General features: G+C 69.5%; 54 protein-coding genes (1 of these 54 only partly in view). 31 read left to right on the forward strand and 23 right to left on the reverse strand.

Features of this window, described 5'->3' with window-relative positions; translation table 11 throughout:
- The first annotated feature begins 461 nt into the window (after nucleotides 1–461).
- The 4 genes from B0293_RS27230 (at nucleotide 462) to B0293_RS27245 (ending at nucleotide 3979) form a co-directional block, all read left to right on the forward strand.
- Complete coding sequence (locus tag B0293_RS27230) at nucleotides 462–1394, forward strand: ACP S-malonyltransferase (protein ID WP_077241397.1); 933 nt, start codon at nucleotides 462–464, stop codon at nucleotides 1392–1394.
- Nucleotides 1391–2374 (forward strand): beta-ketoacyl-ACP synthase III, encoded by a 984-nt coding sequence (locus B0293_RS27235; RefSeq protein WP_005154546.1) that lies wholly within the window; start codon nucleotides 1391–1393, stop codon nucleotides 2372–2374. The genes B0293_RS27230 and B0293_RS27235 overlap by 4 nt, the downstream gene beginning before the upstream one ends.
- 68 nt (nucleotides 2375–2442) lie before the next feature.
- Nucleotides 2443–2688 carry an acyl carrier protein gene (locus B0293_RS27240; RefSeq protein WP_004559006.1) on the forward strand — a complete coding sequence of 82 codons (246 nt, stop codon included), beginning with the start codon at nucleotides 2443–2445 and terminating at the stop codon, nucleotides 2686–2688.
- Nucleotides 2689–2728: 40 nt separating this feature from the next.
- On the forward strand, nucleotides 2729–3979 hold the full coding sequence (locus B0293_RS27245; RefSeq protein WP_005154548.1) for a beta-ketoacyl-[acyl-carrier-protein] synthase family protein: 1251 nt from the start codon (nucleotides 2729–2731) through the stop codon (nucleotides 3977–3979).
- Nucleotides 3980–4375: 396 nt separating this feature from the next.
- Here B0293_RS27245 and B0293_RS27250 read toward each other — a convergent pair whose 3' ends face one another.
- The 4 genes from B0293_RS27250 to B0293_RS27265 form a co-directional block, all read right to left on the reverse strand.
- A complete protein-coding gene (locus tag B0293_RS27250; protein WP_209437264.1) occupies nucleotides 4376–6736 on the reverse strand; it encodes a cation-translocating P-type ATPase in 2361 nt (786 codons plus the stop codon).
- Between the two features lie 66 nt (nucleotides 6737–6802).
- Nucleotides 6803–7396: a hypothetical protein gene (locus tag B0293_RS27255; RefSeq protein ID WP_039916699.1), complete on the reverse strand. Its 594-nt coding sequence runs from the start codon at nucleotides 7394–7396 to the stop codon at nucleotides 6803–6805.
- A gap of 42 nt (nucleotides 7397–7438) precedes the next feature.
- A complete protein-coding gene (locus tag B0293_RS27260) occupies nucleotides 7439–7942 on the reverse strand; it encodes a DUF3145 domain-containing protein (RefSeq protein WP_005154552.1) in 504 nt (167 codons plus the stop codon).
- 330 nt (nucleotides 7943–8272) lie between these two features.
- On the reverse strand, nucleotides 8273–9745 hold the full coding sequence (locus B0293_RS27265) for a S8 family serine peptidase (RefSeq protein ID WP_005154553.1): 1473 nt from the start codon (nucleotides 9743–9745) through the stop codon (nucleotides 8273–8275).
- A 179-nt stretch (nucleotides 9746–9924) separates the two neighbouring features.
- On the opposite strand from B0293_RS27265, the gene B0293_RS27270 reads away from it, so the two are divergent.
- On the forward strand, nucleotides 9925–11442 hold the full coding sequence (locus B0293_RS27270) for a hypothetical protein (RefSeq protein WP_085939625.1): 1518 nt from the start codon (nucleotides 9925–9927) through the stop codon (nucleotides 11440–11442).
- Nucleotides 11443–11488: 46 nt separating this feature from the next.
- Here B0293_RS27270 and B0293_RS27275 read toward each other — a convergent pair whose 3' ends face one another.
- Nucleotides 11489–12862, reverse strand: a complete 1374-nt coding sequence (locus B0293_RS27275) for a dihydrolipoyl dehydrogenase family protein (protein WP_005154555.1) — start codon at nucleotides 12860–12862, stop codon at nucleotides 11489–11491.
- 156 nt (nucleotides 12863–13018) lie between these two features.
- Here B0293_RS27275 and B0293_RS27280 point away from each other — a divergent pair, with 156 nt between their 5' ends.
- Nucleotides 13019–13723, forward strand: a complete 705-nt coding sequence (locus B0293_RS27280; RefSeq protein WP_005154556.1) for an Lsr2 dimerization domain-containing protein — start codon at nucleotides 13019–13021, stop codon at nucleotides 13721–13723.
- 55 nt (nucleotides 13724–13778) lie between these two features.
- On the opposite strand, the gene B0293_RS27285 is transcribed toward B0293_RS27280, so the two are convergent.
- From B0293_RS27285 to B0293_RS27305, 5 genes are all read right to left on the reverse strand, one after another.
- On the reverse strand, nucleotides 13779–14522 hold the full coding sequence (locus B0293_RS27285; RefSeq protein WP_005154557.1) for a lipoate--protein ligase family protein: 744 nt from the start codon (nucleotides 14520–14522) through the stop codon (nucleotides 13779–13781).
- Nucleotides 14519–15904, reverse strand: coding sequence for an NAD(P)(+) transhydrogenase (Re/Si-specific) subunit beta (locus B0293_RS27290; RefSeq protein WP_005154559.1), 1386 nt, complete (start codon nucleotides 15902–15904; stop codon nucleotides 14519–14521). The genes B0293_RS27285 and B0293_RS27290 overlap by 4 nt, the downstream gene beginning before the upstream one ends.
- Entirely contained in the window at nucleotides 15901–16200 is a 300-nt protein-coding gene (locus B0293_RS27295) for an NAD(P) transhydrogenase subunit alpha (RefSeq protein ID WP_007032801.1), read from the reverse strand. The genes B0293_RS27290 and B0293_RS27295 overlap by 4 nt, the downstream gene beginning before the upstream one ends.
- Nucleotides 16200–17318: a Re/Si-specific NAD(P)(+) transhydrogenase subunit alpha gene (locus tag B0293_RS27300; RefSeq protein WP_039916706.1), complete on the reverse strand. Its 1119-nt coding sequence runs from the start codon at nucleotides 17316–17318 to the stop codon at nucleotides 16200–16202. The genes B0293_RS27295 and B0293_RS27300 overlap by 1 nt, the downstream gene beginning before the upstream one ends.
- 226 nt (nucleotides 17319–17544) lie before the next feature.
- Entirely contained in the window at nucleotides 17545–18201 is a 657-nt protein-coding gene (locus tag B0293_RS27305) for a TetR family transcriptional regulator (protein ID WP_039916709.1), read from the reverse strand.
- Nucleotides 18202–18291: 90 nt separating this feature from the next.
- Between B0293_RS27305 and B0293_RS27310 the strand changes: the two genes are divergently transcribed.
- The 5 genes from B0293_RS27310 to B0293_RS27330 are packed head-to-tail and all read left to right on the forward strand — an operon-like array spanning nucleotide 18292 to nucleotide 22696.
- Nucleotides 18292–19383 carry a ferredoxin reductase gene (locus B0293_RS27310; RefSeq protein WP_005154562.1) on the forward strand — a complete coding sequence of 364 codons (1092 nt, stop codon included), beginning with the start codon at nucleotides 18292–18294 and terminating at the stop codon, nucleotides 19381–19383.
- Nucleotides 19384–19395: 12 nt separating this feature from the next.
- The gene (locus tag B0293_RS27315; RefSeq protein WP_005154563.1) at nucleotides 19396–20511 is read left to right on the forward strand and encodes a fatty acid desaturase family protein; all 1116 of its coding nucleotides are present in this window, start codon (nucleotides 19396–19398) and stop codon (nucleotides 20509–20511) included.
- 10 nt (nucleotides 20512–20521) lie between these two features.
- The gene (locus B0293_RS27320; RefSeq protein ID WP_005154564.1) at nucleotides 20522–20722 is read left to right on the forward strand and encodes a hypothetical protein; all 201 of its coding nucleotides are present in this window, start codon (nucleotides 20522–20524) and stop codon (nucleotides 20720–20722) included.
- A gap of 47 nt (nucleotides 20723–20769) precedes the next feature.
- Nucleotides 20770–22035, forward strand: a complete 1266-nt coding sequence (locus B0293_RS27325; RefSeq protein WP_005154565.1) for a sensor histidine kinase — start codon at nucleotides 20770–20772, stop codon at nucleotides 22033–22035.
- A 16-nt stretch (nucleotides 22036–22051) separates the two neighbouring features.
- Nucleotides 22052–22696, forward strand: a complete 645-nt coding sequence (locus tag B0293_RS27330) for a response regulator transcription factor (protein WP_005154566.1) — start codon at nucleotides 22052–22054, stop codon at nucleotides 22694–22696.
- Nucleotides 22697–22819: 123 nt separating this feature from the next.
- Here B0293_RS27330 and B0293_RS27335 read toward each other — a convergent pair whose 3' ends face one another.
- A complete protein-coding gene (locus tag B0293_RS27335; protein ID WP_005154567.1) occupies nucleotides 22820–23350 on the reverse strand; it encodes a GNAT family N-acetyltransferase in 531 nt (176 codons plus the stop codon).
- Nucleotides 23351–23381: 31 nt separating this feature from the next.
- Between B0293_RS27335 and B0293_RS27340 the strand changes: the two genes are divergently transcribed.
- From B0293_RS27340 to B0293_RS27360, 5 genes are all read left to right on the forward strand, one after another.
- Nucleotides 23382–23945: a helix-turn-helix domain-containing protein gene (locus B0293_RS27340; protein WP_005154568.1), complete on the forward strand. Its 564-nt coding sequence runs from the start codon at nucleotides 23382–23384 to the stop codon at nucleotides 23943–23945.
- A gap of 10 nt (nucleotides 23946–23955) precedes the next feature.
- Complete coding sequence (locus tag B0293_RS27345; RefSeq protein WP_209437265.1) at nucleotides 23956–24768, forward strand: DUF3626 domain-containing protein; 813 nt, start codon at nucleotides 23956–23958, stop codon at nucleotides 24766–24768.
- A 66-nt stretch (nucleotides 24769–24834) separates the two neighbouring features.
- Complete coding sequence (locus B0293_RS27350; RefSeq protein ID WP_143254651.1) at nucleotides 24835–25206, forward strand: hypothetical protein; 372 nt, start codon at nucleotides 24835–24837, stop codon at nucleotides 25204–25206.
- Nucleotides 25207–25357: 151 nt separating this feature from the next.
- A complete protein-coding gene (locus tag B0293_RS27355; protein WP_005154574.1) occupies nucleotides 25358–25990 on the forward strand; it encodes a hypothetical protein in 633 nt (210 codons plus the stop codon).
- An 18-nt stretch (nucleotides 25991–26008) separates the two neighbouring features.
- Nucleotides 26009–26419, forward strand: coding sequence for a secondary thiamine-phosphate synthase enzyme YjbQ (locus B0293_RS27360; RefSeq protein ID WP_039916714.1), 411 nt, complete (start codon nucleotides 26009–26011; stop codon nucleotides 26417–26419).
- Here B0293_RS27360 and B0293_RS27365 read toward each other — a convergent pair.
- Nucleotides 26357–27355, reverse strand: a complete 999-nt coding sequence (locus B0293_RS27365) for a YhgE/Pip domain-containing protein (protein WP_005154576.1) — start codon at nucleotides 27353–27355, stop codon at nucleotides 26357–26359. The two genes, B0293_RS27360 and B0293_RS27365, sit on opposite strands and share 63 nt — an antisense overlap.
- Before the next feature lie 88 nt (nucleotides 27356–27443).
- Here B0293_RS27365 and B0293_RS27370 point away from each other — a divergent pair, with 88 nt between their 5' ends.
- From B0293_RS27370 to B0293_RS27385, 4 genes are all read left to right on the forward strand, one after another.
- Nucleotides 27444–28169, forward strand: coding sequence for an HAD family hydrolase (locus B0293_RS27370; RefSeq protein ID WP_039916717.1), 726 nt, complete (start codon nucleotides 27444–27446; stop codon nucleotides 28167–28169).
- Between the two features lie 9 nt (nucleotides 28170–28178).
- On the forward strand, nucleotides 28179–29120 hold the full coding sequence (locus B0293_RS27375; protein WP_005154578.1) for a flagellar basal body-associated FliL family protein: 942 nt from the start codon (nucleotides 28179–28181) through the stop codon (nucleotides 29118–29120).
- The gene (locus B0293_RS27380) at nucleotides 29117–29977 is read left to right on the forward strand and encodes a hypothetical protein (RefSeq protein WP_005154579.1); all 861 of its coding nucleotides are present in this window, start codon (nucleotides 29117–29119) and stop codon (nucleotides 29975–29977) included. Before B0293_RS27375 ends, B0293_RS27380 begins: the two co-directional genes overlap by 4 nt.
- 70 nt (nucleotides 29978–30047) lie before the next feature.
- Nucleotides 30048–32237 (forward strand): bifunctional lysylphosphatidylglycerol flippase/synthetase MprF, encoded by a 2190-nt coding sequence (locus tag B0293_RS27385; protein WP_005154580.1) that lies wholly within the window; start codon nucleotides 30048–30050, stop codon nucleotides 32235–32237.
- Here B0293_RS27385 and B0293_RS27390 read toward each other — a convergent pair.
- Both B0293_RS27390 and B0293_RS27395 read right to left on the reverse strand, forming a co-directional pair.
- Complete coding sequence (locus tag B0293_RS27390) at nucleotides 32174–33124, reverse strand: hypothetical protein (protein WP_039916726.1); 951 nt, start codon at nucleotides 33122–33124, stop codon at nucleotides 32174–32176. The genes B0293_RS27385 and B0293_RS27390 overlap by 64 nt on opposite strands.
- Nucleotides 33124–34872, reverse strand: a complete 1749-nt coding sequence (locus B0293_RS27395; protein WP_005154582.1) for a proline--tRNA ligase — start codon at nucleotides 34870–34872, stop codon at nucleotides 33124–33126. The genes B0293_RS27390 and B0293_RS27395 overlap by 1 nt, the downstream gene beginning before the upstream one ends.
- 126 nt (nucleotides 34873–34998) lie before the next feature.
- Between B0293_RS27395 and B0293_RS27400 the strand changes: the two genes are divergently transcribed.
- Both B0293_RS27400 and B0293_RS27405 read left to right on the forward strand, forming a co-directional pair.
- Entirely contained in the window at nucleotides 34999–35355 is a 357-nt protein-coding gene (locus tag B0293_RS27400; RefSeq protein ID WP_005154583.1) for a VOC family protein, read from the forward strand.
- Nucleotides 35356–35383: 28 nt separating this feature from the next.
- Nucleotides 35384–36286 carry a 2-hydroxyacid dehydrogenase gene (locus tag B0293_RS27405; RefSeq protein ID WP_005154584.1) on the forward strand — a complete coding sequence of 301 codons (903 nt, stop codon included), beginning with the start codon at nucleotides 35384–35386 and terminating at the stop codon, nucleotides 36284–36286.
- A gap of 129 nt (nucleotides 36287–36415) precedes the next feature.
- Here the strand turns inward: B0293_RS27405 and B0293_RS27410 are convergent, their stop codons facing one another.
- Both B0293_RS27410 and B0293_RS27415 read right to left on the reverse strand, forming a co-directional pair.
- Nucleotides 36416–37351: a hypothetical protein gene (locus tag B0293_RS27410; protein ID WP_005154585.1), complete on the reverse strand. Its 936-nt coding sequence runs from the start codon at nucleotides 37349–37351 to the stop codon at nucleotides 36416–36418.
- A 73-nt stretch (nucleotides 37352–37424) separates the two neighbouring features.
- Complete coding sequence (locus B0293_RS27415; protein ID WP_005154586.1) at nucleotides 37425–38393, reverse strand: GNAT family N-acetyltransferase; 969 nt, start codon at nucleotides 38391–38393, stop codon at nucleotides 37425–37427.
- 59 nt (nucleotides 38394–38452) lie between these two features.
- Between B0293_RS27415 and yaaA the strand changes: the two genes are divergently transcribed.
- A complete protein-coding gene (gene yaaA, locus B0293_RS27420) occupies nucleotides 38453–39208 on the forward strand; it encodes a peroxide stress protein YaaA (RefSeq protein WP_039916815.1) in 756 nt (251 codons plus the stop codon).
- Nucleotides 39209–39295: 87 nt separating this feature from the next.
- Nucleotides 39296–40747 (forward strand): trypsin-like serine protease, encoded by a 1452-nt coding sequence (locus B0293_RS27425; protein ID WP_005154589.1) that lies wholly within the window; start codon nucleotides 39296–39298, stop codon nucleotides 40745–40747.
- A 64-nt stretch (nucleotides 40748–40811) separates the two neighbouring features.
- Here B0293_RS27425 and B0293_RS27430 read toward each other — a convergent pair whose 3' ends face one another.
- The 3 genes from B0293_RS27430 to B0293_RS27440 form a co-directional block, all read right to left on the reverse strand.
- On the reverse strand, nucleotides 40812–42335 hold the full coding sequence (locus B0293_RS27430) for a phytoene desaturase family protein (RefSeq protein WP_005154590.1): 1524 nt from the start codon (nucleotides 42333–42335) through the stop codon (nucleotides 40812–40814).
- Between the two features lie 69 nt (nucleotides 42336–42404).
- Nucleotides 42405–43952 (reverse strand): S8 family peptidase, encoded by a 1548-nt coding sequence (locus tag B0293_RS27435; RefSeq protein ID WP_005154592.1) that lies wholly within the window; start codon nucleotides 43950–43952, stop codon nucleotides 42405–42407.
- Nucleotides 43952–45115: a S8 family peptidase gene (locus B0293_RS27440; protein WP_039916730.1), complete on the reverse strand. Its 1164-nt coding sequence runs from the start codon at nucleotides 45113–45115 to the stop codon at nucleotides 43952–43954. The genes B0293_RS27435 and B0293_RS27440 overlap by 1 nt, the downstream gene beginning before the upstream one ends.
- 302 nt (nucleotides 45116–45417) lie before the next feature.
- On the opposite strand from B0293_RS27440, the gene B0293_RS27445 reads away from it, so the two are divergent.
- The 4 genes from B0293_RS27445 (at nucleotide 45418) to B0293_RS27460 (ending at nucleotide 52604) form a co-directional block, all read left to right on the forward strand.
- Nucleotides 45418–48243, forward strand: coding sequence for an ATP-binding protein (locus B0293_RS27445; RefSeq protein ID WP_005154596.1), 2826 nt, complete (start codon nucleotides 45418–45420; stop codon nucleotides 48241–48243).
- A gap of 271 nt (nucleotides 48244–48514) precedes the next feature.
- Nucleotides 48515–49456, forward strand: a complete 942-nt coding sequence (locus B0293_RS27450) for a serine protein kinase RIO (protein ID WP_005154597.1) — start codon at nucleotides 48515–48517, stop codon at nucleotides 49454–49456.
- A gap of 354 nt (nucleotides 49457–49810) precedes the next feature.
- Nucleotides 49811–51313: a DEAD/DEAH box helicase gene (locus tag B0293_RS27455; RefSeq protein WP_005154598.1), complete on the forward strand. Its 1503-nt coding sequence runs from the start codon at nucleotides 49811–49813 to the stop codon at nucleotides 51311–51313.
- 103 nt (nucleotides 51314–51416) lie between these two features.
- On the forward strand, nucleotides 51417–52604 hold the full coding sequence (locus tag B0293_RS27460) for an 8-amino-7-oxononanoate synthase (protein WP_005154599.1): 1188 nt from the start codon (nucleotides 51417–51419) through the stop codon (nucleotides 52602–52604).
- On the opposite strand, the gene B0293_RS27465 is transcribed toward B0293_RS27460, so the two are convergent.
- Nucleotides 52570–53052: a GNAT family N-acetyltransferase gene (locus B0293_RS27465; protein WP_005154600.1), complete on the reverse strand. Its 483-nt coding sequence runs from the start codon at nucleotides 53050–53052 to the stop codon at nucleotides 52570–52572. The genes B0293_RS27460 and B0293_RS27465 overlap by 35 nt on opposite strands.
- 33 nt (nucleotides 53053–53085) lie before the next feature.
- Complete coding sequence (locus B0293_RS27470; protein WP_005154601.1) at nucleotides 53086–53919, reverse strand: S1 family peptidase; 834 nt, start codon at nucleotides 53917–53919, stop codon at nucleotides 53086–53088.
- A gap of 215 nt (nucleotides 53920–54134) precedes the next feature.
- On the opposite strand from B0293_RS27470, the gene B0293_RS44795 reads away from it, so the two are divergent.
- From B0293_RS44795 to B0293_RS27480, 3 genes are all read left to right on the forward strand, one after another.
- On the forward strand, nucleotides 54135–54311 hold the full coding sequence (locus tag B0293_RS44795; RefSeq protein WP_157376420.1) for a hypothetical protein: 177 nt from the start codon (nucleotides 54135–54137) through the stop codon (nucleotides 54309–54311).
- Entirely contained in the window at nucleotides 54301–54963 is a 663-nt protein-coding gene (locus tag B0293_RS27475) for a M15 family metallopeptidase (protein WP_039916732.1), read from the forward strand. The genes B0293_RS44795 and B0293_RS27475 overlap by 11 nt, the downstream gene beginning before the upstream one ends.
- A 76-nt stretch (nucleotides 54964–55039) precedes the next feature.
- Nucleotides 55040–56434: a mycothione reductase gene (locus B0293_RS27480; RefSeq protein WP_005154603.1), complete on the forward strand. Its 1395-nt coding sequence runs from the start codon at nucleotides 55040–55042 to the stop codon at nucleotides 56432–56434.
- A 29-nt stretch (nucleotides 56435–56463) separates the two neighbouring features.
- Here B0293_RS27480 and B0293_RS27485 read toward each other — a convergent pair whose 3' ends face one another.
- A complete protein-coding gene (locus tag B0293_RS27485; RefSeq protein ID WP_245191908.1) occupies nucleotides 56464–56976 on the reverse strand; it encodes a hypothetical protein in 513 nt (170 codons plus the stop codon).
- Nucleotides 56977–57031: 55 nt separating this feature from the next.
- Nucleotides 57032–57390: the 3' portion of a CynX/NimT family MFS transporter gene (locus tag B0293_RS27490; RefSeq protein ID WP_005154605.1), read on the reverse strand. 889 nt of this gene lie beyond the right edge of the window; 359 of the gene's 1248 nt are visible here — the last part of the coding sequence; the start codon falls outside the window, past its right edge — the gene reads right to left on this strand; its stop codon occupies nucleotides 57032–57034.

Here is a 57390-nt window from a genome sequence, read left to right on the forward strand (position 1 = left end):
AGTGGTAAGTGTCGTTCTAACGTCACTTACCACTCACGACCCCCTTGACCGACTACGGCGCGGCACCCTTGGTCGCCCGCGCTACCGCGGTAACCGCTGGTGCACGGGGACGACCTCCAAGTCCGTGAAGGCCTCCTTCCCTACTTGTCAGGGTAGGGAAGGAGGCCTTCACGGACCGGACCTACGACCCAAACACTCACGACCACCCGCGCCGAAACGGGCGAACAGCCCACTCGGCACATGAAGCGACACAGCGGACTCGGCCCGCCCCGCGCGACTCCGATAAACCCGATGGTAACTCTGCGCAGTGACGGACTTCATAGGGAAAGCTGGTTGAACCCGACAAGGCTTTTGGGTTAAGCGCGGAGATCAGGAAGGCACTTTTGGAGGGTTCCGACAATTACGCTGCCAGGACTTGGTGAACGTCGGCATCACGACCATGGTGGCCGAGCGTGTTCCCTATGGGGGTGACAGTTGCAGTCCTCGCCCCCGGTCAGGGTTCCCAAGCCCCAGGCATGCTCTCCCCTTGGCTAGAGCTCGACGGCGCCCGCGCGCGCGTCGAAGCCTGGTCCGAGCGGGCCGGTCTCGACCTGATCCGCCTCGGCACCGAGGCGGATGCCGAAGAGATCCAGGACACCGCGATCACGCAGCCGCTGATCGTGGCGCTGTCACTGCTGGCGTTCGAACACCTCCAGCGCGAAGCGCCGGTCGCGGCGGATTCGCCGGTCGCCGGTCACTCCGTCGGTGAGCTGGCCGCCGCCGCCATCGCCGGGGTGCTGAGCCCCGAGGACGCCGTCGCGCTGGCCGCCATCCGCGGCGCGGAGATGGCGAAGGCGTGCGCGCTGGAGCCCACGAGCATGGCCGCGGTCATGCTCGGCGACCCGGATCAGGTCGTCGCCTGGCTCGACGGCCACGGCCTCGCCGCGGCGAACCGCAACGGCGCCGGCCAGATCGTCGCCTCGGGCGCCGCCGCCGCGATCGAGAAGATCGTGGCCGAGCCGCTGGAAGGCACCAAGGTCCGCGCGCTCAAGGTCGCGGGCGCGTTCCACACCGCGTACATGGCACCCGCGCAGGAAGCGCTGGCCGCGCAGGCTGCGAAGATCACCCCGGCGGACCCCACGCGTCCGCTGCTGTCGAACGCCGACGGCCAGGTCGTCACCAGCGGGGCCGAGTACCTCGACCGGCTGGTCAAGCAGGTCACGAGCCCGGTGCGCTGGGACCTGACCATGGACGGTCTGGTCTCCGCGGGCGTCACCTCGACGCTCGAACTGCCGCCGGCGGGCACGCTGACCGGGCTGGTCAAGCGGCAGCTCAAGGGAACCGTGACCACCACCATCGCACTGAAGACCCCCGCCGAGCTGGCGAAGCTTCAGGGGCAGGAGGACGCTTCGTGACCGACCGATCCACCTTGCGGCAGGCGCAGGGCGCCGCCGGGACCCGCATCCTCGGTGTCGGGAGCTTCCAGCCCGAGAAGATCGTGACCAACGACGATCTCTCGAAGATCATGGACACCAACGACCAGTGGATCCGCGAGCGGGTCGGCATCGTCGAGCGCCGGTTCGCCGAGAAGGACGAGTCGCTGGTCGACATGGCGGTCAAGGCGGGCACCGCCGCGCTGGCCGACGCCGGCGTGGATCCGTCCGAAGTGGACACGGTCATCCTGCCGAACTGCACGATGCCCACGCAGATCCCGAACGCCGCCGCCCAGGTCGCGGACCGGATCGGCATCACGCACCCCGCCGCGTTCGACCTCAACGCCGCCTGCGCCGGTTTCTGCTACGGCCTCGGTGTCGCGTCGGACCTCATCCGCGCGGGCAGCGCGAAGAAGGCGCTCGTGATCGGCGCCGAGAAGCTCACCGACCACGTCGACCCGGTCGACCGCGCGAACGCCATCATCTTCGCCGACGGCGCGGGCGCGGCGGTGGTCGGCGCGGCCGACACGGCGCAGATCGGGCCGGTGTCCTGGGGCAGCGCGGGTGAGCACGTCGACCTCATCTACATGCGCGACGACAAGTGGATCTACCAGGAGGGCCAGTCGGTCTTCCGGTGGGCGACCACGCAGATCGCGCCGATCGCCTTGCGGGCGCTGGAACTGGCCGGGCTCGAACCGTCCGATGTGGACGTCCTGATCCCGCACCAGGCCAACCTGCGGATCGTCGAGGCGATCGCCAAGAAGCTGCGGGCCAAGGGCGGCCGCGAGGACATGGTCGTCGCCGACGACATCAGGTACTCGGGCAACACCTCGTCCGCGTCCATCCCCCTCGCGCTGGACCACATGCGCAAGGCCGGCACCGCGAAGAAGGGCGACGTCGTGCTCGCCGTCGGCTTCGGGGCCGGACTCTCCTACGCGGGCCAGGCCTTCATCTGCCCGTGATGAATACTTCCCCTGCGGGCACCGTGTCCGCAGGGCAGCCGAAAGCATCACCGAGAAGGGAACAACCAGTGGCAGACAACGCAGAGATCCTCGCCGGCCTCGCCGAGATCGTCGAAGAGGTCGCCGGTGTGGCGCAGGACGACGTGACCGCCGAGAAGTCCTTCGTGGACGACCTCGACATCGACTCGCTGTCCATGGTGGAGATCGCTGTTCAGGCCGAGGACAAGTTCGGCGTCAAGATCCCGGACGACGAGCTGGCGAACCTGAAGACCGTTGGCGACGCGGTGAACTACGTGTCGGCCAACTCCAAGTAAGTCCGACTTCTTGATTGGCGCCGACCTTGGGGAGACTCCAATGAGCAACATCGACGTCGTGATCACCGGGATGGGCGCGACCACGCCGCTCGGCGGGGACGTCGCGTCCACGTGGGACGGACTGCTCGCCGGGGCGAGCGGGATCCGCCGCATCGAAGCCGACTGGGTCGACGAACTCGAGCTGCCGGTGAAGATCGGCGCCATGCTCGCCGTAGACCCGTCCGAAGTCCTGCCGCGGGTCCAGGCCCGGCGGCTGGACCGCTGTGAGCAGGTGGCGATCATCGCCGCCCGCCAGGCTTGGGCGGACGCGGGTTTCGAGCAGCCGACCGACGAGCATCAGGATGTGGAACCCGAGCGCCTCGGGGTGACCATCGGTACCGGTGTCGGCGGTCCGGTCACCCTGATCTCCCAGAACGATCTTCTGCACAAGCAGGGACTCCGCAAGGTCTCCCCGCTGACCGTGCCGATGCTGATGCCGAACGGCCCCGCCGCGCACGTCGGGATCGACCTGAAGGCGCGTGCCGGCGTGCACTCGCCCGCGTCGGCCTGCGCGTCGGGCGCGGAAGGCATCGCCGCCGGCTACGAGATGATCCGCTCGGGCCGCGCCGACGTCGTGGTCGCCGGTGGGGCCGAATCGTGCATCCACCCGATCACCCTCGCCGGTTTCGCCCAGGCGCGGACAGTCTCCACCCGCAACGACGACCCGACGAAGGCGTCCAGGCCGTTCGACGTGAACCGTGACGGTTTCGTCCTCGGCGAGGGCTCCGGTGTCGTGATCCTGGAGCGGGCGGACCGTGCGAAGGCCCGCAACGCGCGGATCTACGCGCAGCTGAGCGGGTACGGGATCACTTCGGACGCCTACCACATCACGGGCAACCACCCGGAGGGCGTCGGCCAGATCGCCGCCATGCGGCAGGCGATGACGATGGCCGGGGTCTCCCCCACCGACGTCGGGCACGTCAACGCGCACGCGACCTCCACGGTCGTCGGTGACGTCGGCGAGGCCGCGGCGATCCGCAACGCCGTCGGCGAGCACGCCGTGGTGACCGCTCCCAAGGGCGCGCTCGGCCACCTGGTCGGCGGTGCGGGCGCGGTCGAGGGCATCGCCACGATCCTGGCGATCTACCACGGCCTCATCCCGGCGACGCTGAACCTCGAGGACCTGGACCCGAAGGTGCAGCTCGACGTCGTCTCCGGTGAGGCGCGCAAGGTCGAGCTGGGCGCGGCGATCAGCAACTCGTTCGGTTTCGGCGGGCACAACACGGCGCTGCTGTTCACTCCGGCGGCCTGATTTCAGTACGTGAAGGCCCCCTTCACTGCGTCTAGCGCAGTGAAGGGGGCCTTTATGTACTTGCGGGTGAGGCTTGTGCTGCCGCCGTGACGCTTGGTCCGCTTTCATGGTCCGGCGCTGAAGCCGAGAGGTGTCGCGAAAGCCACTTTCGGGACATCAGACGTCTCGAAAGTGGCTTTCGCGACACCCAAGGTCCACGCGGTCACGAGAGGCGGAAGCGGTGCGGCGAAAGCCACCTTCGGCGTTGCGAAAGCCACTTTCACAACGTTGAAGGTTGCGAAAGTGGCTTTCGCAACGCCTGCACCTCAAAGCGCGACAGCTCACGCGTGAAGGCCCCCTTCACTGCGTCTAGCGCAGTGAAGGGGGCCTTCACGTACTTCCTGCGGCACTGAAGGGTCAGGCTTCCGAACGCTTCACCAGATGCCGCCCGATCCACCAGGCGGCTTCCACCAGCACGATGCCCACCCCGGCACAGACGAACGCCGAAAGCGTGTACGCGCTCACGCTCGGGTCCAGTGCGAAGAACTTCTGCGTGAACGGGATCAGGAACAGCGCGAGCGTCAGCACGACCATCCCGCCGATCAGCAGGATCTTCCACCACCGGTACGGCCGCGCGACGATCCCGAGCACCCACAGCGCGATCGTGATGAGCGTGATCAACGCCGTCGTCCCCGCCTGGATCTTGTCCAGTTCGGACTGTCCGGATCCCTTGTACACCAGCAGGTAGCTCACGAACGTCGCCGCGGCGATGACCAGCCCGGCCGGGACGGCCATCCGCATCACCCTGCCGACGAAGCCGGTGCGGGCGCGCTCGTTGTTCGGCGCCAGTGAAAGCACGAAGGCGGGCAGGCCGATCGTGAACCACGCGGTGATCGTGATGTGCCGCGGCAGGAACGGGAACGGCACCTGCGCGATGCCGACCATCAGCGCCAGCAGTACCGAGTAGACCGTCTTGGTGAGGAACAGGTTCGAGACGCGCTCGATGTTGCCGATCACCCGCCGTCCCTCGGCGACGACGTGCGGCAGGGTGGCGAACTTGTCGTCCAGCAGCACGATCTGCGCGACCGCGCGGGTGGCCGGGCTGCCGGCGCCCATGGCGACACCGATGTCCGCGTCCTTCAGCGCGAGGACGTCGTTCACGCCGTCCCCGGTCATCGCGACGGTGTGCCCCTTCGACTGGAGCGCACCGACCATCGCGCGTTTCTGCAGCGGCGTCACGCGGCCGAAGACGGCGCGCTCCTCCACGGTGTCGGCCAGCTTTTCGGCGTCCTCCGGCAGCTTCCGCGCGTCGACGGGCTTGTCCGCACCCGGCAGGTCGAGGGTGCCCGCGACCGCGCCCACCGAGATGGCGTTGTCCCCGGAGATGACCTTGACCGCGACGTCCTGGTGCGCGAAGAAGTCCAAAGTGTCCTTCGCGTCGGGCCGGACCTTCTGCTCCAGCACCACGAGCGCGACCGGCCGGATGTCGCCGGGGCCCTCGGCCGCGTCGACGGCCCGCTCGGCACGGCCCAGCAGCAGGACGCGCAGACCGCGCGAGCCGATCTTCTCCGCCTCCGCCCGGTGCTCCCCCTCGGGCAGCAGGACGTCGGCCGCGCCGAGCACCCAGTCGCCGTCGGCGCCGAACGACGCGCCGCTCCACTTGCGGGCCGAGGAGAACGGCATGGTCGTGGTGACCCGCCAGCCGGGATCGGCCGGGTAGGCCTCGGCGATCGCCTGCAAGCTCGCGTTCGGACGGGGATCCGCGGCGGCGAGCGCGGCCAGCACGTCGTCCACCGGGTGGCCCGGCGTGATCTCCCGGACCTCGGAAAGCCGCATCGCGTTCTCGGTGAGCGTGCCGGTCTTGTCCGCGCACACCACGTCGACCCGGGCGAGCCCTTCGATCGCGGGCAGTTCCTGCACCAGGCACTGGCGCTTGCCCAGCCGGATGACGCCGACCGCGAGCGCGACGCTGGTCATCAGCACCAGGCCTTCGGGCACCATCGGCACGAGCGCCGCGACCATGCCGCGCAGCGCGTCCGGCCACGCCTGGTCGCCCGCGAGCTGGTTGTAGATGGTCAGCGCGCCCGCCGGGACGAGCAGGTAGGTGATGAACTTGAGGATCTTGTCGATGCCCTGCCGCAGCTCCGACTTCACCAGGGTGAACTTGCTGGCCTCGGCGGCCAGTTTCGCCGCGTAGGACTCGTCGCCGATGATGTCGGCGCGGTAGGTGCCGCTGCCCGCGACGACGAAGCTGCCGGACAGCACCTTGTCACCGGGCTGCTTGACCACCGGATCGGATTCCCCGGTCAGCAGCGACTCGTCGACCTCGAGCGCGTCGGCGGTCAGCGCCGGGCCGTCGACGACGATCTTGTCGCCGGGCCCCAGTTCGACGAGGTCCCCGAGCACGACCTCTTCCGGGGCGATCTCGGCGCTCTGCCCGTCACGGCGGACTGTCGGCTTCGCCTGTCCGACGATGGCGAGCCGTTCCAGGGTCCGTTTCGCCCGGAGTTCCTGGATGATGCCGACCGCGCTGTTGACGATGATCAGGCCGCCGAACAGCCCGTCGATGAAGTACCCCGTCGACAGGATGAGCACGAACAGCACGCCGTAGATCGCGTTGATCCGGGTGAAGACGTTCGCGCGGATGATCTCGCCGGTGGTCCGGCTGGTCTTCGTCGAGACCGTGTTGGTCTGTCCCGCGGCCACCCGCTGGGCGACCTCTTCGCTGGTGAGACCCCTCGAGGCGCCGGTCAGCACGGCCGGCTGGTCAATTGCCATGCCCGCGACTCTATTCGGCCCCGGTTCACACCCGCGTCAGCCTGGGGGACCATGTCGCCCCTTACTTCAGCATCTTTCGTGTTCGGGGTTCGTACCACCGTCGGTGGTGTCGACGCGCCAGGAACCGCTCTCCAGCCGCAGCGGCAGCACCAGCCGCCAGCGGATGCACCCCTCCGGCAAATACACCGGCGCGTCTTCGACGTCCTGGACGCTGGTGAAGGCGACGAGTACCCGGAGCGTGCTCGGCGCGCCCGGCTCGATGCGGTAGACGAGGATGCTTCCGTCCCGAGTGGACTGATAGTCCTTCTTCCACTCGGCCGAGGTCTTGGTCTTGGCCCGGTCGCGGCTGACCACCGAAGTCCACTTCGGATAGTCGCGATCGTTGATGGAGTCGAAATACCCTTGCAGCACCTGCCGGACGCTCTGGTACTGCGGATGCGCGAAGACGTCGGGAGTCACCTCGACGGCGCGTGAGCCCGGCTGCGCCCCCGGGGCGACCGACGTCGGCGAATCACTGACGAGCGGCGTGGTGGGCGCGGCCTCCGGGCGGAGGTAGAGATCGCGTGCCAGCAGCCCGACGCCGACGGTCAGGGAGATCACGACCACGAGCACGGGGATCAGCCACCGCTGGCGGGAGAGGGGGCGAGGCTGGGCGGTCACCCTGAAAGGTTAGCCGCCCGCCTCTTCCGTCCTCACCGGCGTCTACCCGACTTGGTGCAGCCAGGTGACCGGGGCACCGTCACCGGCGTGCCGGTACGGTTCGAGCGCTTCGTCCCAGTTGGCGGCGAGGAGCTCGTCGAGCTTGTGCGCGAGGGATTCACCGGCGCGGACCTTGCTCACGAGGGCACGCAACTGGTCCTCGCCCACGACGATGTCGCCGTTGGCACTGGTCCTGCCGTGCCACAGGCCGAGGCCCGGGGCGAAGCAGAACCTCTCGCCGTCGACCCCCGCACTGGGCTCTTCGGTGACTTCGAACCGGATCATCGGCCACGCCTTGAGCGCGGACGCCAGCTTTCCGCCGGTGCCCGAAGGCGCACGCCATCCACATTCGGCGCGGAGCTGTCCTGGACTGGCGGGCTGCGCCGTCCACTTCAACTCGACTCGGGCACCAAGGGTGCCCGAAATGGCCCACTCGACGTGCGGACACACCGCAGACGGCGACGAGTGGACGTACACCACGCCACGGGTGTTGCCACGGGTGCTCACTGCTGACCTCCGCTACTCGACGAGGGGCGTCTTCCCCTACGACCTCGCGAGCTTTGCTGGTCAGGTGGCTCGTGCCGCCTCCCGGTACGCGTCAGCACATTGTGCACCCCAACTGTGCTGTTTGGCCACATGAACACCACAAGTCGCACCTGATTGGGACGCGGGACTCCTGCGAAAGCCCCCTTCTTTCGGCTGGGCCGGGGAAAAGATCCCGTCACGCGGGTTAACCCGGGGACGGCAATTGTGCCGCCCCATCCGTGAAGGCCTCCTTGAGGGACCCAGGATCCCTCAAGGAGGCCTTCACGGACTCGACGGCCGGAGCGCTCCGGGTCAGCCTTGGGCGCCGAGGGACTTCGCCGCGGCGAAGGTGTCCACCAGGCCGGTGCCCTTGTCGAAGCTCGACGTGTACAGCCCGGCCGCGACGTACGGCGAGCCGTTCGTGAACTTGTACGCCGTGCCCTTGATCGCGGCCTCGATGTCACCCGGGCTCGCGTTCGGCGCGACCTGGAACAGCTGCGCGACGATCCCGGTGATCTGCGGTGCCGCCATCGAAGTCCCGCTGATCACGTTGTAGGTGGCCAGGTCCAGCAGTCCCGGGCCGTTCTTCGGCTGCAGGCCCTGCGTGCAGATCGGCTGCGTGGGGCGGCAGGACGAGAGGATGTTCTCCCCCGGCGCGGAGACGTCGGGCCAGCTCGACTGGCTGCCCTGGAGGCCGCGCGAGGAGAAGTCGGACACCGTGCCGTCGCGGGTGCCGGTCCCCTGGTCGTTGAACGACGCCACCGAGAGCACGCCCGGCGTCTGGTCCTGTCCCGGCGGGTTGGAGAGGTTCGCCGAACCGTCGCCGCCGTCGTTCCCGTTCGCCCACACCGTGACGACGCCTTCCGCGGCGAGCGCGCGCTGCAGCTTCACCGTCGCCGAGTTCGGGTCGAAGGCGCCGCCACCGCTGGGGCCGTAGGAGTTGTTGGTCACCTTGATCGGCGGGCACACCGACGTCGGGACACCCGCGCCGCAGGGCGCCTTGTGGTTCTCCAGCACCCAGTTCAGCGCTGCGTCCGTGCCGAGCACGAGCAGCGCCGCCCCGGTCGACACCGAGACGATCTTCGAGCCCGGCGCCGAGCCGCCGACCTTGGTGCCGTCGGTCAGCGTCAGCTGGTTCCCGGCGGCGATGCCGGTGACGTGCGTGCCGTGGCCGCCGAGGGAGAGGGTGTCGGTGTCGACGGCGGTCGGGACGTCGACGATGCAGTTGGTCGCCGTGCCGTCGAGGCAAAGGCTCTTGAGACTGCGCACCACCCGCGTCTTGCCGTCGGCGCCCTTGAACGCCGGATGCGTCGGGTCGACGCCGGTGTCGATGATCGCGACGGACACGCCCCTGCCGTCCACCGGCGTGCCACCGGCGTCCTTGAGCTGCGCCTGGGTCTGCAGGCTCCGGGTCGCCGTGGTGCCGGCGCTGCCGTGCGCCTTGAGTTTCTCGTTGCCTTCGACGTAGGTGACGCCGTCGGCCTCGCGGACCGCGCGCACCTGGTCGGCGGTGCCCCGGACGGCGACGACGCCGATCTTGCCGAACGAGGTGATCTTCGTGAGCCCGGCCCCGCGGGCGGCGCGTTCGGCGGTGGCGACGTCGCCGGCGTGCACGAGCGCGGTCACCCCCGTGGCGCCGGTGACGGCCGAGAGCAGGGCGGAGAGTCCTGGGGCGACGGGCGCGAGCGGTCCTGCGGCCTGCGCGGGGACCATCCCCGCGACCGGGACGGCGAGCAGGGTGACGACGAGCGCGGCGCGTCGACGCCAAGGGCGAGATACGGCCATGACGTTTCTCCTGGTGACAGGGGACAAAGGAGCTGCCACCTACCAACGAGTAATACCCGTTCGAGTGACGGCGCTCACGTGGATGACAACTTCTCGGACCAACATCACCGCGCCGACCTGCGACGTGTCTTCCCGTTGCTCCGGATGGAGGCGCTACTTTGTGCATCGAGACCGACGAGATGGGGAGGGGTTCGGTGCGACTCGTTCGCCTCGCTCAACAGCCGTCCCGGGTGGCCGAGGACGTCCGCGCCGCGCTGGCTTCACTCGGCCGGGGCAGCAACGTCGTGGGCGGGGTGGCCCTGGTCGGCGCCAGCCCGGTCGAAGGACGGCCGGTCGAAGCCGTCGTCGTCATGCCGAAGGGCGTTCTCATCGTCATCGGCGTCGACCTGCCGGACCCGGCGCTGAAACTCGAAGCCCCGCTCGGCGGACCGTGGAAGGCCGACGGCTGGCCGCTGGTCCACGGCGACACCTCGATCAACCCGGCCACCGACGCGCTTTCGCTGTCGGCCGCGTGCACGCACAAGATCGCGGACGTCGCCCCCGGCGCCGGTCCGATCGGCACGATCATCGCCGTCGGTCCCTATGTGGAGACGGTCGATCAGCCCGCCGCGGATCTCGCCGGCTCGGTCCGCGTCCTGTACCCGACGGCGACGACGATGCTCGCCGCGACGGTCTCGCTGGCCACCGCTCCGCGGCCCCGCTCGGTCCAGCAGGCGCGGGAGCTGATCGCCGCGCTCGCCCCGGACGCTCCGCCGATGCCCGAGGAGATGTTGCTCGGCGAAGGGTTCAGCGCCTATTCCGACGACGAGCCGACCGTGATCCGCGAGAACCCGCTGGTCGCGATCGCCCCGACGGTTCCGGTGCAGCATCCGGGGAAGGCGAAAAGACCGGCGAAACCTCCCGCACCCCCGGTCAAATCCACCCGGCCGGCGCAGGCCGCACCGCCGCCCGTCCGGCCCGCTCCGCAGGGGCAGCCCGCTCGGCAGGCCGTCGCCGCGAAACCCGTTCCGCCGGTCCGGCAGGGCCCGCCGCCCGCGGCCGCCGCTCCCGTCGCCGCTTCCGCTCCCGCCGAGCAGGCCCCGAAGGCGCCTCATCAGTCCAAGACGGTGAAGTGGCTCCCGCTCGCCGCGATCGGCCTGCTCATCGTGCTGCTCGTCGCGGCCATCAGCGTGGCTTCCGGTGGTGACGACACCGCGTCCACGCAGACCACACCGCCGCCGACCCCTGCGACCAGTCCCCCGCCGCCGAGCAGCAGCGCGGTGGAGAACATCCAGTTCACCTCGCGGGCGTCGGCCGCGGACCAGAAATGCGCGTCGCACGCGTACGGCGACGTCCAGACGAGCCTTCAGCAGACGAGTTGCTCGACGGTGAAACGGGCCAGCTTCGCCAGTTCCATCGACGGCCGGGCCGCCGCGGTCACGATCGCCGTCGTGGACTTCCCGGACGCGGAGCAGGCGACGGCGTTCAAGGGCACGGCCGACAACCCCGGCGGTGGCGGCATCCTCGACGTGGCCACCGAGACCAACCAGTGGCAAGGCGACGTCCCGGTGTTCGAAGGCGCCGCCTACCAGAGCAGCCTGGATGGGAATTCGGTCCGGCTGGTCCAGGTCGTGTGGGTGCCGGGACCGTCCACTCCGGACGATCCCGGCCTGGTCCGGGGCGCGAAGGCCGCCCTCGAACTCCCTGTCAACGGCTAGGTCGTGTCCTGTAAGTCTGTTCGATGGGCTTCGTGCAGGACGCGACCTAGAGGCCGTATGCCTCCAGGAGGCGCAGCCACACCTCGCTGATCGTGGGGAACGACGGGACCGCGTGCCACAGCCTCGGCAGCGGGACCTCTCCCACGATCGCGATCGTGGCCGAATGCAGCAGTTCGGACACGTCCTGCCCGACGAAGGTCGCACCGACGAGCACACCGCGTTCGGTGTCGACGACGATCCGCGCCTTACCCGCGTAGCCGTCCGCGTGCAGTGACGAACCGGCGACCGCGATGTCGATGTCGACGACGCGGTGCGGCCTGCCCTCTTCCGGTCCGGCGAGCCCGACCGAAGCGACCTCCGGGTCGGTGAAGACGACCTGCGGAATGGCGTGGTGGTCGGCCGTGGCGCTGTGCGCGCTCCACGCGGCGGAATCCACGGGCTCGCCCGCCGCCTGCGCGGCCACCGCGTCCCCGGTGGCGCGGGCGGCGTACTTGCCCTGGTGGGTCAGCGGCGCCCGGCCGGTGACGTCCCCGACGGCGAACAGCCAGTCACCGTCCACAGCGGACACGCGGCCGTTGTCGTCCGTCGTGAGCGGCTTGCCCGCTTCGAGGCCGAGCGTCTCCACGCCGAGATCGTCGGTCGCGGGACGGCGGCCGGTGGCGACGAGGAGCTCGTCGACGACCAACCGGTCACCACCCTTCAGGGACAATTCCTTACCACCGTCCACAGCGGACACGGAGTCGAGACCCGATCCGGTGTGCACGGTGACCCCGGCTTCACGGAGTCCCGCGATGACGGCGTCGCCCGCGAAGTCCGGCAGCCGCGGCAAAGGACGTTCGCCCGAGATGATCAAGTGGACCTCGGCGCCGAGCGTCGCGAACGCCTGCGCCATTTCGACGCCGACGACACCGCCGCCGAGCACGCCCAGCCGGCGCGGGACCGCTTCCGCCGAAGTCGCCTCGCGGGAGCCCCAAGTGGAAACGGTGTCCAGTCCGGGGATCGGCGGTGTCCGCGGGACACTGCCGGTGGCGACGATCACGGCGTGCCGCGCGGTCAGCACGTCACCGCCGTCGACCGTCACCTCCCGCTCACCGGTGATCCGGCCGTGCCCGCGGATCGGGACGATCCCGACGCCTTCGGCCCACTTGACCTGTCCGCTGTCGTCTCCCTTGCCGGTGAACCAGTCCCGGCGCGCGAACACCGCGGCCGGGTCGACCGCGTCACCGACCGGGACACCCGGGACGCGCTTGGCGGCGGCGAGGAGGTTCCCCGGCCGCAGCAGCGCCTTGCTCGGAATGCAGGCCCAGTAAGAACATTCGCCGCCGAAGCGTTCGTGTTCGACGAGGGCGACCCGAAGCCCGCCGCGCGCGGCCCGCTCGGCGGCGACCTCGCCGACGGGGCCGCCTCCGATCACGATCACGTCAAAAGTCTGTGCTGACATGCATTCAGCGCACACCACCGCGCAGCTTCGCGCAACCTGCCGCTATCCTCGTGTCGCTGCGTGAGTCAATCAGCCGCGGGTCAGGTTTCACCGTGCCGGTTACGCAGTAGAACGATCGAGCGCGGGAGGTTTTTCATGGCCAGGAACACTGCTGTTCATTTGCTGGATGATCTGACCGGCGAGGCTGCCGAAGAAACGGTCGCTTTCGGTTTGGACGGAATCGCTTACGACATCGACCTTTCGGCCGACAACGCCACCGCACTCCGGGAAATCCTGAGTGCGTATGTGGAGAACGGCCGCCGGATCGGTGGCCGCAAACTGCGGCCGCGGGTGGTGCAGCGGCCCAAGGGCGCGCGGGTGTCGAAGTCGACCCCGAAGACCGCCGCCACCGCCGCGAAGGCCGAGGCGAAGACGGCCGCGAAGCCGGGCCGCAAGCCTGCCGCGAAGGGTGTCGCCGGCCGTAAGCCCGCCGCCGTCAAGAAGGCCGCCGCCCCCAAGGCCGAGGCCAAGGCTCCCGCCAAGACCACGGCGAAAGCCACTGCCGCCAAGGCGAAGTCGACCCGCGGCGCGGCGGCGAAGACCACCACCGCGAAGGCTCCGGCAGGCCGTGCCAAGGCCGCCGCCGCGGCGAAGACCCCGGCCAAGGCTCCGGCGAAGACCGCCGCCAAGACGACGTCCGCGAAGGCCGCCCCGAAGACCGCGGCCGCGAAGACGACCGCCGCCAAGGCCGCGCCGAAGGCCGCCGCCAAGACGACGGCGAAGAAGGCGGCCGAGCCGAAGAAGACCACGCGCGCCGCCCGCAAGGTGCCCGCCGTCACTTTCTCGGCCACCGAAAAGTAACGCACCGAAAAGGCCCTTTCGCGATTTTCGCGAAAGGGCCTTTTTCGTTTTCACCTCATTTGCGCTGAGCGCCGGTGGAGTGCCATTCCGGATAGTGGTACCTCGTGTGCTGGAGCGAGCGGTGCCACTCCAGCTCCCCGGCCGACGGCTTCCGGGTGGTGAGTTCACCCAGCTGCGCGGCCGCCGCCACGCGGACCGCGGCCGTGACTTCGGCTACACCTTTGCGCAGGCCGTGTTCGGCGAGCGACGCGACCGGGCTCCGGTGGGAGTCGAGCGGACGGGGATCGGAAGGCGCCGAAGTGAGATACCGGCCGACCCGCTCGGCCGCGGTCGAAACGAGCAGAGTGGAATGCGCGAGCAAGCCCGTTCTCGTCCGGAACACGGCGAAACCGCACAGCTTCGAGTCACCGACGAACAGTCCCCGATCACCGAGCCGCGACGGCAGCCCGAGTTCGGCCACCGTCGCGGTCATCAGTTCCCCGAGTGCTTCGAGCGGTTTGACGGCTTCCCCGGACAAGCCGAGTCCTGGCAGGACGAGAGTGATGTTGAGATTGCCGGGATCGTGGAACACGGTGCCGCCGCCGCTGGCCCGGCGCAGCACCGGAACGCCGTCGCTCGTACAGACGTCCGCCTTGACCTCGCGTTCGATCTTCTGCCCCCGCCCCACGACCACACTGTCGGTGTTGCGCCAGATCCACAGGACCGGCGCCTCCGGTGCGGCGCGCAGGAGGGCTTCGTCGAACGCGAGGTTGTCGGCCGGGTCGTCGAACGCGGCGACGACTTCCGAGGGGCCGGTCACAGTGCTTTGAGTTCCTCCACGATCTCGCCCACCGACGATTTGGCGTCGCCGAAGAGCATGCTTGTCTTCGCATCGTAGAAGAGCTCGTTGTCGATGCCGGCGAAGCCCGAACTCATCGAGCGTTTGAGCACGATCACCGACCGGCTGTGGTTCACCTTGAGGATCGGCATCCCGTAGATGGGCGAGCCCGGATCGGTCTCCGCGGCCGGGTTCGTGACGTCGTTCGCGCCGATCACCAGCGCGACGTCGGTCTGGGCGAACTCGGAGTTGATCTCGTCCATCTCTTTCAGCTGTTCGTACGGGACGTCGGCCTCGGCGAGGAGCACGTTCATGTGCCCCGGCATCCGGCCCGCCACCGGGTGGATGGCGTACGCGACCGTGATCCCTTTGGCCTCCAGCAGCTTCGCCATCTCGCGGACCACGTGCTGTGCCTGCGCGACGGCCATGCCGTAGCCGGGGACGACCACGACCTTGTTGGCGTAGGCCATCTGGATCGCGGTGTCGGACGCGCTGGTGCTGCGGACCGGCCGGACCTCGCCGGAGCCGCCGCTCGCGACCGCCGTGCCGCCGCCGAACCCACCGGCGACGATGGCCGGGATCGACCGGTTCATCGCCTTCGCCATCAGGTTCGTCAGGATCGAACCCGAGGCGCCGACGATCATGCCCGCCACGATCAGCGCGGTGTTGTCGAGCGCGAGCCCCATGGCCGCGGCCGACAGACCGGTGAGCGCGTTCAGCAGCGAGATGACGACCGGCATGTCCGCGCCGCCGATCGGCAGCACGACCACCACGCCGAGCACGCCCGCCGCGACCAGCAGGCCGATCATCAGCAGTTCGGCGTCGCCGCCGGTGGCGATGACGACCGCGAAGACGATCGCGGCGATCAGGACCAGCGCGTTCACCGGCTGCTGCAACTTGCCCAGGGTGATCGGGCGGCCGGAGATCAGTTCCTGCAGCTTCCCGAACGCGATGTTCGAGCCCCAGAAGGACACCGAACCGACGATCGCGGCGAACAACGACGCGATCGCGACGTACGCGGGCTCGTGCGCGTAGCCCTCGGTGGTGCGGAACTCGACCCAGGCGATCAAGGCCACCGCCCCGCCGCCGACGCCGTTGAACAGCGCCACCATCTGCGGCATCGCGGTCATCTTGACCTTGCGCGCGGACGGCACGCCGACGACGACACCGATCGCGACGCCGAGCGCGATCAGCAGCCAGTTGCTCATGCCCGGCGTCAGCAGCGTCGCGATCACCGCGATGCCCATGCCGACCGCGGCGATCCAGTTGCCGCGGACCGCGGTGCGCGGGCCGGTCAGGCCCATGAGGCCGTAGATGAACAGTGCGAAGGAAATGATGTAGAGGACGGCGATGAAGGTCGTCACTTGTCACCACCGTCTTCCGGCTTCTTCGCCTTGAACATCGAGAGCATCCGGTCGGTGACGAGGAAGCCGCCGACCACGTTGATCGTGCCGAAGGCGATCGCGATCACCAGCAGGATCTTGTTCAGTACGCCGTCGACCCCGAGGCCGAGCACGATCAGCCCGCCGAGCAGGACGATGCCGTGGATGGCGTTGGTCCCCGACATGAGCGGGGTGTGGAGGGTGTTGGGCACCTTCGAGATGACGGTGAATCCCACGAATCCGGCGAGTACGAGGATCGCCAAGCTGCCGACGAGCATCACTCGCCCCCTTCTTCTCCGGCGCCGGGGGCACCGGCCACGCAGGCCCCGGCGACGATCTCGTCGGAGAAGTCGAGCGCGAGCTTGCCTTCCTTGTCGACGAGCAGTTCCAGCAACTCGGTGACGTTGCGCGCGTAGAGCTCGCTGGAATGCGCGGGCATCTCCGCGGCGAGGTTGAGCGGCGAGCAGATGGTGACGTCGTGCTCGACGACCTCCTCGCCCGGTTTCGTCAGTTCGCAGTTGCCGCCGGACTCGCCGGCGAGGTCGACCACGACACCACCGGCGGGCATCCCCTTCACCGCGTCGGCGGTGACGAGGGTCGGCGCCTTGCGGCCCGGGACGAGCGCCGTGGTGATCACGACGTCGAACCTCGTGATCGCCTCGGTGAGCCTGCGTTGCTGTTCGGCTTTTTCCTCCGCTGTCAGCTCGCGGGCGTATCCGCCTTCGCCGACCGCCTCGATGCCTAGCTCGAGGAATTTCGCGCCGAGCGACTTCACCTGCTCGCCGACCTCGGGCCGGACGTCGTACCCGGTGGTCTGCGCACCGAGCCGTTTCGCCGTCGCCAAGGCCTGGAGCCCGGCGACACCCGCGCCGAGCACGAGCACCTTCGCCGGTGGCACGGTTCCGGCCGCGGTGGTGAGCATCGGGAAGAAGCGCGTGAGTTTCTCCGCGGCCAGCAACACCGCGCGATAACCCGCGACGCTGCTCTGCGACGACAACGCGTCCATCGCCTGCGCACGCGAGATCCGCGGGATCGCCTCGACGGCGAAAGCGCGGACGCCCGCCGTTTCCAGCGCCGCGATCCCCTCGGGATCACCCCGTGGATTCAGGAAGCCGATGAGAATGGTGCCTTGTTTGAGCTTCGCGACTTCGGCCGCGCTCGGAGGCGCCACCTTCACCACGATGTCGGCGTCCCACGGGTCACCGAGAACCGCACCCGCCTGCTCGAAGGTCTCGTCGGCGAGCAGCGCGCCGGCGCCCGCGCCGGGCTCCACCACCACCCGCAGTCCGCGTCCGGAGACGCGCTCGATGAGTTTCGGAACCAGCGCGATGCGGCGTTCACCTTGTCCGGTCTCCCGGACAACACCGACCGTGAGCTGCTCGTTTTCTGCCGCCACAGGCGACCTCCTCGCTGGAGAGGACCACACGAACCCGCACTGTTTACCACGTCCGGCCGACAACTTTCCTGGCTGAACGTATCCGGACGGCATCTTTCCGTGACATCGCTCATCACGATCGATCCAGCCATCGATCCAGGTGGGCGACGTCATAAGGGGTCCCCACAGGACACGTTCCGTCCTATGGGGACCCCTGATGACACTTACGGAGCAACGGTTTCGCCCGTCACGGAACGCTGCGCCAGTTCGGCACCCCCAGAAAGATCAGCCGCAGCCGCCGTTCGGCCGTGCGCACGATCTCGTCGTCACGCGAAGGTGTTTCGAGCAGTTCCAGCACCGTCGTGAGCATGGTCGTCACGATCAGATCGGCCAGCAGGTGCAGATCCTCCGTCACCCATTCGCGGAGGTTGTCGAAGCGCGCCAGGTCGACGGCGAGTTCGCTGACGAAGAGCTTGAGTTCGAAGCCGATCGCCTGCCGGACCGGGCCGGTGCCGCCGTAGCGCTCCCTGGTCAGGAAGTGGAAGTGGGCCTCGTGCGCCCTCACGTGCTCGCGCAGGATGCGCACAGACGTCCGGATCATGTCGTTGTAGGCCGCGGGCTTGGTGCGCGCGGAGCGGATCATCGTGCGCAAGGTGCGCATCGACTCTTCCACCAGCGCGACGCCCAGCTCGTCCATCGATGCGAAATGGCGATAGAACGCCGTCGGCACGATTCCGGCCTGTTTCGCCACCTCGCGCAGGCTCAGCCCGGAGAACCCTCGTTCCGCCACCAGGTCCAGTGCCGCGTCCAGCAACGCCTGACGCGTGCGCTGTTTGCGCTCCTGCCGGGAAACGGGCTCTGTTGTCACGACGGACAGCGTAATCGCCTCCGCGCTATCACCCACGTCACATCGCCGTCCTCTCGCGTTGACAAGCGGCATGTTCACCACTTCACTGTTCAGTGTACAAGCGTTCACTGAAATTGGGAGAAAGTGATGACGGCACTGGTACCGCGCAGGGCCAGGCGGCTGGCCTCGCTGGCCGAGGCCCTGCTCACGCCCCACGGAATGGACCGCTACCTCGAACTCGTCGATCCGATGCTGGTCCGCCGCGAGATCCGCGGCCTGGTCACCGGCGTCCGGCGGCAGACAGCCGACACGGTCACGCTGACCATCAAGCCGAGCAGGGCCTGGCGGGGACACGCCGCGGGCCAGTACGTGCGGGTGACCGTCGAGATCGACGGCGTCCGCCGGACCCGCTGCTACTCGCCTGCCGGTTCGGAGCACGACGGCACGCTGGAACTGACCATCAAGGCCGACCCCCAAGGGCTCGTCTCGCGCCATCTGAACCGCACGATCACCACGGGTTCCGTCCTCGGACTGTCCACTGCGGACGGTGAGTTCACCCTGCCGTCGCCGAGGCCCCGGCGGATCCTGCTGGTGAGCGGCGGGAGCGGGATCACGCCTGTCCTGTCGATGCTGCGCACGCTGGCGGACGAGAAGTTCGAGGGCGACGTCGCCTTCCTGCACTACTCGAACGGCGCCGAAGACGCGCTCTACCGCGCCGAGCTCGCCGACCTCGCCCGCCGCCTGCCCGGACTGCGGGTGGTACACGCGTTCACTCACGCGAAAAGTGGCGGCGACCTGCACGGGTTCTTCTCGAAGGAGCACCTCGCGGAGGCCGCGCCGTGGTACCCCGACGCCGAGACCTTCCTGTGCGGCCCGAAGCCGCTGATGGATTCCGTCCGCGAGGCGTTCGACGCCGACGGACTCGGCGCACACCTGCACACCGAGGAGTTCACGCCGCCGGCGCTCACCTTCGACACCGAGAACGCCGAGGGACAGGTCCGGTTCGCGCGCAGCGGCCGCGAGTTCGAGAACTCCGGGAAACCGCTGCTGGAGCAGGCCGAGGACGCGGGGCTGAGCCCGGAACACGGCTGCCGGATGGGCATCTGCTTCTCCTGCACCCAGATCAAGACCTCCGGCTGCGTGCGCAACGCCAAGACCGGCGAGACCTCCAGCGAAGAAAACGAAGAGATCCAGCTCTGCATCTCCGTCCCGGTCGGGGACGTCGAGATCAACGCTTAGAAAGGACCTGCCATGACAGGCTTGCAGGACAAACTGACCCCGCAGCAGGTCGAGGACTTCGGCCGCGAACTGGACGAGATCCGGCAGCGGATCGTCGCCGACCTCGGCCAGGTCGACGTCGACTACATCCACAACGTCATCAAGACACAGCGCGCCCTTGAAGTCGCAGGCCGCGGACTGCTGTTCGCCGGGTTCTTCCCGCCCGCCTGGATCGCCGGCGTCGCCGCGCTTTCGGTGGCGAAGATCCTCGACAACATGGAGATCGGCCACAACGTCATGCACGGCCAGTACGACTGGACGCGTGACCCGGCGCTGAGCTCGCAGAAGTTCGAATGGGACACCGTCGCGCCCTCGGAGAACTGGCGCCACTCCCACAACTACATCCACCACACGTACACGAACATCCTCGACAAGGACCGTGACATCGGTTACGGCGTCCTGCGGATGGACCCGGCGCAGAAGTGGAATCCGTACTACCTGGGCAACCCGGTGTACGCGACGCTGCTCGCGCTGTTCTTCCAGTGGGGCGTCATGCTGCACGACCTCGAGTTCGACCGCGTCGTCAAGGGCGAGCGCAAGTGGTCGGACAACAAGGAGGTCGGCCTGAAGATGCTCAAGAAGGCGGGCCGCCAGGTCGGCAAGGACTACGTGCTCTTCCCGCTGCTGACCGGTCCGCTCGCGCCGCTGACCTTCCTCGGCAACGCCACCGCGAACCTGACCCGCAACCTGTGGGCGTTCTCGATCATCTTCTGCGGGCACTTCCCCGCCGACGTCGAGAGCTTCACCGAGGAGGAGACCGAGAACGAGTCGCGGGGCCAGTGGTACCTGCGGCAGATCCTCGGCTCGGCGAACATCACCGGCGGCAAGCTCTTCCACGTCATGACCGGGAACCTCTCGCACCAGATCGAGCACCACCTGTTCCCGGACATCCCGGCGCGCCGCTACCCGGAGATCGCGGGCGAGGTGCGGGCGATCTGCGAGAAGTACGGCCTGCCGTACAACACCGGGCCCCTGCACAAGCAACTGTTCTCGGTGGCCAAGAAGATCGTGAAACTGGCCCTGCCCTGGAACGGTGAACCCCGCACTCCCGCTACCGTGGAGAGCGACAAGACCCTCCGAGCGGCTTAAGGTGTCTGACATGGTCGGTCAGTTCGAAAGCACCAAGGACGTGGTCCAAGAGGTCACCGAGTCCGCGGCCACCCACATCGGCAACATCGCGACGATCATCACCGGCGCGATCCGGGACATCGCCCGCGAGACCGGCGACTGGCTGACGGACGTCATCGAGATGCGCGAGGCGTCTCAGCGGGCGCAGGAAGACGAAACCCGCGAAGACTAGGGAAACCTGGATGGGCGTGGGACGGGTGGCCACGGCAAGCTGAAGCCGTGATCACCCGTTACGCCCTCCCCGGGCGCGTCCTCGGCTCGCAGCTGAACCGCGCGTACTGGGCGGAGCTGGCGTGGGTGATCGTCGGCGCTCCGCTGACGCTGGTGCTCGTCGTGCTCGTCGTCGTCGGCCTGCTGTTCGGGATCACGCTGAGCCTGCTCACCATCGGGCTGCCGGTGCTCATCGGCGTCGTGGCGGGCGCGCGGCTGATCGGTGCCGCGCACATCGGACTGGCGCGTCTCCTGCTCGGGACGACGGTCACGCCGCCCGCCCGGCCCGAGCTGCTGCCGGGACTGTGGAACGGGATCAAGAGCAAGATCGGGGACCCGAGCGGCTGGCGGTCGATCGCCTACCTGCTGATCCGGCTGCCGCTGTCGCTGATCGAGTTCTTCCTGGTCGCGACCCTGTTCGTGTACGCCGTGAGCGCGCTGACCTACCCGTACTTCTGGTTCACCCTGAACGGTGAGGCCATGCCGACGTTCGATCTCCACGTCGGTGCCTGGCCCCTCACCCTGCTGCTCGCCTTCACCGGGCTGGTCGTGCTGCTGGCGATGCCGTGGGTGGTGCACGGCCTGACCGCGTTCGACCGTCTGCTGGTGCGCGGGATCCTCGGCACCGAAGACCTCTCCCAACGCGTGCGCGACCTCGAACGCAGCCGGGCGACCGCCGTCGACGACGCGACACGGCGGCTGCGCCGGATCGAACGCGACCTGCACGACGGCGCGCAGGCGCAACTGGTCGCGCTGGCGATGAAGCTCGGGATCGCGAAGGACGAGCTGTCCGGCGGTGACGGCGACATCGACCAGGTCACCGCCCTGGTCACGGCCGCGCACGCCAACGCGAAACAGGCGCTGGTCGAACTGCGCGACCTCGCCCGCGGCATCCACCCCGCCGCGCTCGACGCCGGCCTGGACGTCGCACTGTCCACTTTGGCCGCGGGCTCGGGCATCGACGCGCGGATCACCGTGGCCCTGCCGAGCAGGCCGTCGCCGTCGATCGAGACCATCGCCTATTTCACGGTCGCCGAGCTGCTGACCAATGCCGCGAAACACACTTCCGCCGCGATCGAGGTCGACGTGGGTATCGTCGGTGACGCCTTGCGGCTCGTCGTGCGCGACGGCGGCGAAGGCGGGGCCCGGCCGGAACGCGGCGGCGGGCTCGCCGGGATCGCCGAGCGGCTCGCGACGGTGGACGGCGGGCTCGACATCGACAGTCCTCCGGGAGGGCCTACGGTGATCAGCGCGGAAATACCATTACGGAAATAGGGACTTGGGGGGCGGCGTGCGCGTCGTGATCGCGGAGGATTCGGCCATCCTTCGGGCGGGGCTCGTCGAGCTGCTGAACCTTCGGGGGCACGAGGTCCTCGCGGCCGTCGCCGACGGCGAAAGCCTGTGCGCGGCGGTGCGCGAACACCGGCCGGACGTGTCCATTGTGGACATCCGGATGCCGCCGACGCACACCGACGAAGGCCTGCGCGCGTCGATCGCGCTGCGCGCGGAACTGCCGGGATGCGCGATCCTGTTGTTCTCGCAGTACGTCGAGACGCAGTACGCGACGGAACTCCTGGCGGACCGCGCGGGCGGCGTCGGCTATCTGCTGAAGGACCGGGTCGCGGAGGTGTCGGACTTCCTCGACGCGCTTCGGCGGGTCGCCGACGGGGAGACCGTGCTCGATCCGGAGGTGGTCAGCCAGCTGTTCACCGCCACCCGGAAGACGGACGCGCTCGCCGGGCTGACGCCGCGGGAGCGGGAGGTGCTGGGCCTGATGGCCGAGGGACGGTCGAACTCGGCCATCGCGGCGAGGTTGTTCCTCTCGGCCGGCTCGGTGGAGAAGTACGTGTCGAGCATCTTCGGGAAGCTGGCGCTGCCTCAGTCCGAAGGGGACAACCGGCGGGTTCTGGCCGTGCTGCGCTACCTGGAGTCCTGAAGGCCGCGCCGATGTCCGCTGTGGACGCTCACGAGACCGGCATGGGCGTGTTGCGAAAGCCACTTTCGCAACCTTGAAGGTTGCGAAAGTGGCTTTCGCAACACGCCCACCGAGTCCGGCGCGTCACCGAGGTTCGGCGGGCACCCCGGTGAGCTCCGGCAGGCAGAGCTGCACCCAGGCGACATCCCGCCAGGCCCCGTGCTTGTACCCGATCCGCCGGTAGGTCCCCACCGGCTCGAAGCCCAGCGCGCGATGCAGTCCGGCGCTCGCGTCGTTCGGCAGCACCATCCCCGCGCAGAAGTTCCGGAAACCACGCTCCGCCAACCTGTCCAGCAGCGCCTGATAGAGCGCTCGGCCGCCGCCGGTCCTCCGGCGGCCGAGCTCCAGATAGATACTGACCTCGCAGGACCAGCGATAGGACGGACGACCGCTGAAAGGTCCTCCGTAGGCGTAGCCGGCGACGCGGCCTTCGTCGTCTTCGAGCACGAGCCACGCGTGCGCTCGCTGCGCCTTGGCGATGCGCTCGGCCATCTCGTCCGGCTTGGGCGGCTCGGTCTCGAACGAGATCACCGTGTCGGTGACATACGGCGCGTAGATCTCCGCGCACGCCGTCGCGTCGGCTTCCGTCGCTTCCCTGATCACCATGGCGACCATAGTAACCGAGGCTGCCACTATAGTGAGCAGCATGTCGGATCCCTTGTCCGCGTCGCTCGCCGCGACGCTCCAGTCCGCGAGACTCGACCAGAACCTCTCGGCCAACGCCCTCGCCGAGTCCTCGGGCGTGTCCAGGGCGATGATCGGCAAGATCGAACGCGGCGAGGCGCAGCCGACGGCGGTCCTGCTCAGCAGGCTTTCCGCCGCGCTCGGGATGACGCTGTCCGAGCTGATCGCGCGCGCCGAACACGGCGACCGGCGGCTCGTGCGCGTGGCCGATCAGCCGACCTGGACCGACCCCGACACCGGCTACGTGCGCCGCGCGGTGTCGCCGTCGCTCGGCGGGCCGCTGGAACTGGTCGAGGTTGTCCTGCCCGCGGGCGCCGAGGTCTCCTTCCCCGCGCACACCTACGCGCTGACCCACCACCAGATCTGGGTGCTCGACGGGCATCTGCGCTTCCGCGAGGGCGACGTCGAGCACGAACTCGACGCGGGCGACTGCCTGCAGCTCGGCACTCCGCAGCAGTGCGCCTACGTCAACCCGACCGGCGAGCCGGTCAGATATTTGGTAGCCCTCGCCCGGCGGCACGCCTGATACTCGGGTCATGTACTCCCGGGCCCTCGCACACGTCGCGGCGAAAGCACGCGGCGGGCACGAGGCCGGGCTGCCGGTGACACTGCACTTCCACCCCGACAGATCCACAGTGGACGGACGCACCGTCCTGACGTCGATGGCCGAGGACGGCTTCTACCGCAACCAGTTCGAAACCGGGACGAGCAACGGCGGGCTGACCGCGCACCCCGGCGGCGCCCGGTGGCGCTGGGAGAGCCGGATGTTCGGCGGTGTCTACGACGACGCGCCACCCGCCGAACGGCCGAAGTACGGCGCCTTGAACTTCCGCCGCCGTCCCACCGGCGGCGCGCCGAGATTCGGCTCGGCCCATTTCCGGATGGCCGCGCACACCGTCGCGCGGACGACGTTCTGCTATCCGGACAGCGTGCTGAATCCGGCGGATTTCGGTTACGGCACCAGGGTTTCCGCACTGATCGCCCTGGCCGAACGCGACGAGAAGGACCTTCTCGACGACTACGTCGAGGCGCACGTCCACGGCCCTGTCGACCTCGCGACGGACGTCGAAGCCCTCGTGCTCGACCCGAGTCACCGCGGAACCGACGTCGAAAAGGCCGCGCTCCGGCTGGACTGCCCGGTCGAATGGCATCCGGGCTTCCGCCTGCCGACCGAAGAACTCGAACGCCATCCCGCGTACCGCGGTCCGGAATTCGTCGAACTCGGCCTGGCGCTGGCCGAAGACGGCCATCTCGATCCGCGCGTCCTCGGCGAAGCGGGTCATCTCGATCCGCAGGCCCTCAAACGCGTCTGGCACTACGTGGCGCGCTTCGGGGCAGCCGGCCTGTAACAACAGGATGCCGTCGCCCGACACCCCCTCAAGGACTCTATCCGTCGTCGAAGGCGGGTGCGGAAAGTGCCGGTCGAAGTATTCGCGCTCCTCGGGGCCTTGGGCGGGTCTCTTCGCGGCCTCGTCGACCTCTACAACCAGATCACGCAATGGCACAACGCCCGGCGTGAGCACCGTGCGGAGAACGCGGCAGGAGTGCCGCCCAAACTCACGAAATACATCGACGTCGTTCCCGAAGCGATCGCCGGTGCGGTGCACATCGCTTTGGGTGCGGCGGCGGGTGCTTTGTTCGGCGGAACGGGACAGGTGGCAGGCGCCTACGCCGCAGTGGTGGTCGGAGCCTCCGCACCCGCGCTCCTGACACAACTGGGGCAATTGCGGCCGATCAAGAACGCGGTGATCGGCCAGGAACCACCTCGAGTGCCCGATGCCTCCTGAAACAGGCCGTCGCCGTATCTGGGTCTCGGTTTGGGGACTCGACAGGGTTTCGAGGAAACCCGCGACCGTCGAGCACAGGAACCGCCACAGCCTCTTCCGGCGAACCGTCGCGGCCGTCTTCGGAATAGGGCTGCCGGAAGGACCCGAGCCGGTGCGGACGGTGTCCTTCGAGAAGGTGCGTTCCGCGGCCAAGAGCCCTCCTCGCCCGCGGACGGTCATCGCGAGTGTTCTGGCCGTCGCCGCTTCCACCGTCACGGTCGTGGTTCTCCAGTCCGCGCCTTCCATGACCGCGGCCGATCGGCCTCACCAGACGACCGCGAGGGTCACCCCGACCGCCGGCCCCCCACCGCCCCTGCCCACCCATCCGGCACGACCTGTTCCCACTCCGACGTCGCGGACGCCGATCACGCTGGATTCGCTGCGGCCGACCTCGGGAGGCTGGAGCGGGACGGGCGAGGCGACCATCGACGGAATCACGTTCGGGCATTCGCTCATGGCCGACACCTGCACGAACCGAGGCGGGATCACCTACCGGCTCGGCGGGCGATACCAAGAGTTCCAGACTTCCCTCGGCATCGACGATCACTCACCTGATCGGCCGGGCTCGCTCATCGTGGTCTTCACGTCCGCCGGGCGCACGCTGTCGACGACTGCCGTCGGTCAGCTCGCACCGGACAGGCTGTTCATCGCGATCCCTCGCGTGGACGACTTCACGATCACCTGGCGCACGCCGACGGGCTCCTGCCCGCGGCTTGCCCTCGGCACCCCTCGGCTCGTCGGGTGACGCACTACCGTGACGGGTATGTACTCCACGGAGATCGAGGTGCGCACCGGCAGCGTGGCCGTGGTGCACGACCTGACCAAGGACGCCGAGACCTTCCTGCGCGACGCGGACGCCGAGGACGGGATCCTGCACGTCTTCGTCCCGCACGCGACGTCCGGGCTGGCGATCCTCGAAACCGGCGCGGGCAGCGACGAAGACCTGCTCACCGCGCTCGACGAGCTTCTCCCCCGCGACGGCCGCTGGCGGCACCAGCACGGCAGTCCCGGTCACGGCCGTGACCACGTCCTGCCCGCGCTGCTGCCGCCGTTCGCGACGATCCCGGTGATCGGCGGGGTGATGACGCTGGGCACCTGGCAGTCGGTCTGCCTAGTGGACACCAACCTGGACAACCCGGTCCGGCGTGTCCGCTTCAGCCTGCTGGAGGGCTGACCGGCCCGGCCACAGCGCGAGCGCGAGCCCCGCCGCGAGCATCCCGGCGAGCACCCACACCCCGGTCGTGACGTCCGGCGCGCCGGGCACGCCCTGCACCAGGCTCCGGAGTCCTTCCGAGGAGAACCGGAACGGCGTCCACGACCACAGCACCGCGCGGTAGGCGGGGTTCAGCAGTTCCGGCACCTGCCCCGCGACGGCGGGCGCGACCAGGTACAGCGGGCCGAGGATCGCCATCGCCCGCACGCCGAGCAGCCGCAGCAGACCGGTCTGCACGGCGGCGAACCCGGTCGAGGCCAGGAACAGGAAGCCGAGGACTTCCCAGCCGAGCGGGAGCGTGGAGTCCCACAGTTTCAGGAATCCGGCCAGGACGCCGGTGACCAGCACGCCCACCGAAACGATCTGCGTGAAGCGCGCGCCGGCGCCCGCGTCCCGGCCGATCCGCTGTCCGGCCAGGATCAGCAAGGCACCCGCGGCCAGGCAGCCGACCCAGGCCAGCGCGCTCAGCGCGAGCGGCGCCGTCCGGCCCGCGACGCTCGCGGGATGCAGCGTCTCGACCTTCGGCGTGCCACCCGTCGCCTGCACCGCGCCGGTCAGGACCTGCTGCGCGATCTGCGTCCCGGACGGGTTCACCGCCCCGGACACCACGACCGTCGACGGAAGTTCGAGGACGCCGTAGACCACCTTGTCCTCCAACAGTTTCCGGCCTTCTCCGGGAGTGGTCACCCGCCAGGAGACCTGACCGCCGCCGTGGGACGCGATCCCGTTCGCGGCCGCCTGGAGCGGTCCCGGCGGCGCGGCCACGGCGAGGGGGAGACCGTCGGGCGCGGCGGTGGCCTGCGCGCCGAAGGTGAGAAAGCCCAGTACGACGGCGACCAGCGCACCGGCCGCCGCGGCGAGCAAAGCGAAGGCCCCGGCGGGGCGACGGTTCGGCATGACCGTCCTCCATTTATTCGTCATCTGTTGAATTAGCTGCCAAGGTAGGCGCCGTCTCCCCAGAAGTCAACAGACGTTGAATTAGGTCATGGGTACCGTCGACCGCGTGACTACTCCGCATCGGCTAGTGCTGTGGGACATCGACCAGACCCTCGTGGACCTGCGCGGCGTCGGCGCCACCTGGTACGCGACCGCGCTCGCCGAGGTCGCGGGCCTCGAACTGCGGGAGCTGCCGAAGTTCGGCGGCCGCACCGAACGCGCCATCAGCGCGGACATCCTGTCCTCGCACGGCGTCGAGCCCACCGACGAGAAGGTGCGCGAACTCTGGCTCGCGCTGATCGCGGTCTCCGAAAGCCACGCCCCGACGCTGTCCACCAGCGGCCGGGCGCTCCCGGGTGCCAAGGACGCGCTGAACTCCTTCGCCGGTCACGGCGGGGTCGTCCAGACGCTGGTCACCGGGAATCTGCCGGAGATCTCCGTGCACAAGCTGACCGCGTTCGACCTGCACGAACACGTGGACTTCGAGATCGGCGGCTACGGCTCGCTCTCCGCGCACCGGCCCGACCTGGTGCCCGCCGCCGTCGGCCAGGCCTCGGCGAAGCACGGCACCGACTTCGCGCCCACGTCGGTCGTCGTCATCGGCGACACCCCGGACGACGTGCGGGCCGCGCTCGACAACGGCGCCGTCGCGGTGGCCGTGGCGACAGGGCAGTTCAGCGCGGAGGAACTGGCCGACGCGGGCGCGCACACCGTGCTCGGCGACCTGTCCGACCTGGCAGCGGTACGCGCGGCCGTGCTGGGGGACGCCAACTAAGCTCGCTCCATGGCATACCCAGGCGGCAACGGCTGGCCGGAGCAGCAACCACAGCAGCCCTATCAGCAGCAACCCCCGCAGCAGGGGTATCCGCCGCAGAACCCGCCTCAGTACGGCCAGTACCCGCAGGATCCCCAGCAGCCGTACGAGGGCTATCAGCAGTTCCCGCAGCAGACGTACCAGGGATTCGCGCCGGAGCCGCCGAAGAAGAGCAAGAAGGGCCTTTGGATCGGCCTCGGCGCGCTCGTCCTGGTCATCGCCGTCGGCGCCACGCTCTTCTTCGTCCTGCGTGACGGCGACGACCCGCAGCCTCAGGCCGGTCCGCCGCCCTCGTCCGCGCCGGTGCCGCCGTCGTCCTCGGCGTCGAAGCCGCCGTCTTCGAGCAGCGGTGCCCCGAAAGACAACAAAGTGCCCTCGACGACGCCCGGCTGGCAGGGGATCCTGTCAGCCAAGGACAAGACCGCCTACGACCTTCCAGCCTCCGGCTGGGAGACCAAGCCGGGCCAAAGCGTCGCCTACAACGAGGGCGAGTTCAAGATGGTCATCCACGAGGTGTCGACGTACAAACTCGGCGCCTGCCCGGATTCCCAGGGCTCGAACCGCGGCGTCGTCGGCTTCGCCACCGCGGGCCAGATCCCGGTCGAGAACGCCGCCAGGGGCGCGGTCCGGCTCTGGATCCAGTCCGCCACCGGCAAAGCGGACGTCCCGATGCCCGACGTCAAGCAGGTCCCGATCGCGAGCGGGGCGATCCAGGCGGTCAGTTCGACCGGGACGTTCAGTCCGCTGGAGACCGAGGAGTGCCGGGCGCCGAGCGTGAAGATCACTTCGGCGGCGTTCAAATCCGGCGATCAGACGATCTGCTTCGTCATGGCCATGGACCAGGGCACACCCGACGCGCTGCCCGAAGAGGACGCGCAAAAGATCCTCGCGAGCTTGAGGCCGCAGCCATGACCGGCCCCGGTGGGCGCTCCGACGAACCGCGAACGTGGTTCGTCGATCCGCTCACCGGGCAGCCGCTCGAAACCGAGGCCGAACAGACGCTGCCGATCCCGGTCGTCCGCGACACCGCCACGCGCCGTCGCCTCCGCCTCAGGCCCACGCTGGGCGTCCTCGGGCTGGTCATCGTCCTGGTGGTCGGCACGACGGCCACCTACCAGGCCAGGACCGCGCCACCGCCGTCCGCGCAGGACCTCGTCCTGCCCGACCCGGTGACGCCCACCAGGATCGAGCCCGTGATCGCGGGCTGGCAGCCCGTGCAGTCCGACGATCACCCGCTCGTCTTCGACGCCCCGCCGGACTGGAATCTCGAAGAGCCGGACGTCGCCATCGGGTACGAGACACCGGCGGGCGAACTGGTCACCCTCCAAGGTGTCGCCCGGTACCACCGCGACTTCTGCCCTGGCTCCGATCTCTCGGCGCGGGCGATGGCGGGGTTCACCACCATCGACGAGGGCGAGGTCGGCGGCACCGCCCAGGCCGCGGAGGAAACGACCCTGCGGTGGGCGGAAGCCGCGTACGGCCCCCTCGGCGAAGGGCAGCCCCCGAAAACCGAAATCGGCAAGGCGGCTCCGGTCACGATGCTCGACGGCGGCGCGACCGCCACCGCCGTGACCACCACCGTCGTCCCCGCCGCGGACGCGCCGTGCCCGGCCCCGTCGGTCGCGATCACCGCGATCGCCCTCCCCCTGCGCGCCCTGCCCGGATCCGGCCGCTACCACGTCCTTCTGGTACTGGCGGACCAGGGGATCCCCGACGCCGTCGCCAGGGACATCGTCCTCAAGATGGGGGCGACCATCCGTCGCGAGTAGCACTCCCCTAAGGGAAAGATGGGTCCCGTGCCGGATGTGTCGGACCTGCTCCCCCGCCTAATTTGAGTCCATGCCAAAAGGGGGAAGCGGGACGGCCGCACCGGGCCGGACGCACAAGATCGCCACGGTGCTGCGGCACCGGCTGCCTTTCACGACCCTGGTCACGCTGACCATGCTCGCGCTCGCCTTGGCCACGGGCGCGCTCTGGTCGGCCGCCGAGGATCGCGCGGTGTACCCGTACATCGCGTACGGGCTGCCGTCGCTCGAATCAGGCCGGTGGTGGACCGTGCTCACCGGACCGCTGTTCGCGGTCGTCCCGCTGTACTACGTGCCGATGGTGCTCAGCTTCGCGCTGTTCGCCGGGTTCGCGGAATGGCGGCTCGGGACCCGCCGGACGATGGCCGTCACCATCGGCGGTCAGTTCGTCAGCGTGCTGGTGGCGGTGCAGTTCCTGGCGCTGAGCCGGAACTCCGGCTGGGAGTGGGCGGAGCGGATCGCGGGCAGCCTCGACGTCGGGTTCTCCGGGGGCGCGCTCGCCGCGGTCGCGGTCGCCAGCGCCACCCTGCGCCCGCCGTGGCGCCTGCGGTTGCGCGCCGGGCTGTGCGTCTACGCCGGGATCGCGATCATCTTCGTCGGCACGCTCGCCGACCTCGTGCACTTCTTCGCCCTCGTGCTGGCCCTGCCGTTCGGGCGCAAGTTCATCGGTTCGAAGGATCCCGGCCGCGAACGGCGGCCGAGCCTGCGCGAGTGGCGGTTCTACGTCATGGCCGGCCTGCTGGTGCTGACGGTCGCCGAACTGGTGATGTCCTTCGTGCCGGGCAACGGTCCCTTCGGTTCGTCCGAGGAACTCTCGCTGTCCACCTGGGAAGTCGTCATCCTGTGCGTGATCGTGGTGCCGATCATGAACGGCCTGCGCAAGGGCAGTCAGGTCGCCTGGTGGTCCGCGATGATCCTGACCTCGTTCGTCATCCTCCAGGTGATGGCCTACGGCGGGGTGCTCGCACTGGCCGAGGTCTTCGGTGACGATGCCGGGCTGATGGATCCGCCACTGTTCTTCGTGGACAACCTCCTGTGGACGGTCGAGTTCGCGATGCTGATCTCCTCCCGGGGCGCCTTCCGGGTGCCGTCGCGCCGGAAGCGCCGCCGTCTCGGCCGGATGGGCAACCCCGCGCTGGCCCGCACGCTGCTCAGCCGGCACGGCGGAAGCACCCTTTCGTGGATGACGACGTGGCCGCAGAACTCGTACTTCGTGGCCGCGGACGGCAAGTCCTACCTCGCCTACCGGCGCCACGCCGGAGTCGCCATCGCCCTCGGCGACCCGATCGCCCCGAACGGCGCCGCCGACCGGACGATCGCCGAATTCATCACGATGTGCGAGAACACCGGTCTCGTGCCGTGCCTGTTCTCCGCCACCGGCGACACCACCGCCAAGACCGACGAACTCGGCTGGAAGCAGGTCCAGGTCGCCGAGGACACCCTGATCGAACTGGAAACGCTGGAGTTCCGCGGCAAGCGCTGGCAGGACGTGCGGACCGCGCTCAACCGCGCGAAGAAGGACGGCATCGAGTTCCGGCTCGTCCGGCTCGCCGACCAGCCGCGCGCGGTGATCTCGCAGGTGCGCGCGATCTCCGAAGAGTGGATCAGCGACAAGGGCATGCCGGAGATGGGCTTCACCCTCGGCGGGGTCGACGAGGCGATGGACCCCGAGACCCGCGTGGGTCTCGCGGTGGACGCCGACGGCGTGGTCCACGGCGTGACGTCGTGGATGCCGGTCTACACCGGCGCGGGTGCCGTCGGCGGCTGGACGCTCGACGTGATGCGCAAGCGCGCCGACGGGTTCCGTCCGTCGATGGAGTTCCTGATCGCGTCGTCGTGCCTGGCCTTCCGCGAAGAAGGCGCGAAGTTCGTCTCGCTGTCCGGTGCCCCGCTGGCGAGCTCCGGCGAACCGGCGCACGCCGTCGAGCGGGTGCTGGACGCGCTCGGCACGATGATGGAGCCGTTCTACGGATTCCGTTCGCTGCACGCGTTCAAGGCGAAGTTCCAGCCGCGGCACGTCCCGCTGTACCTCGCGTTCCGCGACGAGGCCGATCTGCCGCGGATCGGGATCGCGCTCGGCCGGGCCTACCTGCCGAACACCGGGCTGCTTCGGCTGGCGAAGCTCGCTCGGTCGGGCAAGAAGCCCCAGCCCCAAAGAGATCAGCGCAACGTCGAAGGCGGCGGCGTGATGGTCTTGCGGTCGGCCTCCGGGACACCCCGGTAGGTCTTGAGGATCTTCAGGATCTGCTCGCGATCCGCTCCACCCGGCGTGTCCTGGCCCGAATAGACGGCCAGGGCCGCCGAGGCGTCGCCCAGTTGCGGCGCGAGCACGCCGACCAGGGCGCGCCGCTCACCGCACGGCCCCGGCGGGGTGACGACCTCCGCGAGGAGGATGCTCGCGGAGACCTTCTTGCCGGTGCCCAGGGTGAACTCGGCCGTTTGGAGCGGTTCCGGGGTGATCTTGGCCGTGAGCGGGCCGTCCTCCGGGTTGTAGGCGCTGATCGTGAGGTCGTCGAGCGCCTTGCGTGCCGCGGCGGCGGGGTCGGCGACCTTCACGTTCGCCACACCACTGCCGCCGATCCTGCTTCGCTTCTCCTGCGGGCAGTAGCCTTCCCCGACGAAGGCACTGGCGACCATCGTGATGCCCGGGACCTGGGACCCCTTCTCCCAGCCGTGGATCGTGCCGGGTTTCGGCGTCCAGTTCGGCGGGACGTCGTAGGCGTAGACGCCGTCTTTCCCGGCCACCGACTGCCAGCCTTCGGTCACCGGCGGCGCGACGACCTGGGGCGAAGGCGTGTAGACGGTCGGGGTCCGGGGCGTCGGCGCGCTGCTGTCCGACGAGCGGTCGCTGTTGTTCGCGAGCGCGGCGACCGCGATGACGCCCAGCGTGGCGAAGAAGCCGTACATGGCCCTTCGCCCGCTGCGCGACATCGGCTGTTTCGCGGGCTTCTGCGGCTCCGGTTCTGGTTTCGGTTCGGCCGGTTCCGGAGCCGGTTCCGAGGTCGGCGAGTAGCCGGACGAATCCGAGGGCTGATAGCCCCCGAACCCGTCCAGCGCCGCGTTGTCCTCGTAGCCCGGGGAGTCCCCGCGCTTCTTGCCGAACAGGCCCATTACGAGCGGACGAGCTTGACCAGGTGCTCCACGACCGCGTCGACGGCGATCTCCTCGCGGTCACCGGTGCGGCGGTCCTTGACCTCGACGACGCCGTTCGCGAGACCGCGTCCGACGACGAGGATCGTCGGCACGCCGACGAGTTCGGCGTCCGCGAACTTCACGCCCGGGGAGGCCTTGCGGTCGTCGAGGACGACCTCGATCCCGGCGGCGTCCAGTTCGGCGGCGAGCTTCTCCGCGCCGGCGGCGATCGTCTCGTCCTTGCCCGCGATGACCACGTGCACGTCGAACGGCGCGACCTCGCGCGGCCAGACGATGCCGAGGTCGTCGTGGTTCTGCTCGGCGAGCACGCCGACCAGCCGCGAGACACCGACACCGTAGGAACCCATGGTGATGCGGATGGGCTTGGAGTCCGGGCCCAGCGCGTCCAGCGAGAACGCGTCGGCGTACTTGCGACCGAGCTGGAAGATGTGCCCGATCTCGATACCGCGCGCGGCGACCAGGGTGCCCTTGCCGTCGGGCGACGCGTCGCCTTCGCGGACCTCGGCGGCCTCGATCGTGCCGTCACCGGTGAAGTCGCGGCCCGCGACCAGGTCGACCACGTGGTGGTCGCGCTCGTCGGCGCCGGTGACCCAGGCGGTGCCGTCGACGACGCGCGGGTCGAGCAGGTAGCGGACTCCGTTGTCCTTCAACGCCTTCGGGCCGATGTAGCCCTTGACGAGGAACGGGTTCTTGGCGAAGTCGGCCTCTTCGAGCAGCTCGAACTCGGCGGGCTCGAGCGACGCTTCGAGGCGCTTCGTGTCGACCTCGCGGTCGCCGGGGAGGCCGATGGCCAGCAGCTCCCACTCCTTGGCGCCCGGCCGGCGGGTCTTCACCAGGACGTTCTTGAGCGTGTCCGCGGCGGTGAAGGTGCGCCCGAGGTCCGCGTCGTTGAGGAACGCGACCAGCGACTCGATGGTCGGGGTGTCCGGCGTGTGGTGGACCTTCGCCTCGGGCAGGCCCTCGATCGGCTTGGCTTCGGGAGCGGGCGTGGTGACCGCTTCGACGTTGGCCGCGTAACCCGACTCGGTGCTGCGGACGTAGGTGTCTTCACCCGTCTCGGCGACGGCGAGGAACTCTTCGGAGGCCGAGCCGCCCATCGCGCCGGAGGTCGCCTTCACGACGACGTACTCGATGCCGAGGCGGTCGAACAGCTTCGTGTACGCCTGGCGGTGCAGCTCGTACGACTTCGCCAGGCCGTCGTCGTCGAGGTCGAAGGAGTAGGAGTCCTTCATGACGAACTCGCGGCCACGCAGGATCCCCGCGCGGGGACGCGCCTCGTCGCGGTACTTGGTCTGGATTTGGTACAGGACGACGGGGTAGTCCTTGTACGAGTTGTACTCACCCTTCACGGTGAGCGCGAAGAGCTCTTCGTGCGTCGGGCCGAGGAGGTAGTCGGCGCCCTTGCGGTCCTTGAGACGGAACAGGGCGTCGCCGTACTCGGTCCAGCGGCCGGTGGCCTCGTAGGGCTCCTTCGGCAGCAGCGCGGGGAACTGGATCTCCTGCGCGCCGATGGCGTTCATCTCGTCGCGGACGACCTTCTCGATCCGGCGCAGCACCCGCAGGCCCAACGGCAGCCAGGAGTAGCCGCCCGGGGCGACCCGGCGGACGTAGCCGGCGCGTACCAGGAGCCGGTGGCTCGGTACCTCGGCGTCCGCCGGATCCTCGCGCAAGGTGCGAAGGAACAACGACGACATCCTGGTGATCACTTCTGGGCTCCTCGCTGGAATTACGTGCTGAGACGTTCTGCGCAGCGTAGTCACCCCGCCCCGGGACGGTTCAACCGGTTATCGCGGGCGCCCGGTTTTGTCGGTGGGTGCCACTAGCGTGCCGCCATGGGTATCGAACTGGGCATGATCACGATCGACTGCGCGGATCCGCGCGGGCTCGCGGCGTTCTGGACGGAGGCGCTCGGGGTCGAGGTGGATCAGGACTACGAGGGCGAGTTCCTGATCCTGCGCCCCAAGGCGGAGAACACGCCCGTGCTCGCGTTCCAGCGCGTGCCGGAGGAACGGGTCGGCAAGAACCGGGTTCACCTGGACTTCGGCACCGAAGACAGACAGAAGGAGGTGGAACGTTTGCTCGCACTGGGCGCGAAGCGGCTGGACGAGCACGAGATGCCGGGCATCGCCTGGACGGTGCTGGCCGATCCGGTGGGAAACGAGTTCTGCGTCGCGACCCACGGCGGCTGACGCCGGTCACGCTGGTCAGAATGGCGGTATGACGGAGCGAGCCATCCTGCCCTGGTCCGACATCGAGCTGCCCGAGGGGCTGAGCGCGCGGCTTTACGACGGCACGGGTCCGCTGCCGGACGGCGACCTCGATGACGTCGAGGTCTACGTGCTGCCGTACGACGCCGGTTCGGAGCCGACGAAGCTGATCGCCCGGCTTCCGTCGCTGAAGCTCGTACAGGCGCTGTCGGCCGGGGTGGAGAAGCTGGTCCCGCTGGTGCCGGCGGGGGTGAAGCTGGCCAACGGCCGCGGCCTGCACGACCTCAGCGTGGCCGAGCACGCGCTGGCGCTGATCCACGCGTCCCAGCGGGATCTGCCGCGCTGGTTCGCGCAGCAGGCGACGGCGTCGTGGGATCGCGCGCACACGCGCTCGCTGGCGGACAGCCGTGTACTGCTGGTCGGCCACGGCTCGATCGGCCAGGCCATCGAGCGGCAACTGGTCGCGGCCGAAGCGATCGTGACCAGGGTGGCGAGCAAGGCCCGGCCCGCGGAACACGTCCACGGCGTCGGCGAACTGGCGCACCTGCTGCCGTCCGCCGACATCGTGGTCCTGATCCTGCCCGAAACACCCGCGACCATGGGCTTGTTCGGCCCCGCGGAACTCGCCGCGCTGCCGGACGACGCCCTGGTGGTGAACGTCGGGCGGGGCTCCGCGATCGACACCGGGGCGCTCACGAAGGAGACCGCTTCCGGGCGGCTGCGCGCCGCGCTGGACGTCGTCGATCCCGAGCCGTTGCCCGCCGGGCATCCGCTGTGGACCGCGCCGGGCGTGATCATCACGCCGCATATCGCGGGCGGTTCGGCGTCGTTCTACCCGCGCGCGAAGCGGCTGGTCGCCGAGCAGCTGCGTCGCTACACCGCCGGCGAAGAGCCGCTGAACCTCGTCACCTGATCGGGCCAGCCAGCCTGCCGTGCGAGTTGCGAAAGTGGCTTTCGCAACCTTCAACGTTGCGAAAGTGGCTTTCGCATCACCTGCCTGCGCCGCTCTGAGTCGCGAGAGAACTTTGGCGAGCTGGGCGGCTCAGGGCCAGTGGGTCCGGTAGGCGAGCCAGTCGCGCATGGCCGCGGCGAGACGGCGCTGTGCCGCGCGGACCCCGGTCGTCGCGGGTGGTTCCGGCAACCGGGACGCCCGTTCGGCGTGCCCGGCCAAGGCGACACCGAACGCGGTGACCGCCCAGACCGGGACTCCGGTGAGCACGGGGCGGCGCCGCAGCAGGCGATCGACGTCGGCGGGCTCGTGCCCGGCGTCGAGCAGATACGGGACGAGCGCGACCAGATCGAGCCAGCCCGCGCCCCGCGCCGGATAGCGCCAGTTGGTGACGAGCACCCTGCCCGATCCGGTCCGCACCAGGTATTCGGGCTGGATGTCGTTGTGCAGCAACGTGTCCCCGGCCGACCAGGGATGCCAGGACGTCTCCAGCTGGACGAGCCTGTCGAGGTTGCGGACGGCCCAGCCGTCGAGGTCGTCCGGCGGCTCCTTCGCCAGTTCGTGCCAGCCGCGCAGGAGCGGGCCGAGGTCGTCGAGCGCATCCGGGACGTCGGGCAGCGGGCACGGCGTGAGCGTGCGCCCGAGCGCGCCGAACGTGGCCAGGACCGCGGAGAGGTCCGGCGAGCCCGGGCGCAGGTTCGGTCTCGTGCCGTCGAAGTCGGCGAACGCGAGCACCAGCCAGTCACCGTCCACAAAGGACAGCAGCTTCGGCGTGGGGGCCTCCGGGGGCAGCCGACGCGCGATGGCGGCCTCCGTCCGGTAGCCACCCGCACGCGGACTGCCCGCCGGGATCGCCTTCAGGAAGACCCAGCGATGTTCGCGGTCGAGTTCGAGCCTCGCGGCGACACCGCCGTCGAATTCCGGGGTCTGCCACAGCGAACGACGGACCGCCGACCCGAGCTCACGCTCCACGGCGTCACGCGTCGCCGACGGCAGGTCGTGCCAGCCGAGGCGTGCGGAAACCGGCAACGCCCTACCACCCCCAGCGATCTCTCCAAGAAGATCGACTGTACCGAAATACGCCCTTTCGGGTGACAACCGGTCAGGTGGGGATCGGCTTCACGTACCCGGCCCAGCGCTGATGCTCGCTGAACCCGACGCGCTCGTAGACGCCGAGAGCCCGGTGCGTGTTGTCCTGGTCGACGTTGAGCGAGGCGCGCTGGAAACCCGCCGCCTTGGCTTGGACGAGCGTGTGCCCGAGCAGCGCGCCGGCGATGCCGCGTCCGCGAAGGCCGGCGTCGGTGGCGACGTGACTGACATACAGGTCCTTCACACCCGTGGCGGCCGCGTCGGAGGCGAAGAAGGCGCTCAGCACCATCGCGACCACTCTGTCCCGCTCCGGGCTCAGCAGCAGGAACGACAGCTCCGGCTGGAAGTCCTTCCCGCCGACCACGAGATGCCGCCAGGCCTCCGGGGACTGCTCCGTGCTCCCCCAATGGTCGGCGAAGGTCTCGTTGCGGGACCGCAGGGTGAGTTCCTCGTACTTGTCCTCGTAGGTCACCAGCGGGAACTCGCCGGGCAGCGGTTTGGCGGCCGGAACCGTGGCGAGGTCGGCCCGCATGTCGACGAACCACCGGGCGTGCTCGTACCCGGCGTCCACGAGCACCTCGGTGAGCCAGCGCTGTTTGGTGTTGGCCGCGGCGTGCAGTTCCAGCGGTGCGTCCGGATGGGACTTCGCGTGGACTTCCTTGCCCGTCTTCTCGAACCAGGCGGTGAGGTGAGCGGCGATCGCGTCGTCGCGGTACTCGGGGTGGACGAGCGTCTCGACCCGCACCATATGCGCCGGATTCGCCGCGTCACGCCGCCGCAGCACGCCGTAGGCGACCAGCTTGCCGCCGTCCCAGGCGCTGGTGGTCGCCGTCGGCAGGTCGATGTTCGGCGAGCCGATCTCTTCGGCGAGATCCTCCGCGCTGTAGTGCTCCTCGATCGGCTCGACACGCTCCGCCTCGGCGAAGACCTCGGCGAGGCGCGGCATGTCTTCCATGGTCAGCGGACGCCAGATCAGGCTCATGCGGACGAGGCTAAGCCCGCGCCTCGGGGTGACGCACCCCATTTAGTTACGCTTCCGTGGTGCTCGTGCTGCTCCCCCCTTCCGAAACCAAGGCCGCCGGCGGCACCGGCGCGCCGCTGGATCTCGGCGCGCTGTCGTTCCCGGAGCTGAACCCGACCCGGGCGAAACTGGCCGACGCGCTGTCCGAGCTGGCGGCCGACGTCCCGGCCAGTGTCGCCGCGCTCGGCATCACGCCGCGGCAGGCCGACGAGGTCGCCCGCAATGCCGAGCTGTGGACCTCGCCCACGATGCCCGGCCTGCGCCGCTACACGGGGGTGCTCTACGACGCGCTCGACGTGAAGTCCTTCACCAAGGCGACGCTGGCGAAGGCCGAGAAGCGCCTCGCCGTCGCTTCGGCGCTGTTCGGTGTGGTCGCGGCGACCGACCCGATCCCCGCGTACCGGCTCTCCGGCGGGAACGCGCTGCCGTCGCTGGGGACCGTCCGCAGCGTGTGGAAGCCGGTGCTCGAACCGGTACTCCAGGGCATCGAAGGGCTGGTCGTCGACCTGCGCTCCGGAACCTATTCGGCGCTCGCGAAACTCCGGCCGGACGCGGTGACCGTCCGCGTCGTGACCGAGGACGCGAAGGGCAACCGGACCACGGTGAGCCACTTCAACAAGGCCTACAAGGGGCGGCTGGCCGCCGAGCTGGTGAAGTCGCGCAGCGAACCGTCCACTGTGGAACAGCTGCTGCGCGTGCTGTCGAAGGCCGGACTCGATGTCGAACGCACCGGCGACCACAGCGTCGAACTACTCACCGGCGACGGCGTGCATTAGTTCCGTACCCCTACGGGCTTCTTCCTCGGTTGTTCCACCAGGCACGGATGCGGAAAGTGATTTCCAGCCACCTGGAAAGGAACCACCGTGAACAGAAGACAACGGCTGCTGGGGATCGCCACCGCCACCCTCGGCTGCCTCTCGGTCCTCCTGCCTGCCCCCGCGGCCGCCGCGAACCTGCCCGCCGTCACCCCGACGGATCAGGCGGTCGTCCCCAGTGGACCGCACACGAACTCCGTCGGCGGCACACCCGCCTCGGTCAAGGACCACCCGTTCATCATCGCGGGCCTGCGCCAGGGCGGCTCCCGGCCGCAGGGCCAGACGTGCACCGGTTCGGTCGTCGCGCCGCGCAAGATCCTGATCGCCGCCCACTGCAAGGCGGCCGAGGGCGAGAAGAGCTTCCTTTACGGACTGGACGATCTCAACGCCGGAGGCGGAACCCGGGTCGGCGTCGTCAGCTACGACATCCACCCGAAGTACGTCAACTTCGACCAGGGTTACGACGTCGCGGTGGTCACCACGGACGCCGACATCCCGGTCCCGGGCGGCCAGTACGCGAAGGTCGCGACGTCGGCGGACACGGACTTGAACAAGCCGGGCAAGTCCGGGCTGGGACTCGGCTACGGCAAGAAGGACTTCAACGACGACACCCGCAACGTCGAGCTGCACAAGTTCACCCTGCCGATCGTGCAGGGCAGCAACTGCAACGGGGTGGGCGCGGGCTTCAAGGACGCCACGATGATCTGCAGTGGCTACAGCGACGGCCACGTCACCATCCTGCCGGGTGACAGCGGCGGTCCGCTCATCGTGGACGGCAAGGTCGTCGGCGTCGCGTCCTGGAGCCGCAGCGATTTCAAGTGGTACAGCGTGTACGGCCGGCTCAACAACGACATGGGCGACTGGGTCAAGCAGCAGATCGGTGAGCCGCAGAACCCGGAGACCTTCTCGCTCGCGGTGACGCCGTCCTCGCTCAAGGTCGAGCCGGGCAAGTACGGTTCGGCCACGGTGACCAGCAAGCCGGGCAAGAACGGCGCGGAGAAGGTCGAGCTGAGCGCGTCGGGACTCCCGGACGGCGCGAAGGCCACGTTCCAGCCCGCGTCCATCACCTCGGGTGAGTCGGCGAAGGTGAGCATCGAGGTTCCCGCCGGGACGGCCGAAAAGGACTACGCGGTCACGATCTCGGGCAAGGGGACCACCGACACGGCGACCACGAAGCTGACGTTGACCGTCGGCAACGGCGGCCCGCAGCCTGGCGACCTCAAGGTGAGCGTGAGCCCCGGCAGCGGGACCGTCCAGCCCGGGTTCTTCAGCAACGTCACGGTTTCCGCCACCGGCGGGACCGGCACGATCACGCTGTCGGCGTCCGGACAGGGCCTGCCGTTCGCACCGTTCTTCAACCCGAAGACGATCTCCAGCGGCGGCACCTCGACCATGCAGGTGGCCGCACCGTTCCAGCGCGGCACCTACCCGGTGACCGTCACCGCGACGGACTCGGCGGGCAAGACCGCCACCGCCACCTACACCCTCACCGTCCAGTAAGCGGACAAGTCCGTGAAGGCCTCCTTGAGGGACCCTGGGTCTCTCAAGGAGGCCTTCACGGACTTCAGGACCGGGAAAGCACGGCGATGGCGGCGTTGTGGCCGGGGATGCCCGAGACTCCGCCGCCCCGCACGGCTCCGGCACCGCACAGCAGGATCCGGTCGTGTTCCGTTTCGACACCCCACTTGCCCACCTGAGCGGCATCGGCCGCGTAGGGCCACGACAGATCACGATGGAAGATGTGCCCCGCGGGCAATCCCAGCTCGGCTTCGAGGTCCAGCGGTGTCTTCGCCTCGACGCACAACCGGCCGTCGGGTGCGCGCAGCACGCAGTCCTCGACAGGCTCCGCCAGCACACTGTCCAAAGAGGACAAGGTCGCTCGCAACGCCTCGTCGCGCGCGGCGTCGTTGCGTCCCTCGAACAGCCTCGCCGGCATGTGCAGCCCGAACAGGGTCAGGGTCTGCACGCCCGCGGCCTGCTCGGCCGGGCCCAGGATCGACGGGTCGGTCAGCGAATGACAGTAGATCTCGCACGGCGGCAGCGACGGGATCCTGCCCGCGGCGGCCTCGGCATAGGCCGTCGCCAGTTGCCCGTAACCCTCGTTGACGTGGAACGTGCCCCCGAACGCCTCACGCGGATCGACGCCCGAATCGCGCAGCCGCGGCAACCGTGACAGCACCATGTTCACCTTGAGCTGCGCGCCTTCCGGGGATTCCGGCGGCTCCTCCCCCAGCAACCGGGCAAGGGTTCGCGGCGCGACGTTCGACAGGACATGCCCGCCGCGGACGGTGAACTCGTCGTCGCCGAGCCGATAGCGCACCGAGCCGTCCGGATCGAGGGACAGCACCTCGGCACCGGTCACCAGCCGGGCCCCGGCCGTCCACGCGGCCGACGCGAGCGCCCCGGTCACCGCGCCCATCCCGCCCACCGGCACGTCCCAATCACCGGTCTCGTTGCCGATCACGTGGTAGAGCAGGCAAAGGTTCTGCCGGTAGTCGCCGGCGCCGGCGAACGTCCCGATCAGCGCGTCGGTCAGGACGACGCCGCGCACGGTGTCGTCGCCGAACATCCCGGTGATCGTTTCGGCGATCGGCCGTTCGAACAGCGCGTCCCAGGCCTCGGGCTCGATGCCCGAACGCAGTTCTTCCCGGGAGACCAGCGGTTCGGTCAGCGTAGGGAAAGTCCGCTCCGCGACCTGGGACGTCATCGCGTAGAACCGTTGCCACGCCTCGAAGTCCTTTGTGGACCCGGTGAGCGCGGAGAACGACACCGAAGTGCGGCGGTCGTCGCCCGTGTCGACAAGGAGACCGCCGTCGCCGACGGGCGTGTACGACGACATCCGCCGCCGCCGGAGATCGAGTCCGAGCCCTAGATCCGCGAGGATCTTGCGCGGCAGGAGGCTCACCAGGTACGAGTAGCGGGAAAGCCGGACGTCGACTCCGGGGAACGCCCGGAACGACACCGCCGCCCCGCCGACCTCGTCCCGGCGTTCCAGCACCAGCACCGAGCGGCCCGCCCTGGCCAGATAAGCGGCCGCCACCAGGCCGTTGTGCCCGCCACCGACGATCACGGCGTCATACGACTCCATCGAGCCTCCCAGCGAAACGACAATGCGCCGCGGTCATCGTGACCACGGCGCACTGCCCTTCGCAAGGACTCAGAAGGTGATGGAGAAGCCTTCGATCGTCCCGCTGTCGAACCGGTAGACGTCACGGACCCGCAGTTTCCAGGTCCCGTTAGCCGATTCGGACGAGGCGTTCACCGTGTAGGAGGTGTGCACGCCGCTCGCCTCGCCGATCCCTCCCTCCTGCTTGAGGCCGAACACCGCACCGCTCGGCCCGATCAGGTCGATCGCCAGGTCACCGGTGTAGGTGTGCGCGATGTCGACCTTGACCGGCAGCGTCGCCGACGCCTTGCCGTCGCAGCCGTCCTGCGTCACCGAACTGGTCACCGCGTCACCCGCGTCCGGAATGGACACCGGTGTCGTGTTGGACTTGGCCCCGCACTTCGGGGTGGGGCCGCCTCCGCCGATGAACGAGACGTTCAGCAGCTTGTTCACCGTTCCGCTCGGCAGGCCCTTGAGCACGCCGTCCGAGGCGTTGTTCACCAGCGCGTCCCGCGTCTGCTGCGCGGTGGCGCCGGAATTCGCCGCGAGGTACAGCGCCGCGGCACCGGCCACATGCGGCGTGGCCATCGAAGTCCCGCTCATGTTCGCCGAACCACCGTTGGACGTGGACAGCGACGTGATGTTGCTGCCAGGGGCGAAGATGTCCACGCACGAACTGTGATTGGAGAACGAGGACTTGTTGTCGCTCTCGTCCGAGGCGCCGACCGTGATCGCCTCGGGGATACGAGCGGGGCTGACGTTGCAGGCGTTCTGGTTCTCGTTGCCCGCCGCCACCACGTAGACGAAGCCCGCCGCGATGGACTTCTTGATGACGTCGTCGCCGAGGCCGACCTGGTCCATCCGCAGGCTCAGGTTAGCCACCGCCGGTTTGGTGCCGTTCGCGGTCAGCCATTCCGCCGCGTCCACGATGGCGGAGTCGGGACCGTTGCCCGAACAGTCGTTGCCGAGCACCTTCAGGCCGACGAGCTTGACCTTCTTGGCCACGCCGTAGGTCTTGCTGCCGATGGTGCCCGCGGTGTGACTGCCGTGCCCGTTGCAGTCCTTCCCGTTGCCGCCCACGAAGTCCTTGCCGATGGACGCGCGCCCTTCGTACTCCGGGTTCTCCGGGTTGATCCCGGTGTCGAGGTCGTACGCGGTGACGCCCTCGCCCGTGTTCGGGTACGTGAAGCTCTTGTCCCGCGGCAGGTTCTTCTGGTCGATCCGGTCGAGGCCCCAGGTGGGGTTGGTCTGGGTGCCGACGGCACGCGCGGTGCCGTCCTGATAGACCGCCTTGACCGCCGGATCCGCCGCGAGGCGCCGGGCCTGCTGCTCGGACATGCCCTTGACCGAGAAGCCGCGGAGCACGTTCTTGTACGCCGACCGGACTTCGCCGCCGTAGCGGCCGGTCAGCGAAGCCGAGGACTGCTCGACGGCGAGGGTGCCGACGTCGTGGAGCACGACGATGTACTGGTCCCCGTAGTGCTGGTTCGCCTGCACGACAACGCCTTCCGCCTGCGCGGCGACGGCGTTGCCGGCGGCGAGCGCGGCGAGTGCGATGGCCGCCAAGGCCACCACACCGCCGCGCACGCCGCGGCGCATCAGAGACCTGCCACATTCAGCAGTTTGTTGGTCGAGCCGGAACCGGGGCTGGTCACGACGCCGTTGGTGGCGGCGTTGGCCAGACCGGTGGCCACGGCGGCCGGGTTGGCCGTCGGGTGCGAGGTCAGGTAGATCGCGGCCGCGCCGGCGACGTGCGGCGTCGCCATCGAGGTCCCGCTCATCTGCTGGGTACCGCCACCGTTGCGCAGCGAGGTGATGTTGGTGCCGGGCGCGAAGATGTCGGTGCAGCTGCCGTAGTTCGAGAACGTCGACCGGCGGTCGTCGTTCTGCGTGGCGTTGACCGTGATGGCCTCCTTCACGCGGGCAGGGCTGGTGCTGCAGGCGTTCGTGTTGGAATTCCCGGAGGCCACCGTGTTCGTGATGCCCGCCGAGACCGCGCGGCGCACGGCGGTGTCGACGCCGTTGTCGGCCGGGCCACCGAGGCTCATGGTGAGCACCGACGGGCCCTTGGCGTTCTTCACGACCCAGTCGATCCCGCTGATGATCTGCGAGTACTGGCCGCTGCCCTGGCAGTTCAGCACGCGGACCGCGACGATCTTGGCGCCCTTGGCCACGCCGTAGGTGGCGCTGCCGACCGTGCCGGCGACGTGCGTGCCGTGGCCCTGGCAGTCCTTGGCGTCGGCGTCGTTGTCGATGAAGTCGTAGCCACTGGACGCGCGGCCGCCGAATTCGGACTGGCGGTAGTCGACACCGGTGTCGACCACGTAGACCGTCGCCCCGGCCCCGTCGTTCGGGTACGTGTACTTCTTGTCGAGCGGCAGCTTCTGCTGATCGATCCGGTCCAGGCCCCAGGTCGGGTTGTTCTGGGTACCGGTGATGTGCGCGACGGCGTCCTGCTGGACGAAGTCGACGGCCGGGTCGGCGGCGAGCCGCTTGGCCTGCTTCTCGGTCATCTTCACCGAGAAACCGTTCAGCGCGGCGCTGTAGGTCGCCTTCACCTGGCCGCCGTACTTGGCCGCGAGACCGGCGTCGCCGCTCTTCAACGAGACGACGTACCCGTGCGTGACCGCTCCCGGCACACCGGCGCCGAGGATCTGCCCCTCGGCGGCCGTCGCCGATCCGGCGAAGGCCAGCGAAGCCGTGACGCAGGCCCCGGCGAGCACCGCACCCGCGATCCGGTGATGTCGAAGTTCTCCACGCATTTCCTGAGCTCCGTTCACTCGAACAGGTGGTTCGCGCCAGCAGGGATAGGAGCCGACGCCGTGACGAGCAGTCACGTTGGAATCACTGTCGGGTGGCGGCACCTGCGCGAACAAGCGAGGCAACAGTCCGTAGGACTACGTATCTAATGGGAAATTCACCGTCCCTACGAAAGTTGTGTGACGGTCCGAGCGGGTTCCGTGATCACCGAACCCGCGCTTAAGCTGCGTTCACTCGAACGGTGCGGTTCGTGAAGCGGGGGTGACCCGGCATGGTGATAGGTGCACGCAGGACGAGTTCGCCCGTGCTCGTCGGCCGTGAGGCAGAACTACGCGAGCTCCTCGACGGCGCCATGCGCTCGCCGTCGGTGATCATGCTCGAAGGCGAAGCGGGCGTGGGCAAGACCCGGCTCGCCACCGAACTGCTGGCCTGCCCCGAACTGGCCGGACGGCCGGTGCTCTCCGGTAGCTGCCAGCCGCTGCGCGAGCCCTTCCCCTACGGCGTGGTCTTCGACGCGTTGAAGGACGCCCGCCCGGCGCGCGAGCTCAACCCCGTGACCGGCGTGCTCGGCCCCTATCTGCCGGAGCTCGAGGCGTTCCTGCCGCGGCCACCCGCCCGGCTCGGCGATCCCCGCGCCGAACGGCACCGGCTCTTCCGCGCCGTCCGGGAACTGCTCGGCTCGCTGGGCCCGCACATCCTCCTCATCGAAGACCTCCACTGGGCGGACGACGGCTCCCGGCGCCTGCTGCGGTTCCTGATGACCGACCCGCCCACGGGCCTGACCCTCCTGCTCACCTACCGGCGCGAGGAGACGCCCGGCGGAATCCCGCTCGGCAGCGCCTACCGGCCCGCGCCCGGGACCACGCACGTGCCCGTCACCCTCCACCCGCTGGACCGCGACGGCGTCCAGGCTCTGGTGTCGGCTCTACTCGGCGAGGCGAACGTGTCGGCCGAGTTCGCCGCGCGGCTGCACGAGCAGTCCGCGGGGCTCCCGTTCGTGGTCGAGGAGATCGTGCACGCGATCGGCGGCGTCGAGGGCGCGGTGCACGCGGACGGCCCGACCGCGCGGCGCCTGCTGGACACGGTCGAGGTCCCGGCGCTGCTGAGGGAAGCGACCGTCGAACGCCTCATCGCGCTGCCGTCGGCGGCCCGGCGGATCACCGAGGCCGCCGCCGTCCTCGGCACACCGTCCACTTCGGACCTGCTGACCGCGGCGGCCGCGATCGCCCCCGAACGCGCCCGCCGCGCGCTCGTCGTCGCGCTCGAACGCAACGCCCTGGTGGAGACCGGTGAGGGCACGTACGGCTTCCGGCACGCGTTCGCCCAGCAGGCCGTCTACCGGGCCATTCCCGGTCCCGATCGCCAGGAACTGCACCGGCGGGCCGCGCGCCTGCTCCGCGACCGCCTCCCGCAGTCGCTGGTGCGGCTCGCCGAGCACTGCCGCAAGGCGGGCGACCGGGCCGGTGCCCTGAAGTACGGCGAAGCGGCCGCGGATCAGGCGTCGACGGTCGGCGATCTCGCCACCGCGACGGATCTGCTCCGCACCCTGCTCGACGAACCGGGCCTGCAACCGTCCGATGTGGACAGACTGGCGGTCAAGTTCAGTTCGGTGGCGTGCAACGGTCTCGCGCAGGCCGAGGTCGTCCCGGCGCTGGAACGGCTGCTCACCGACGGCAGGCTGTCCGGACGGCTGAGCGGCGAAGTCCGGCTGGGTCTCGGGCTCCTGCTGGTGCGCCAGGCGGGCGGACTGGAAGCGGCGAGGACCGAGATCGAGATCGCCGTCAACGACCTCTCCGACCGGCCCGACCTGGCCGGGCGCGGGATGGGCGTGCTCGCCCAGCCGTGGGTCGGCGCGACGCCGCTGCGGGAGCACCGGCGGTGGATGGACCAGGTGGACGGGCTCATCGCGCGCGCCACCGACCGGCGGCTGAAGATCATCCTGCTGGCCAACAACGCGGCGTCGCGGCTGCACATCGGGGACGCGCGGGGCTGGGACATGCTGGACCGGGCGCCCACCAGCGTCGGTTCGGCCGACGAGCAGCGGCATCTCTCGCGGCTGCACTGCAACGTCGCCGACGCCTGCGCCTGGACGGGGCACCACCGGCGGGCCAGGAGCCTGCTGCGCAGCGGGATGCAGCTGGCCGCCGACTGCGGGGCGCCGTACGTCGTCAGCACCGCCAGTGCGACGGCCGTCCACACCGACTGGCTCACCGGCAACTGGGACGGCCTCGCCGAACGGGCCGACGCGCTGATCGACGACTACCGCGACCTCCTGCCGGTGACCAGCGAACTGTGCCTGGTGCTGGGCCTGCTCGCCGCCGCCCGCGGCGAATGGGACGAGGCCGCGGCCCGGTTCGCCGGCACCGCGGCGGACCAGCCGGAGAACGCGTTCACACCGGTCGTGATCGCCGCGCACGCCGGGATGGCGGGCATGCTGCTCGCGCAGGACCTCGGCGAGGCCGCCGTCACCCAGGCCGAAAAGGGACTGGAGCTCTTGCGCGCCAAGGGCGTCTGGGCCTGGGGCGCGGATCTGCTCATCGCCGCCGTCGACGCGTACTGCGCCACCGGACGGGACGACGAGGCACAGGCGCTGACCGACGAGTTCGAACGCGAGATCGGCGGCCTCGACGCGCCGTCGACGCACGCCGCGCTGGCCGCGAACCGCGGGCTCGTCGCGGCTGCCCGGGGCGATCACGCCGTCGCGATCAAGGCCTTCGAGCAGGCGCGGGCCCGGTTCGAGGCCCTCCCCGCGCCGTATCACGCGGCGCTGATCGCCGAACGGGCCGCGCGCTGCCGCCTGGCCGGGAACGAGGACGTCGCCGAGACGTTCGCCGCGCTCGCCGAAACGTTCGATCACCTCGGCGCCACCCGGGACGCCGCCCGCTGCCGCCACGCCTTCCGGTCCACCGGCGCGGTCGCCCCCTCGCGGCGAGGGCGCCGGGGCTACGGCGACGAGCTGTCCCCGCGCGAGCGCGACGTCGCCCGCCTGCTGGCCGCCGGGCACACCAACCGGGAGATCGCCGAGGTGCTGTTCCTGTCCCGGCGCACGGTGGAACAGCACGTCGCGAGCGTTCTGCGGAAGCTGAAGGTGCGGTCGCGGAGCGAACTGGCGGGGCTGCGGTCGGCTTAGACGCTTGCCGGTCCGTGAAGGCCTCCTTGAGGGACTCTGGGTCCCTCAAGGAGGCCTTCACGGACCGCCGGAATTAAATCGGTTGCGGAGCCCTGAGGGTGTCGGGAATGATCGTCGCGATCCGGCAGGGAGCCGGTGGATGCGACAGGGAGGTGCCTCGTGCTGATGACTGTCCGGGGCGTTGTCCGCCCCCATCCACTCGCCCCTCGCGGCTGAGCGCGGAGCCACGACGCTCGCCCGGTGGGGCATCCCTGACTAGGAGAACCCACCAGTGCGCAAGCACGATCTCGAAGAGTCCTACGAACAACGTCCTCGCCGTACCCGTCGTGCCCGTTTCGACGACGAGCCCGAACCCACCCGCGGCGGACGGCTCACCGAAGCCGAAAAGGTCCGGCTGGCCCGGCTGCGTGAGGACGCCTACACCGAAATCGCCATCCCCGACGGCGCCGACCGCTGGAGCACCTGGGGAGACGCGGAGCAGGGGCCGCAGCCGCGCCCCGATTGGGTGATCACCGAGCTGGCGGCGGTGGACACCGAACTCGGCGTCCTCAAGACCGGCAAGGAGGCGGACGTCCACCTCGTCCGGCGCAACCTGCCCGGCACCGAGGGCACGGTGCTGGCCGCCAAGCGGTACCGCAGTGGCGAGCACCGTCTTTTCCATCGCGACGCCGGCTACCTCGAAGGCAGGCGGATGCGGCGTTCGCGGGAGATGCGGGCCATGGAGTCGCGCAGCAGCTTCGGCCGCAACCTCATCGCCGAACAGTGGGCGGTGGCCGAATTCGGCGCGCTGAGCAGGCTCTGGTCCGTCGGCGCTCCGGTGCCGTACCCCGTCCAACGAGACGGAACCGAGCTGCTGCTGGAATTCCTCGGCGACGGCGAGACGGCGGCGCCGAGGCTCGCGCAGGTCCGGCCGGAGCCGGATCAGTTGCGGGAGCTGTGGTTCCAGACCTCGGCGATGCTGGAACTGCTGGCGTCGCAGGGGCTCGCGCACGGCGACCTCTCGGCGTACAACCTGCTCGTCCACCGCGGGCAGATCATGGTGATCGATCTGCCCCAGGTGGTCGACATCGTCGCCAATCCCGGCGGGCTCGAGTTCCTCGCGCGGGACGTGCGGAACATCGCCGCGTGGTTCCACTCGCGGGGACTGCCGGAGCAGCTGACGGCGGTCACCGAACTGATCGAAGAACTGCGAGAGATCGCCGGGCTGCGCTGACCGTCCACTGTGTCATGTCACAGTGTCATGAGGGGCCTTTCCCGGCGTGATCGCGCTGGGAAAGGCCCCCGGTGGAGACCCTGCCCACAATCGGTCCCTCCGGTTGGGAGGCCGGATAACGGTCCGGTACAGTAGTACTAGACCGCAACCGGCGGCGTGGATGAGTGGTGTCCGTCGCCTCCAAAGCCAACCGAATGGCTCGCGGTATCCGTATCAACCAATTGGCGCGCGGTGTCACGCAGACGCGGTGTGCCGGGTTCGTCCCTGTGAACGCCCATCTGTGCACACCATCTTGCCTGCCTGCGCGCGGGCAGCCCGGGCCTCCTTGCGACGTGCCACGTCCGAGAGGCATTTGTGACAGTCACGTTCAACTCCGGCCACGTCTCACCGTCGGCGCGTCAGCACCGCAAGCCGCGCACCCGCCCCGCGGGTGACGCGATGCTGCGCGAAGACGCCGTCGAGACGGTCAAGGCGAAGACCTGGGCGGAACTCGGCCTTCCCGACCCGCTGCTGCGGGCCCTGGCCGACGCCGGTATCACCACCCCGTTCCCGATCCAGTCGGCGACCATCCCCGACGCGCTCGCCGGTCGCGACGTGCTCGGCCGCGCCCAGACCGGTTCCGGCAAGACCCTGGCCTTCGGCCTCGCGATGCTGACCCGGCTCAACGGCGGCCGCGCCCGGCCGAAGCACCCCCGCGCGCTGATCCTGGTCCCGACCCGCGAGCTGGCCATGCAGGTCGCCGACTCGCTGACCCCGCTGGCCAAGTCCCTCGGCCTGTGGTGCCGCACCGCCGTCGGCGGGATGGCCTTCACCCGCCAGGCCGACGCGCTTTCCCGCGGCGTCGACCTGCTGATCGCCACCCCCGGCCGGCTGTCGGACCACGTCCGCCAGGGCACCGCGTCGCTGTCGGACATCAACTTCGTCGCGCTCGACGAGGCCGACCAGATGGCCGACATGGGCTTCATGCCGCAGGTCCGCGAGATCCTCGACCTGACCCCGGCCCGCGGCCAGCGCCTGCTGTTCTCGGCCACCCTCGACGGTGACGTCGACAGGCTGGTCCGGGCTTACCTGACCGACCCGGTCACCCACTCGGTCGCCCCGTCGACCGCCAGCGTCACCACCATGGACCACCACGTGTTCCAGGTGTCGCACCAGGACAAGCAGGACATCATCACCGAGATCGGCGCCCGCGAGGGCCGCACGATCATGTTCGTCCGCACCAAGCACCACGTGGACCGCCTCACCGAGCGCCTGCGCGAGAAGGGCGTCCACGCGGCCGCGCTGCACGGCGGCAAGACCCAGGGCCAGCGCAACCGGGTCCTCGCGGACTTCAAGGAGGGCTACGCCCCGGTCCTCGTCGCCACGGACGTCGCCGCGCGCGGTATCCACGTCGACGACATCTCGCTGGTGCTGCACGTCGACCCGGCCGCCGACCACAAGGACTACCTGCACCGCGCCGGCCGCACCGCGCGCGCCGGGGCGTCCGGTGTCGTGGTCACGCTGGTCACCCACGACCAGCGCCGCATGGTGCGCCGGATGACCGACCGCGCCGGTGTCCGCGCCGAGCAGACCACGGTCCGCCCGGGCGACGCCGAGCTCTCTCGCATCACCGGTGCGCAGCAGCCCAGCGGCGAGCCGGTCGTCGAGCGTCGTCGCGAGTCCCCGCGTCGTGGCGGTGGCCGCAGCTACGGTGGCGGCGACCGCGGTGGCTACCAGGGTTCGCGCGAGGGTCACGGTCACCGCGAAGGCGGCCGTCCCGGCGGCTTCCGCGGCCGCCCGCGTCGTGGCGAGTCCGGTGGCGGCAACGGCCGCCCGCAGCGTCCGGGCCGCGGCCCGCGTCGCAGCTACGACAGCTGAGGTAACCCCCGGCTAGAAGTACATGAAGGCCCCCTTCCTCGCGTCAGGCGCGAGGAAGGGGGCCTTCATGTACTTGCGGAGCGCGGATGGGAGACTGCGGGACGTGACTTCTCCCGGCCCCGCTTCCCAGAACCTCCCGCCCGACCAGGTCTTCGACTGGCTCGACGTGGAGGCGGAGAAGCGGGCCGAGGCCGGGCTGGTGCGCAAGCTGCGCATCCGGCAGGCGCAGGAAGCGGAGCTGGACCTCGCGGGCAACGACTACCTCGGGCTCGCCAGGGACAAGCGCGTCGCCGGTGCGGCCGCGGCGGCCGCGTTGCGCTGGGGCGCCGGGTCGACCGGCTCCCGGCTCGTCACCGGCACCACCGAGGTCCACGCCGAACTCGAGCACGAGCTCGCCCGTTTCTGCGGCGCGCAGGCGGCGCTGGTCTTCTCGTCCGGTTTCACCGCGAACCTCGGCGCCGTCACGGCGCTGTCCGGCGCGGATTCCGCGATCGTCACGGACAAGTACATCCACGCGTCGCTGATCGAAGGCTGCCGGCTGTCCCGCTCGGACATCGCCGCCGTCGCGCACAGCGCGCCGGGCGCCATCAAGCACGCGCTCTCGACCCGCCGCAAACCGCGTGCGCTCGTCGTCACCGATTCCGTGTTCTCCGTGGACGGTGACATCGCCCCGCTGGAGGAACTCGCCGGGGTCTGCCGGGAGCACGGCGCGTCCCTGCTCGTCGACGACGCCCACGGCTTCGGCGTCCTCGGCGAAGGCGGACGCGGCGCCGTCCACGCCGCCGGGCTCTCCGGCGCGCCGGACGTCGTCACCACGATCACGCTGTCGAAATCCCTTGGGGCGCAAGGCGGAGCGGTGCTCGGACCGCGTCGCGTGATCAAGCATCTCGTGGACACCGCGCGCAGTTTCATCTTCGACACCGCGCTCGCGCCCGCCAGCGCCGCCGCCGCACTGGCCGCTCTCAGCGCGTTGAAGGCCGAGCCGGAGCTCGCCACCAAGGTGACCGAAGCCGCCGGAAACCTTGCCATGCAACTGAAAGCCGCTGGATTCCGGGTCGGTCTCCCGGACGCCGCGGTGATCTCGATCCAGGCGCCGTCGCCCGACGCGGCCGTCGCGTGGGCGTCCTCCTGCGCGGATCAGGGCGTGCGGGTCGGCTGCTTCCGCCCGCCGTCCGTGCCGGACGGCATCTCCCGCCTCCGCCTGACCGCGCGGGCCGACCTCACCGAGGCCGATGTGGACCGCGCGGTCGCGGTGATCACAGCCGCTGCGCCTCCCGGCGCCACATCGTGAGGTGCGGGATCCCGTCTTCCATGAACTCGTCGCCTTCGGCCACGAAGCCGTACTTGCCGTAGAAGTCCTTCGCGTAGGTCTGCGCGTCGAGGACGCACGGCGCGTCACCGATGCCCGCGAGCGCCGTCTCCATCAGCCGTCCCGCCAGCCCCTTGCCGCGTGAGCGGACGGCCGTGCACACCCGGCCGATCCGGAAGGTGCCGCCCGCGTCCTGCAGGACCCGCAGGTACGAGTCGACCGCGACGGAACCGCCGACCCAGAGATGCCGGGTGCCGGGCAGGAGGTCACGCCCGTCGATCTCGTGATAGGCGACGTTCTGCTCGACGACGAACACGTCGACGCGCAGGCGGAGGATGCCGTGCAGCTGCGCGGCGGTGATCTCGTCACCGGCGACGGACAGCGGGAACGACGAGGTCTCGGTGATCGGGGTGTCGGTGGTCACGCCCACTTGTTAGCACATCGGACGTGAAGAAGGCATCGATCAGCCGATCAGTTTCCGGCCGTTCTGCTGGGAGATCTCGTTCGAGAAGTGGGAGACGCGGGTGTACACACCCGGTTTGCCCGCCTTCGCGCAGCCTTCGCCGAACGAGACGATCCCGATCAGCGTGTCACCGACCATCAGCGGTCCGCCCGAATCGCCCTGGCAGGCGTCGACGCCGCCCTCGGGGTAACCGGCGCACACCATGTCGCTCGGGTCGTAGCCGGAGTACGCGGTGCGGCAGGTCTTGTCGCTGACCACCGGGACGACCGCGCTGCGCAGGTAGTCCGATCGCGCGCCGCCGTCGGCGACACGGCCCCAGCCGAGCACTGTCGCCTTCGTGCCTTCCTCGTACAGGTCGGCGTTGCCGTTGTCCGCGACCTTCGCCGGCCGGTACGGCAGCTGGCCGCTGACCGTCATCACCGCGATGTCGTCGCCCTTGCCGGGGTCGCCGCTGTAGTCGGGGCTGACCCAGACCTTCGAAACACGCAGCTCCACGCCGTCCCGGGTGCGCTTGTCCTCGCGGCCCGCGACCACCCGGACGTCGTTCTTCTTGACCGCGACCGCGCAGTGCGCCGCCGTCGCGATCGTCGTGGAACTCACGATCACCGCCCCGCAGTACTGGTTCCCGCTGCGATCGGCCAGGAACACCGCGTAGGGGTACTGCGAGACCGAAGCCTTGCCACCGCCCACGATCCTCGGTTCGGCGGCCTTGTCCGGGCCGCTCACCGCGGTGTCGTCCGCCGACGCGCTGGTGACCACGACCGGCACCATCACGGCCGTGGCCACTACCGCTCCGGCAGCGAGCAGCAGTGTGCGACGTGACTTCTTGGGCATGTTCTTTCCCTTCACCGGGGCGTACGTATGGCCAGGCCCTGGGAAGTCCTTCGACTCCAGCGCGACACAAGCGATCGCGAATACCCTAATCGGCGAAAGCCCGATGTGGTGTCACTGAAACGGGTGGACCTGTGCTCACTCAACGCATCTGTCAGGCTGGACCTCGTGCGGGCGACGGCGGCGATTCTGATGGGTGCGGCATTTCTCCTTTTTTCGTGTTCCAGCCCGGCGCCGCCCGCTCCGGCACCGCCCGCACCATCGGCACCATCGACGTCGGCCGTGACCAGCGGTCCCGCGAAGATCTCTTCCGCCGCACCGGTTCCGAGCACGCCCGCCCCGCCGCCCGCACCGGCCTGGCAGGTCGGCGCGAAGCCGCTTCCCTTGCGCCCTGACGGTTTCGGGCAGATCCTCCCGACTCCTCCGGTCCTGGCCGATCGATCACTGCCGACCGCCGACCTGCTTCCCCCGCCCGCCGGGAACCGGTTCGCGGGCACGGTGAATCCCGTTCCCGCGGACGTGCTCGCACGCAGCACCTGGCAGGCGGGATGTCCGGTCAAAGCCGCCGAACTGCGCTATCTCACCTTGTCCTTCTGGGGTTTCGACGGTCGCGCGCACACCGGTGAAATGCTCGTGAACGCCTCCGTGGCGAATCCCGTGGTGACCGTATTCGACCGGTTGTTCGCGGCGAAGTTCCCGATCGAGGAAATGCGCGTGACCGCGCCCGCCGAACTCACCGCGCCGCCGACCGGCGACGGGAACAACACCAACGCCTTCGTCTGCCGTCCGGCCCGCGGCCAGACGAACTGGTCCGCGCACGCCTACGGGCTCGCGATCGACGTCAACCCGTTCTGCAACCCGTACACGAAGGGTGACCTCGTCCTGCCCGAACTCGCGTCGGCGTACCTCGACCGGGGAAACCGGCGGCCGGGGATGATCACTCCCGGGGATCCGACCGTGGCCGCGTTCTCCGCGATCGGCTGGACCTGGGGCGGCACCTGGACGACGCCGAAGGACCGGATGCACTTCAGCTCCACCGGGCGCTGACCGGGAACAACCGGCCGCCGTGAGAAGTTGGCTAGAGTCGGAACCACCCCGCTCCCCCGCCGCAAAGGAAGACAGCGTGCCCCACTACGACCTGGTGATCGTCGGTACCGGATCGGGCAATTCGATCCTCGACCCGCGTTTCGCGGACTGGAACACGGCGATCGTGGAGAAGGGCACGTTCGGCGGCACCTGCCTGAACGTGGGCTGCATCCCGACGAAGATGTTCGTGCACGCCGCCAACGTCGCGGCCACGCCCGCGTCGTCGTCGAAGTTCGGCGTGGACGAGGAGCTGACCGGGGTCCGCTGGCGCGACGTGCGCGACCGGGTCTTCGGGCGGATCGACCCGATCGCCGCGGGCGGCCGCGAGTACCGCGTCCAGCACGAGGACAACAAGAACGTCACCGTGTACGAGGGCGAAGGGCGCTTCACCGGGCACAAGGAGCTGCTGGTCAGCTACCCCGACGGCCGCCCCGCCGAGACGATCACCGCCGAGAGGTTCGTGCTCGCCGCCGGCGGGCGCCCGGTGATCCCGGACGTCCCCGGACTCGCCGAAACCGGGTACCACACCTCCGACACGGTGATGCGGCTCGACGAGCTGCCCGCGAGCATCGTGATCCTCGGCGGCGGCTACATCGCGGCCGAGTTCGCGCACGTCTTCGCCTCGTTCGGGGTGACCGTGACCGTGGTCAACCGGTCCGGCGCGCTGCTGCGTTCCGAGGACGACGACGTCAGCGCCCGGTTCACCGAACTGGCGGCGCAGCGGTTCGACGTCCGGCTCGACCGGAAGACCGTCCGCGCGCGCAAGACAGGGTCGGGCGTCGCGCTGGACCTCGAAGGCCCGCAGGGCGCCGAGACCGTCGAGGCCGAGGTGCTGCTGGTCGCCACCGGCCGCACGCCGAACTCCGACCTCCTCGACGTCGCCGCCACCGGCGTGACCACGGGCGAGCGCGGGCACGTCGTGGTCGACGAGTACCAGCAGACAGTGGTCGACGGGATCTACGCGCTCGGCGACATCTCGTCGGTCTTCGAGCTGAAGCACGTCGCGAATCACGAGCAGCGCGTCGTGCAGCACAACCTGCTGCACCCGGACGAGCGGATCGAGGCCGACCACCGGTTCGTCCCGCACGCGGTGTTCACCTCGCCGCAGGTCGCTTCGGTCGGGCTGACCGAACGCGAGGCCCGCGAGCGCGGCGTTTCGTACGTGACGTCGCACCAGGACTACGCCGGCATCGCCTACGGCTGGGCGATGGAGGACACCACCGGTTTCGCGAAGCTGCTGGCCGACCCGGCCACCGGGCAGCTGCTGGGCGCGCACATCATCGGCCCGCAGGCGTCGTCGGTGATCCAGCCGCTGATCCAGGCGATGAGCTTCGGTCTCGACGCGAAGAGCATGGCGCGCGGGCAGTACTGGATCCACCCGGCGATGCCCGAACTGGTCGAGAACGCGCTGCTGAACCTTCCGCTGGACTGACGCTCCGCGTTTAGTCCTCTGGATGCGGGTCAGACGACGAGAACGCAGGCGTGGGACTTGTTCCGCATCGCGAGGTCGCGCAGCGCGTCCCTCGTGTTGTCCAAGACGATCATCAGGGCGAGCGAGCGGGCCCCCTCCCCGGAGAACCGCTCGCCCGCCTCGCCGTACCGGCGGACCGCCGCCAAGAACTCCTCCCGCGCCGATGCCGCCCCTCCCGGCATCGTGCGGACCCCCATCGCCCCCTTGAGGATGTCCTTGGCGCCGTCCGCCTTCACCGCGACGTAGTGCTGCGACTTGCGCAGCTCCGTCGCGGCGTCCCCCTTCGCGTCCGGCCAGTAGCGTCGGATCTCCGCGCCGCTGTCCTTCCACACCTGTACGCACACCCGGTCCACGGCGCGGTAGAACTCCTGCGGCGAGATCGCCGTCGCGGGCCGGTCCGGCACCACCGCGACGCATACGGCGGCGAAACACGCCAACGCCGTCCCGTAAGCCAGTCCTTCGACCACGCCGACCCCCAGAACCGAGTTTTTGAACAGGTTCAACTCGGTCAGGCTAAGGCTCCGCCCAGGGCGGGGTCAAGGAGTTTTTTGAACGCGTTCAGACGAAGCGGCGACGACCGGCCAGCGCACCGAAGGTCATCTGCGCCGCGAAGACCACGAGCATCATGATCCAGGGAACGGTCCAGCCACCGGTGACATCGTGAAGCAGCCCGAAGAGGAACGGCCCGACGGCCGCCATCAGATAGCCGATGCCCTGCGCCATCCCCGACAGCCGCGCGGTGTCCTCGCCGGTGCGCGCCCGGAGCGCGATCACCGTCAACGCGAGCGAGAAAACGCTCATCCCGAGCCCGATGAGGACGCACCAGAGCAGCGGCGAGGCCGTCGGGGCGACCATCATGCCGACCATGCCGACGAAGCCGAAGAGGCCCAGTCCGACGATCCAGGCGCTCTGACTGC

Origin of the sequence: Amycolatopsis azurea DSM 43854, assembly GCF_001995215.1 — a bacterium.
Taxonomy (GTDB): domain Bacteria; phylum Actinomycetota; class Actinomycetes; order Mycobacteriales; family Pseudonocardiaceae; genus Amycolatopsis; species Amycolatopsis azurea.

What these genes read in the sequence shown, in the direction of transcription:
- B0293_RS27280 (WP_005154556.1), top strand. Translation starts at nt 13,019, where the DNA reads ATGGCCAGGAACACTGCTGTTCATTTGCTGGATGATCTGACCGGCGAG.
- B0293_RS27380 (WP_005154579.1), top strand. Translation starts at nt 29,117, where the DNA reads ATGACCGGCCCCGGTGGGCGCTCCGACGAACCGCGAACGTGGTTCGTC.
- B0293_RS27400 (WP_005154583.1), top strand. Translation starts at nt 34,999, where the DNA reads ATGGGTATCGAACTGGGCATGATCACGATCGACTGCGCGGATCCGCGC.
- B0293_RS27230 (WP_077241397.1), top strand. Translation starts at nt 462, where the DNA reads ATGGGGGTGACAGTTGCAGTCCTCGCCCCCGGTCAGGGTTCCCAAGCC.
- B0293_RS27370 (WP_039916717.1), top strand. Translation starts at nt 27,444, where the DNA reads ATGGGTACCGTCGACCGCGTGACTACTCCGCATCGGCTAGTGCTGTGG.
- B0293_RS27440 (WP_039916730.1), bottom strand. Translation starts at nt 45,115, where the DNA reads ATGCGTGGAGAACTTCGACATCACCGGATCGCGGGTGCGGTGCTCGCC.
- B0293_RS27340 (WP_005154568.1), top strand. Translation starts at nt 23,382, where the DNA reads ATGTCGGATCCCTTGTCCGCGTCGCTCGCCGCGACGCTCCAGTCCGCG.
- B0293_RS27360 (WP_039916714.1), top strand. Translation starts at nt 26,009, where the DNA reads ATGTACTCCACGGAGATCGAGGTGCGCACCGGCAGCGTGGCCGTGGTG.
- B0293_RS27295 (WP_007032801.1), bottom strand. Translation starts at nt 16,200, where the DNA reads ATGCTCGTCGGCAGCTTGGCGATCCTCGTACTCGCCGGATTCGTGGGA.
- B0293_RS27385 (WP_005154580.1), top strand. Translation starts at nt 30,048, where the DNA reads ATGCCAAAAGGGGGAAGCGGGACGGCCGCACCGGGCCGGACGCACAAG.
- B0293_RS27415 (WP_005154586.1), bottom strand. Translation starts at nt 38,393, where the DNA reads ATGAGCCTGATCTGGCGTCCGCTGACCATGGAAGACATGCCGCGCCTC.
- B0293_RS27470 (WP_005154601.1), bottom strand. Translation starts at nt 53,919, where the DNA reads ATGCCCAAGAAGTCACGTCGCACACTGCTGCTCGCTGCCGGAGCGGTA.
- B0293_RS27265 (WP_005154553.1), bottom strand. Translation starts at nt 9,745, where the DNA reads ATGGCCGTATCTCGCCCTTGGCGTCGACGCGCCGCGCTCGTCGTCACC.
- B0293_RS27430 (WP_005154590.1), bottom strand. Translation starts at nt 42,335, where the DNA reads ATGGAGTCGTATGACGCCGTGATCGTCGGTGGCGGGCACAACGGCCTG.
- B0293_RS27270 (WP_085939625.1), top strand. Translation starts at nt 9,925, where the DNA reads ATGGGGAGGGGTTCGGTGCGACTCGTTCGCCTCGCTCAACAGCCGTCC.
- B0293_RS27345 (WP_209437265.1), top strand. Translation starts at nt 23,956, where the DNA reads ATGTACTCCCGGGCCCTCGCACACGTCGCGGCGAAAGCACGCGGCGGG.
- B0293_RS27390 (WP_039916726.1), bottom strand. Translation starts at nt 33,124, where the DNA reads ATGGGCCTGTTCGGCAAGAAGCGCGGGGACTCCCCGGGCTACGAGGAC.
- B0293_RS27435 (WP_005154592.1), bottom strand. Translation starts at nt 43,952, where the DNA reads ATGCGCCGCGGCGTGCGCGGCGGTGTGGTGGCCTTGGCGGCCATCGCA.
- B0293_RS27365 (WP_005154576.1), bottom strand. Translation starts at nt 27,355, where the DNA reads ATGCCGAACCGTCGCCCCGCCGGGGCCTTCGCTTTGCTCGCCGCGGCG.
- B0293_RS27245 (WP_005154548.1), top strand. Translation starts at nt 2,729, where the DNA reads ATGAGCAACATCGACGTCGTGATCACCGGGATGGGCGCGACCACGCCG.
- B0293_RS27335 (WP_005154567.1), bottom strand. Translation starts at nt 23,350, where the DNA reads ATGGTCGCCATGGTGATCAGGGAAGCGACGGAAGCCGACGCGACGGCG.
- B0293_RS27310 (WP_005154562.1), top strand. Translation starts at nt 18,292, where the DNA reads ATGACGGCACTGGTACCGCGCAGGGCCAGGCGGCTGGCCTCGCTGGCC.
- B0293_RS27405 (WP_005154584.1), top strand. Translation starts at nt 35,384, where the DNA reads ATGACGGAGCGAGCCATCCTGCCCTGGTCCGACATCGAGCTGCCCGAG.
- B0293_RS27375 (WP_005154578.1), top strand. Translation starts at nt 28,179, where the DNA reads ATGGCATACCCAGGCGGCAACGGCTGGCCGGAGCAGCAACCACAGCAG.
- B0293_RS27250 (WP_209437264.1), bottom strand. Translation starts at nt 6,736, where the DNA reads ATGGCAATTGACCAGCCGGCCGTGCTGACCGGCGCCTCGAGGGGTCTC.
- B0293_RS27320 (WP_005154564.1), top strand. Translation starts at nt 20,522, where the DNA reads ATGGTCGGTCAGTTCGAAAGCACCAAGGACGTGGTCCAAGAGGTCACC.
- B0293_RS27315 (WP_005154563.1), top strand. Translation starts at nt 19,396, where the DNA reads ATGACAGGCTTGCAGGACAAACTGACCCCGCAGCAGGTCGAGGACTTC.